Below are 48633 nucleotides of genomic sequence, written 5' to 3' on the forward strand. Positions count from 1 at the left end.
GCATCTTACGGTACATATGACAACTAATGATGATTTGATTTTATGTTAAAATGGTTTTTATATGGAAACTACTATGGATTATATTAAGGAAACGTTATTATGGATATACTTAAAAAGATAGAAAATTATAAGCTTGAAGAAATTAAGGTCGCGAAATTAACGCGTCCAGAAAAAGAGGTTAGGGAAATAGCTCTTGACCAGCCACCAACGCGTGGGTTCGTCAAAGCATTAATGAACAAAGAACAACAAGGAAAGTTTGGTCTAATTGCAGAAATAAAAAAAGCCAGTCCGTCTAAAGGGTTGATTCGGTCAGATTTTAATCCGGCAACATTAGCAGATGGTTACGAAGTAGGTGGTGCTGCTTGCTTATCAGTTCTGACGGACACGCCAAGTTTTCAAGGCTCTTTAGATTATTTGGCTCATGCGCGCCAAGCCTGCAAGTTACCTGTGTTGCGAAAAGATTTTATATTTGATTATTATCAGATATATGAATCTAGAGCTTGGGGAAGCGATTGTATATTGTTAATAATGTCCGTTTTGAGTGACTCGCAAGTTAAAGATTTCGAAGGTTTGGCTATTGAACTTGGGATGGACGTACTAATTGAAGTTCACAATCAAGAAGAAATGGAGCGAGCATTATTGTTAGAGTCTCCTCTGTTAGGGATAAACAACCGTAACCTCAGAACTTTTGAGGTGAACCTCAACGTTAGTGAGCATTTGTCAAAAATGACGCCCAAAAATAAATTGTTAGTTAGTGAAAGTGGTATTTTTACTAATGACGATTGCCTGAGACTAAGAAAATCAGGTTTTAATAGTTTTCTAGTGGGGGAGAGCTTAATGCGGAAAGATGACGTAGCACATGCAGTTAAAGAGTTAATTGAAGGTATCTAAAGAATTATTGTTGCTCTATGAGAAGTCGATTATTATTTGTACAAAGTATGATTTCTAAAGATTATTTTAAACAAACGTATAACGATAGCATCAGTTTTTTGTTGGCTTTTAAAACCACCGTCTATGCCGGTGGTTCTTACTTTTAGAGGAAATAACCACCATAAGTGCAGATGTGGGAGGCATGGCCCGATCAAAGGAGAGTGGCATTCTTTTGATCGAAACTTTATTTTCTAAGCTTACCTAATTAATTACTTTACGATTCATAATTTATCTCACTATCGTTGGTTATCATGTTTGGATTGCTTTTAGTGCAGTCTCGATTGCTAGGCTCACAATGGACGATAATCTTGTTCAGCAAGCCACCGAAAAACTTTGATAATGTAGCTGCTATTTCTCTTCAGCTTGACTAGATCAGCGACTTACCGTTATCTATAAACCAGCCTTGCTGTTAACGCTTTGTGCCACTTCTCTGGTTAGAATAGGAACCTTATTACTTGGTGGAGTGTTTTCGATGTTGTCAAAATGGTTGTTTATGGCTTTGCAAGTTAATATTTCAAACGTTCATTTTTTATGTATCAAGTTTTGAACTCTAATTAGGTCTTGTTAGGACTAAGAGAATTGTATTTCTTTAAGTTCTATCAAAGAAGTTAATAGGTTATTGTAAGTACAACTATGATAATTTTTTTAGAGGTGCATTCATCATAATGAATGACTTGGTCTTTTTTTATCAACCTAAGGTAGCTGCTAAGAAGGACGGTACTTTCTCCATATACGGCTATGAGGCTTTGTTACGCTGTAAAAAAAATGGGGTTTATAATGTTCCCCTTGATATACTTGAAAAGTGTAAAGATAACTATGAGTTTGATATATTCATTATTAGGTTGTTAAGAGATAGCCTAAAAAAAGAGAGTTGTTTCTCAAATAAAAACATCAGTGTAAATGTACACCCTTCCTTTTTTGAATTTTTTAAAATTTCAGAAAACAAAATTTTTGATGGTTTTAATTGTGCTAGTTTGGATCTTGAATTATTAGAGAGCTCAAGAGTAAACGATTTTTCTAAAGTAAATAAAGTTATGAATTTCCTGACCTCAGAATTTCCCTTTATAAGGTTAGCTCTTGATGATTTTGGAAGAGATTATACATCCTTAGAAAGAATAATTAATATTGAGAATATTAATGTAATTAAGTTGGATAGATTTTTAACCAATGATATTTTAAAATGTGAAAAAAAAAGAAAAGTTTTAAAGTGGCTTGTCGAGTTTACGCATAAAGAGTTAAATATTGAAACAGTTGCTGAAGGGATCGAAGATGAAAAAGTCCTAAAATTTTTATTAGATTTGGGTGTGGTTAATTTCCAAGGTTTTGTCTTTGGGAAGCCAATGCCTATTAATGAAATAAATAATTTTAATCTTTCATTAAGAAATGTTTGACTTTTTTATATGAAATTTTTAATTAGTGGGATCTTTTTGGAACGTTTATTATTAGGAAATAATGGCTAGTGTTATGAAGCATTTAAGTCGTAAAGAGTATAATTTGGCAATCTTTTACGTTGGTGAACTGATAGAGTCAGCTTACGTACTTTTTCTTTCGAAGAAGTATGTATCTAGTTCTATTATTCTAAGTTCAGTATTTGACGAGATATCGAAGATTAAAAAATGGCAAATTGAAATATACGGAGGTTCAAGTGTAGAAGAGCAACGTATAAACTTAGTTAAGAGCACCAAAAAACATGATACTTTGCTCGGTCTTAACTCTAGTGTGGCTAAAAGATTAGCATTAATTATTAGTGATGATCGTGTGAAAGACATTTTTCATAGATACGCATTAGGGGTAAATTTTGATAAGGAAATATTAACTCTTAATAGAGATAAGGATGGGTTAAATTCACCTTTGGATAAATTTGATATTATATTTACTGCTGAGTATTTTATTACAGTAATTAGTGTGTTTAGTAACGAGTTTTGGGGGGTTACATCCGAGTCATCAGTTATTTGTGACTCAATTGATAGTTTGTATAAAGAGGTTGAATTATGGTTAAAAAGCGCTAGAGATAACGGATAATTTGACATTTTATTTTATGGGGTTAATTTTGGGAAGTGGACAATATTTTTGTAATGCCACCAATTTTGATTTAGGGACTGTTATTATATCAAATGGTATAAATGGTTTGTTAGATAGAAATATAGGGGCAAACTTGTGGGTAATTTTTCAACGTCATCGAAATGCTGATTGGGGGCTAATTGATACAAATAGTAAGATCGAAAACGACCTTTCGACACATCGGGGCGGCGTGATCATGTCAAAATACAATTTTTGTAACGATATAATATCAGTAGTGACTAACCAAGATAGTATGGAAACTACAGTCTCTTTGTTTTCTGAGATTAGAGAACTACACGAAAATCTGAATAATTAATGATTGAAAATATAAATTAATCACGATAAAAATATGAAAATAAAGCTAAAGCCTTACTTACTCAAGTATATGGGATTATTATTACTCATTCCACTAATCTCTTTAGCTAAATAATATTTAGGCGAGACTATGATTGTAACTGCCAATGCAGGTCCAAGTGTTGATATTAATAAGGCTCCTGCCATAATGTCGGTGATTGATGTTCAAGAATAAAGGAAATACCATTTAATACTGTTACTTCTTAAGCTTAATTGACGGCTTTGATCTTTCCCAGTTCCAATTGGAGAAGAGAAAATAGATTGGGCGCGAGTTCAGACTTCTATGTCAAGATAGAGGGAGGCATAAAAGTATAGCTATCGTTATATTAATAAATAGCAATGCTCGAATGAAGTGAACTTTATTTATCAAGAGCATGACTATACCACCAAGCTCTTATCAGCACAGAAAACCATTTATTAAATTGTCACACGTAAAAATTGAGGCCTGAATGTGGGGCTCTAAATTACTGTATTGAAAAATCCTGTTTAATATTAAAAAATGATCGCAGCTTCTCTATCAAACGACAGCTAATAAGATTTTAAGAGATAATAGTTATGGATACTATTGGGAGCCCACTTTATTTGGGTTACCAGTAAGTGGGCTTGATAGAGAAATATATAACGTTGTACAACTATTCTTACTAAAAATGAGTGGTTTATTCGTCTAATGAAGCATTGAAAATATTTGGGTGAGAGCTCGCTAAAGCCACGAGTTCATCTATGATGACTCTAATTTTTGGTAAAATATAAGGTGTCTTAAGCCAAATTACACTTATTGGTGAACTTTCACCTGAGATATTTTCCAATACCGGGGATAAATGTCCTTTCTCAATATGCTCTTGAACTAGCCAGACAGGTAATTGCGCTAAACCCGTGCCAGATAAAGCTGACTGTAAGATACCTTCGCAATCGGCTATTTCATGGCGGGCATCAATATGAAACGATTCATTCATACCTTTTTTATTCTTTAATAACCAACTATGCCTTTGTCCTATAGGCCAACCGACGATGCAATCGTGTTGGGCGAGATCCTCTTTTTTGGTAATACGCTCTCGAGTAGCTAAATAAGAGGGTGAAGCGCATATCACCCTTTTTTGCTCCCCAATTTTACGCGCAACAATATCGCCTGAGTTTTCTAAGTGGCCAACTCGAATCGCAAGATCAATCCCGTCGCTGACTAAATCAGTAGGACGGTCATTAAAGGTGATTGATAAATCTAATTGCTCGAACTTGGACGTTAATTCTAGCAACTTGGGCAAAATTGCTCTTCTACCGAGAACAGCTGGTAAGTCGAGACGAACACGTCCAGAAGGCAGTAATTGTTGGTTGTTTAATCGCTTTTCAGCTTCCTCTAAAATCGTCATTGCCTTAAGGCAATCTGCAAAATAAGAATCTCCATCATTGGTTAATGCGATGCGTCGAGTCGTTCTATGCAGTAGTTTTGTACCCAGTTGCTTCTCTAGTCGAAGAACGCTTTTACTTAAGGCTGAGCCTGTCATACCGAGAGCTTGGGCCGCAAGCGTAAAACTACCTAGTTGAGCTACTGTAATAAAGTGGCGAATTTCAATAATATGGCTTTTCATTATACCATTAATTCCCATGTTGACTTTGTATTTATAATTATACGGACTTAATTGGTGTCTGTGAATTATTTAATTTACTCATGTCGGTTTAGGATGAAAATCAGTTATCTTTCTTACACAAATAACAACAATATAAATAGCTTCATTCGATTCTGACTTTTTGGAGTGATGAAGAGGTGATAATCAGGTGGGCGCGAAGTAAACCGAATAAGCGCTGGAGATCACGTCGGTACAGTGATTTGGCCATCACGACAACGCTTTTAGTGAAACGAGTGTTTTCTATGCCACTGAGATCTCTGCAAGGATTTATCGAACAAAGCAAGTTGAGGTCTCATTTAAGACTAAAACGAGAGGAGCGATACCAACACCTAACCATTGATGCAACTGGCCTTAAGGTTTATGGCGAAGACGAATGGAAAGTCAAAAACACGGGATGGATGGCAAGCGTAGAGTTTAGCGAAAGCTTCATATTGTAGTCTAGACAAACACTCATGAAATTATTGCAGCTAAGCTAAGTTTATCGACGGTTACAGATGGAGAAGCACTCCCGAACTTACTTAAACAAACACACCGAAGCATCCTTGAGGTGTCTGGTGATGGCACTTACTACACGACAGCTTGTCACGCTGCGATTAAGATTAAGAGAGCCGTATTGGTTCTATGACCCCTATGTAGCTCTGTGGCAAAGTTGTTGATTTAAATCATTAGGTCGATCTATTGGGTCTTCATTGGACTAAGTGTTGTGATTTTTATTGTCTTAATCGAGGTGCGTGAATAAGCTATTATTTAGCTGAGTTATTACTGGTTGTTTCTATTATTCGTAACGAAAAGATATTAGAAATTAATTTTTAACCGTTAACAAAGAGGTAATTTATTTCTATGGACGACTCCTTTAGGTGCCGTTGTATTCAATCGTCTTCTTTTATTGAGAGGGCAAGACAATGTTAGAACTCTTTCTACAACCCGAAATCTGGGTAGTATTTACAACCTTACTGATTCTTGAAATCGTTTTGGGTGTCGATAATGTTGTCTTCATTTCTGTTCTGTGTGAGCGACTTCCCGTAGAGCAGCGTAAAACCGCACGTAATTTGGGGATCGGTTTAGCCGTTTTAACCAGAATAGGTTTGGTCTTTTCTATTTCTTGGGTGATGTCTCTTACTCACCCTTTGTTGAGTTTAGCCGATTTAACGTTCACCGGACGAGATATAATTATGATTATGGGCGGTGGATTCTTGTTGGTTAAAAGTGGTAAAGAACTTTGGTCATGGTTGAAGCATACACCATCGTCTTACTCAACTCGTGCCAAGGCTGGACTGGCTGTAGTACTCCTTCAGATCGTAGCGGTAGATGCCGTTTTTTCAATGGATTCAGTTATAACCGCTGTTGGTTTAACGTCTGAAATACCTGTTATGGTAGCTGCTATTTTGACTTCCGCTGTTTTTATGATTTTGACCGCGGAAAAAATAAACAATTTGGTTGTGCGTTATCCCGGGTTTAAGACACTGGCTTTATTGTTTTTGGTTCTCTTAGGCGGATTGTTGATGGCCGAAGGGTTAGCAATTCATATTAATAAAGGTTATGTATACTTTGCTATGGTGTTTGGTCTTGCGCTTGAATTATGTCATATACAAATAAAAAACAAACAAAAGAGAACGTTAATTATCCATCGCATTAAAGTACTTAAGTCTAAAGCGAATCAGATGACGTTATAATAATATAATTTTCTGCATTGACGAGGTTATCAAGTAGAAGTGGAATTGACTACGACTCATTCCACTTAACTGATTGAACTTATTTTTGGTGGGGTGTTCAATAGACTTAGGTTCTAATTTAGGCCGGTTTTTCTTTGTTTACTGGAGACAACCCATTATTTATTTAATATGGCAGTTGTCGGTGCAGTAACTTATAGGTAGTAATCAAAGTCTCTTTTTACCATAATTTGTGTTCGGTGTTCTTGGTATCCACTTGGTCTTCTAGCTTCTATACCCGATTTAGATAATAAGTGCGACATTCATGAAAAGGTGTAGAAGAGGCAGCCAACTGCTGAAAATGGTATGCTCTTCTCGCCAAAGAAACAAGAAGTACTACCATGAGTTTCTGTCCTGTTAATGCTATGCTATTTGACGTGTGGACGCATATTGAACATTGCGCTCAAGCCTTAAGGCATAATAAAATGGTGTGCGGAATTATTTTCCCACGTTAGTTTCGTTTGCTTAAGTTATTGTCCTTTGGACTAGCGTTCAAACAGTTTTGGTTTTTCAGAGGAAGTTGTTTCCCATTTTCTTTACGTACATTAAATGTGTTTGCGGGCATAGATTAGTAGTTGCCATATGGCAGAACCATCCTAAGCTCGCTTATATAGTTGCTTAATTTACCTGCAGACGTTGTTGGGTCACTCCAGCTATTCTCTATGTTTTGGCCTCTTTAAAATAGAGAGTGCTCCCGAAAGTTAACTAGAGTTATTAAATTTCAACCACCTCATTTACGTTATTCTATCGCTGCTATGCGCTTGCGTTATATACTCACTCCACCAGCGCATGAGCACTTTCCTTTTTTCGAAAAAGTCAGATCTGTTATAACTTGCTCTTGTCGTATTTTTGTCCATGTGTGATAGGCAAGCCTCAATATGAAGCGTATCGTACCCTTGTTCATGTAACGCGGTAGAAGCTATGGACCTCAATCCATGTGCTACAAGTTCATCTTTGAACCCTAAACTACGCTTCAAAGCTGCATTGGCCGTATAGATACTTATATGACTGTTTGGGTCTCGTTCTCCCGGGAAGATGAACTCCTTATTTTCACTTTGAATTCTAATGTATTTAAGAATATCTATTGCTTGTTCGGTTAGAGGTACTTTGTGTTCACGCCTACGCTTCATTTCTTCAGCAGGTATAGTCCAGCAATTATTTTTAAGATCAATATCCTTCCAGCGCGCTCTGGCCGCCTCTTTTGGGCGAGCGATGGTATGTAACTGCCACAGTAGAAGTAGTTTGGTTTTATCTTGGATGTTTTCGTTCTGTGACAAGCGAGACAGAAATTCGCCTAAAAGCTCTGGGCGTATAGTGGGCATGTTTTCAACTTGGTGTTTCTCAAACGAATGGATCATTTTTGTTAGGGGATTAGCTGCTATGACGTCGCTTGCGACAGCGTATTCCATTATTTGATTTAGACTTTGGCAAATTCTTTTAATAGTTGATAGTTTACCGTCGGTTTCCAATGGTCTCAGTGTTTCAATAGCATAACGTCGACTGATCTCACTTATGGGAAGTGCGCCTAAATGGTCGAATACGTATTTCTCCAATGTTCTCCAGGTTCGTTCTGCATGAAAGGGGCTAACAGATTTACGTTTTCTTTCAAACCACATCGTTGCAACAGCAAGAAAGTTATCGTTGTGCTTACGCAGCTCTTCAATTCTCTTATCTTCTTTAAGGCGCTTAGGGTCTAAACCTTCCGCAATTTGTTTCCGATACTCTGCTGCTTCTAATTTGGCGGCTGCCAGTCGTAAAGAAGGATAGGTTCCCATCGAAATTTTGGTTACTTTTCGCGTTACAGGGTGACGATATTTAAACTGCCAGGCTTTCGTTCCAGTTCCTGCACTAGAGCGTTTAGGTCGAATACGGAGCTGTAAGCCCTCTTCAACAGTGTAGGTATATTCCTTGTCTTTGATAACGAGCGCTTTTATTGATGTATCTGTAATCCGTTTAGCCATAATCATAATCACATAGATGAGAAAATAGAGACCATTGTATAGCAAACTAGTCTGGTGGGGTACCGGGTGGGGTACCAAAATGTTGAATTGGAGTGGGATTTACTGGAATGTCCTGGGATGGTTTCTCTATTTAAATGATTGATTTTGTGTTGATTTTGGTATTTATTGGTTGTTCTTGGAATTTTAATTCAGTTGACCCGGAAACCATTGAATAGACATAGAGATAAACCTTGATAAATATATTTGCTGCACATTGTAAGGGTTCGTTAGGGCGTGTAAAGCGCTATGTTGCCCTAGATTAATCAGAGTGAAAGTCCTTACAGGCAATATTATTGCAGTGAGCGATTGTAAGGGGCGCATACGTAGAGATTTCAAATGCTGTAATCCATCTAGCAGGCATTTGATTTAACAGTTGATGATTTGAAATGGATTCGGCGAAAAGTAAGTTTTTGTGTGTCGCCAATTGTTGAAAGATAAAATACTATTGCATTGAGTGTTTTATCTCGAAGATCCGACTGGAGACATAATCCTATGGGGTTATGTCTGTGGTTGATTTGATTGAACGAGATTTTTCATCAACTGTTTACGTTCTGCTTGAGCGATATAAATGAATTGGTTGTTATAACTTCTGTCTGTATTGATATATTGTTCGAAATCCACAGGCACTCCCGCAACCGATAGTTCTATATGTAAGTGAGGACCAGTAGTTCGACCTGAATTTCCAGTGAGTCCAATGATTTGACCTTTAGTGATGAACTCTCCGGCCGAAACGTGTTTTTCTGAAAGGTGTAGGTAGCGAGCGTAGTTTCCATCAGCGTGTTTTATGGTTAGATAGTTACCAGCAAAACGGTTATACCGGGACTTCAAAACGATGCCATCTGACAATGAATGAACCTTTGTACCTATTGGTGTCGCGTAATCCGTTCCAAAATGAGGTGCAATTCGATTCGTTATAGGGTGTTTCCTGTTTAAATCGAATGATGAACTCACTCGATAATGCTTAGCAAGAGGGAATACATAGTCATTGTTTATTTTATATCCATTTTCGTTATAGATATTATCATCCGCCCCTCTCATAGCAAAAAATTCTATATCACTACCCAAATAGTAAAAAGCACTGACATATTCTGTTTTTGTACCATCATGTTGGGTTTTTATTGAAAACTTATCACCGTTGTTAACTGATTTAATAATGTCAAAATTATCACCTAATAGACTCAATAGTGATTTTAATTCATTGTTCGTCAAACCAGAGGATAGTATAGAACTGACAAAAGAGTATTTCACAACCCCTGAAACCATTTCAGATGTCGGAGCTGGGGTTGGAATATGAATGCTTTTGGACTTGGCTATTTTAGGTGCCTGTTTTTTATCAGTATTTGAATGATTGTAGCTTAGCGATATGGCTGTTGAAACGATCAAAAAAACCATCAAAAGGCCAAAGGAAAGGGTACGGCGACTTAAATGGCTATTTATTTTCAAATACATAAATTATCAATAAAATTCGGTTAATGGATAAAAATAAGAATTAGATCATAATATTTATTTGTTTTTTTTGCATGTTATTTTAGTTCATTCCTTCGTAATGACTAGCTAAAGGTATAGGGTGTGTTTTTAGAGAGATAAAAAACAAACATTTCACCTTTTGATTTAGCTAAACTGTACTTTATAAGTAGTTATTATGTCATGTTGAGAAAATCTTAGACGATAATATAATCGCGGAAAAATATACTCTGCCAGAAAACTATGTTCACTAAAAATACGTTGAAATCAACATTAGGTCTTATTGTTACGTCGCTTATCTTAAGCGCATGTGGCGGTGGGGAAGGCGGAGGTGATAACACCCCGCCAGCAAGGAATACCGGAAGCATCTCAGGTAACGTTTTTGACGCTCCTGTGAGCGGTGCGAAAATTGAGGTGTTTGAATACAAGGATGGAAACCTAGGTAGGAAGTTAGCAAGTACGACTTCCGATGCTTTTGGTGACTACAAGGTTGAATTTGAATCTTCATCGATGCCACTTTTCATCGTAGCTAAAGAAGGCAGTTATACCGATCCCTTAACGAAAAATACAGTGTCTGTCAGTAACGGCAAAACACTGCGTTTAGAAGCCATGCTCAATTACAAAGAAGGGCGTGATCAAAACTTAATGCTGACCCCTTTGACGAACATCGTTTCAGGCTTAACTCAATACAAAGTAGGCAGGGGAGTGTCAGACTCTACTGCTATATCGGAATCACTAAATAGCATTAACGATATGTATGGTTTCGATGTCAATGAAACTACTCCGATAGACATTACTAAAGGTGGTCAAAGTAGTTTTGCTACATCCGGTCACCAATATGGTGCTTTGTTAACCGCTTATTCTTCTTATTCGTACGACCTAATTCAAAAATACGGTGATACTCAGAGTAATATTTACACATCGATGCATTTGGCTGATATCCAATATCGAGATGTCATTGCCGATGGTCTTCTTGATGGGCTGGAAATAAGTACTGTGTCGGGAGGGGTAACCCCTTTAACCTTCGGTCAACAAAAAGTCTCTAGTGATATTTACACTCACGATTTGGCACAGCATGTTCTAATTGTCGTCAATGATCCTAACTTAAATATTTCAGGAACAGACGCAGACGACTATGTTGAGTTTAGCCGTAAGATTAATGACCAAGGCACCAATAGCGGTACTGGCGGTGTGATCCCACCTCGCGACGAAACCGAAATTGATACCGAAGCGCCTACAGTGTCTAGAACAGACAGTGATGTATTGGTAAGCCTCGATAAAGTGGATATTAAGCTCAATGATGAAATTGGTGTTCAAGGTGTCTCAGCGTACCTTGAATACCAACTGGACGGTGTCTGGTCTCTCGAGAGTCAGTGTGACGATGAACAAACTGCGGGTAGTGAGTTTTGTTTCTTGGAATTCGACGGCTTTGAATCTGGTCTTAGAGAAACAAGTATTAAAGTAAGTGTAGACACAAAAGCCATTGACGCGGTAGAAGTTGATTCGGATACGGGACTCTCAAATGTAACTGCGGCACGTTTGGTTTTTTATACGACTGACGTCTTAGGTAACGAATTAGTTCAAGGGCGAGATGTTGGCCATTATGTAAACTTTGAATGGGACAACAATGCGCCGGTAATTGAAGTAACCTCGGCTAGTTCTATAAACAACAGTGCAAAAGAGTATGTGCTTAAAGGCACTGTAAAAGAAGACTCGCAAGAGATTGATTCGGTAACGGTTTCATTTAAAGGCGGTTTAGATGATAGCGTTTCTTGTGGTCATATAACTTTAGAGTCAGGCAGTGCCTGTGAATTCAGTAAGGGATATTCAACCGATGAATTCGTATCGATAACAACATTTGAAATTAAAGCCACCGATAGCAACGGGAATATTGGTAAGGAAGTTCACGAAGTCGTTCGTGATGATCAAGCGCCGGCGCAAGTGATTAGCTACCCAGAGAATGCTCCAATGAATTATGTCAACGTTAGTGTTGATGGGGAACGCGTAACTAAAGAAGATGTTTATACGCAAGACACCTACACATCAGAAACGGTTCAATCCACTCGTGATTATTTGAAGATTGATTACATTTACGCGAGCAAGGGGATTTTAAACTCAATTCCCGATGTCGATTTTAGTGACTTTAATGTCAACGACCTCAAAGATAACAAAATTCCATATGTTCGTGTCAGAGTCTCAGATGGCAACGGGGATATGGGGTTAGGATCTAGTGCCGACAAACTTAAGCTAGTTGTTAAGTATTTAGTAAGCGCAAACAATGATAATAACTACGTGCTTCAGAAGGTAACCGATACCGTAGCCTCTGCCGCTAACATACCCCACGAAACTATCTCTGATACTGAAGGACACGTAAATGAGGTTATCTATTATGTTCCTTTTGTAAAAGAAATACTTGGTGACAACTTCGCTTCGACGTCCGAGAACAGCAGTCAAAAACTAGTGATTCAAACTATTGACGAGTCTGAAAATGAAAGTGCTGAGCAAGAAGTTTATTTTCGTAGTAGCTTCGACTTGCCGACAATGACGATCGTTACTCCATTTATCGGGGCTAGTGTGCAATTGGAGGGATTAAACTCGAAGGGAGAGTTTACCTCGCTAGGAAGATGTACCACGATTCAGCACTTAGAAAGTGATGGAACAAATAAAGCACTCGATGTTGCTGGATGTGAAACAACAACTGATGTAGTTAACTACGACTTTATGCGAGTGCGGTTAATCGGTATTGATGGTAATACGCAACCGTATTACTACAAGTGGGAGAGTGATCCAGGTACACAATCAGAACAAGTGAACCTAAATAGCGCGAATATAGGTGCCTACTTTAAACTTAATGGTTCTAAGACTTTTTATATTACCGAGCTAGCAACATACCAAACCGGACTGTTTGACTCTCAATGGAATCAAGTTGAAGCTGGAAACAAGACTCCAGAGAATGCCGCACGAATTTTAGACGACGTACAATATGCTCTCGCTGGTGGAAGCGATTCATTCTTTGGTTTCGACCCAACGATCGTTTCGTATGCAACGAATGAAATATTGAAAGGTGCTATTCCGGAAAAACTGCCTAATAATTATATTCATCGGTTTTTAGTAGAAGCGATTTATGACATTACCCAAATAAACAACATGCTACTAAGTAACTCTGTTGATTTTGCTTCCGCTATCTATGATGACTTGCAGTACGATGGCCAAGCTAACGGTATTGGTAGTGGGGGTGAAAAAATAGTTCTAGATTCATATGAATTTAGCTCAAAGTCTTACCGTAATGACTTAGCGCAATCATACTATAACATTATGACTGAAAAGTATGGTGTAGCAGCTAACCTAGCTCAGCGATACGCCGATCAGATATCAAGGGCGAACCCAAGCCTCGATGGCGAACAGATTATAGACGGTGATGGCGAAAGTATTGATAAATCACCGCCTCAACCTTCGCTAAGTATCGAAAATGGCCGAGAAACATGGGTTGGAAATAAACGGTACGTTGCTGGTGTTTTAGATTCACGGATTATTTTGGAAGATCCGTCAGGCATTGTCGTGGAAGAAGGCAGTCAGCCATTATTTGTTACAGTGTGGTATAAGAAAACTGAACCGAATACGGAAATCCCAATTGATCTGAATATTCGAGAGTCAGGTGGTGATAATTATAAAAAAGAGTATTTATTTACCCTTAATACCGAGTCTTCAAATCTCAAAGGGATTGTCGAGTTTGCACTTGTGACCAGTGCAATGGATGAGCATGGAAATAGCTATGGTTACAATGGAGAGGAACCACATACGGAAACTTTGTATGTGGATAATGATTATCCTTTAGCGACTTATATTCCCCCGAGCGATGGTAATGGTGATCCGATTGACGAAAATGTCTATTTGAACACCAATTATGTTCAAGAACTCACTTTCAACATTGACGATATTGTAGGAGACAAATTGGACGAGCGAGGGCTCACTTTCTACAACTCGGCAACCGGTGTTACTAATGATTATGACGCTAACTCACATTTTTCAAGTAATACAGAGGATCATTTTAAGGTAAAACTATGCTCTGGAGACAAATGTAGCAGTCAAGGTAATATTATTAGTCCAGAAGATGGTAATTGGGTGGTGTATGTTAATGCTGAAGACAATCTGTCTAATATAGTTAACCGCCAGACGACCAATGCCCCTCAATTTAGTGTATTACTTGATTCAAAAGGTCCGGTAGTAAACGGATCTAAAATTATTAACCACTTAGGTGGTAATACTAGCTGGGTACCTGATATTACTTGGAGCTTGAGTCCAGGGAGTTTGGTTGAAGTCGATATGAAGTCAGAGTCTGGCAGGCGTTTCACTTTGCAACATTACGAAACAGAACCTGAAGAGAGTACTGAGCCGTATCTATTAGGCATGCAGCCTAACGTAGAGGTGAGACTAGTTGCGGAGGCATTTAAATATAATGAGAAAAACTTCTTCTACGTAACAGCAACAGACAGTTCTTTTCCATCGGGAACACACAGTGGTGAATTTGAATTCTTGGTCGACAACAAGGGACCAGTAATTGAATTAGCTGACCCTTGGGTTTTAGACACTAATTCAGGTGAAAGCTATGTTCTTGGTACCGCATTTACTGTAAAGCTTACATCAGTATCTGACGACTCTGATGTATCTAAGGTTGAACTTTGGCAACAAGGTCAAAACGCTGCAATACGTTCAATTGACCCCAAAGAGCCAACGCAGCCCTTTGATATCGAAATTACAGAAACGCAAAGTGACACTATAGTGATTGGCGAAGACAGAAAGGCTAACCTGTACCTCAAAGCCCTAGACGAATATGGGTTTGAATCTGAAACAGAAATTAGAACTGTTCTGCTAGATCGTGAAGGCCCATCACTAAAGTTAAATGCGTTTGATCCGGAAAGTTTCTATCTTGGTGATTATGTATTCAATCTTTCAGCCCAAGATTTAAATGATAGGGGAACACCATCATCAGACGGTGTTAACAATGAAACATTAGAGTATTGGACTTTCAAAGAAAACCCCTCTGATGCAAGCACCTTAGTTGGTGAAGATATGAAGATTCCTTTAAGAGGTGAAAACGATGGTGATAGTGCGATTCGCACTATCAGATTAGGTGGTTCCGACATTAGAGGGAATACGACAAGCATAGATTATGTGGTTAAAGTTCAAAACTCAAAGCCCACTATTAACTCGGTTACTTTCACATATGAAGATGGCACGCCAGTTTCTTCTGGTGGCCAGATACAAATTACTCGTGTTGAACCTGTAATTATAAGTATTGATGCTGAAGATGAGAGCGGGATCCCGCTAGTTGAAGGTACTTATAAATATGGGGAACAAACCAACAATATCTCATTTTTTCAGAAAGGTGGCCTTTGGGAAGCTAGGTTGACAGAGGCAGATCTAACGGAAGATGGTGCCTATCAGTTGGAATTCAAAGTATATAATAACGTTCGCTATAGCTCTGAACAAGAAAGGCCTGTTTCCGAACGGTCAGAAAGTATCAATGTGCAACGTCAAGGTGTTGCTCTGTCAATCGTAAAACCGACTGACTTCCAAAGTCATATATCGGGAAGTACCCTTAATGTTGAATTTGGCCCTGCGGGTGAGGTAAAAGCAAAAACATTAGAATGTTGGGTTAGAGAGAATTACACCTCAGACGGTGTGCCGGAAGATGGTTCGAACAATGCTTATTCAGGTGTTATAACTAATCCTCAAGAAAATTATAAGTGTAGCATTACAACTGATGTGAATATGTCTGTTTCACCTGTGGTTTTGATAACGAAAACAGTAGGAACGAATGATACTGAAACAGTCAATAAATTCAGCTTTAATATGATGGATATCGATGCCCCTACGGTTGAACAAGACACATATCAATTTACTGGCAATGACGTTGGTTTGAACGCCGAAGGTAAGAAAGTTCTGAGCTTAACATTGAGCTTCAAAGACAATCTTTCTGGTGTGGATATTAGTGATGGTAACGAACCGTTATTGGTAAGAAATCGATTAAATGTGTCTTTTGAACCAAATAGTTGTAGCTCTAAATTGGGTATAACGACATGTACGTATAGAGAGTTGTATGCCGATATCCTCTCTCCGGGGGCGTTACAGCACTTATACACGATTAAGAACTTGTCTGATGTCGCCGGAAACTTAGGTTCGGATCATGCGTTAGAATTATTGCTTCCAGCCCAAGGCGATTTAGAAATCGCTATTACCAGCCCTGCTGAAGATACTATTATTCGAGGTGAGACCCTTGAAATGAAATTCAAGGTGAAGGTTGGACAAAATTCTGATCTTGAAAATGTCGTCGCAACTCTAGATGGTGCGTCATATAATTTGAATGACAACCCAGAGAACTTTGGCCCTTTCACTAAGTGTGAGGATGACTATTCTTGCTCGACGTTTACCGCGCCATTAGATGACAAACTAGATGGTCAATTTATCAAGCCTAAAATTCAAATTATTGATGTATGGGGAGAGTCTATAAGCGATGAAGTCAGCGTAATGGTCGATAATAGCCTACCAAATGTTGACGACACTGTATCCCTCAATGAATCTCCGGATGATTCTAGCTTAGTTAGATTTCAGTTTTCTGTGTGGGATGAAGGTAGCGGTATAGCAAAGGTTAAGTACACAATAGTTAATCCTAAATATGTATTTGATAAAGATGACATTGGCGACAATTCACACCTTTATTTTGATCTTCCAAAAACTGAGTTAGAAGAGTTGAATTCGATACGAGTCAATGTCGAAGCAACTGACAATGTAGGTTGGACTCAAAATAAGACGATTGATATTGACATTAGGATACCAACTATTGATTTGGCTTTTGATGGAATAACGAGTTTACAAGGGGGTAAGCTTGCTTTTACTAATGATAGCCAAGCGTTCACCATTACCTCTGAAGAGGGAGAGGATGTAAAGGCTGCTTCCTATGCTATAGATTTGGTTCCAGTTTCAGGTAACACGATTAAGTTTTCTGGGAAAATAGCCTCTTCAACAGCTTCAGATACGATGACTTTTGATATCGATGCTCAAGCTGAGTATATGCAAAAAGTAACCGTAACCGATTCTATCGGGCGAGTTATTATTGACTTTAATGTGCTCAACAAGACTTACGATGCTGAAGGCATCGCATCCATTGTTGATTACCAAGCACCGGTCATTTCAAGTATCACCAGTACTCAGGATTCGATGATTCCAGAGGAAGGGCTATATTATTTGGATGTAAGAGCATACGTCTTCGATAAAAATCTAAGCAGTGTTGGTTCTACTGCGGAAAACGGTACCGATGCCCCGGTAAACCCACAATCAATTGAAGAACCGACCAAAGACGGTGACCCTTACTTGATACGTTATCTTTTATTTCCTGGCGATTATCTAATAAATGTAACGGCAGACGATTTAGTTGAACACCAGACCGAGAAGTCACTAAATACAAAAGTTGAAGCAGCAAGTATTCCAGAGCTAACAATATCAACGGCAGCATCAATGCCTTTGGCTGGTGGCGTTGAAATTCCACTTTTGTTTACCTTCACTGAAGAGGTTAATCAATTTGAATTTTCAGATGTAGAGATTTTAGCAAGTGATGGCAATGATACAGGCGAGTTGAAGCAAGCATCATGGAGTACAACAGACAATATAACTTGGTCGGTCAATTACATAACGCCTGAAAAACAGAACAAAAACATAACCATACGAGTCGGTGATAATAGTTACGAAAGCGTAAATACTATCCCCGGTACAGGGGATAGTTTGGTTTTGGGGATTGAGGGTGTGTTACCAACCCTGTCTAGCGTGACATTTGATCCAATGCATCAGCAAGTAGGCAAAGATGTACAAGTAGCCCTTGAATTTGATAAGGAATTACAAGAAGTAACGGCCATGCTTGGTGGTAATCAAATCAACTCACTAACTGCTACGGCTGATAAGAAAGTTTGGAAGGGTAACGTTCGAGTGCCTGATACTAATGAATTAACAGTGGCTTTGATTACAGAGCAATACAAAGACCTAGTGGGTAATGTGGGCATGCAAGACAGCACACACTCGCTGCCTATCACGCCAACGTTGGACATCACACCGGTGGGCAGTGTGGACGGCAGCAATGCCGCGAACTTGGCCTTCTCAGGCACCTCGACCCGTTTTGATGGTCAAGAGCTTCGCCTGGCAGTGAAAGCGCAAGACAATGAGACGGTATTGAAAAATGGCGTTACGACCGTAGCAAGCGGTGGGGCTTGGAGCAGTACGGTGGACATCAGCGATCAACCGAACGGCAGCTACACCGTTATTGTGACGGGCACCAACGCTGCAGGCGTGCAAGTAAGCGAAAGCGCAAGCTTTACGCTCGCGCAAGCGGTACCGACGTTAACGAGCGTGACGTTTAACCCAAAACACCAAGCGATAGGTCAGAGCGTATCGGTCAGTCTTAAGTTCGATAAAGCGCTGCAAGCGGCCAGTGCCGAGTTAGGTGGTACGGTCATCTCGCTGACGCAGAGTGCGGACGCCAGCGTGTGGACGGGCAATGTCGATGTATTAGTCGCGACGTCGTCTGATTTGACGGTGGATTTGGTGGTGAAAGATTACCAAGACTTATCGGGTAACGTGGGGGTGCAAGACAGCACACATTCGCTGCCTATTACGCCAACTATCAGCATCTCTGCGATCAACAGCGGTAACGATGTTAATGAATCAGAGACACCTACATTGATTCTCGATGGTACTACGGTTCGTTTTTCTGAAGGAGATAAGTTGAGCCTAAGTGTCACGGATAGTGGGGGAGTTAAAGTTTCAGATGCTGAGGTGCTGGTTGGTGAAAATGGAGTTTGGCAATATGAACTGACTCTTGATCCAATCGAAGGTGGGTCTGTGACGGTGTCACTACATGGTGCCAATGCACTTGGAGCCGATGGCACTTTGGTTGAATCTACATTTACATTAAATAAGGATGTGAACGCTGCAGTGGTCGTAGTGCCAAGTTTATTACGACAACTGCTTATTTACGACAAGGGCACAAAACTAGCAGCGTAACGCTAATCGTTATATGGAAGATTAGACAATGGTCTGCCTATTCGGCAGACCTTTTTGCAAATGTATCTAAGGTTGTTGGAATTTGAGCGTGAAGTTGACTTGATTATTTCTATTATCCTCAACTCGATTAACGAAAATATTGTACAACAGTGACTAATATTGATTAGTTTAGTGATGCTGAGTCATTGAAATGAAAATTATTTTGTTTTTCCTGTTTCATTATTTAGTCATATTTTAAGCCAGATAACTAATATAACTGGTGATGCCATCAGAATGGCAATTGCATAGATATTTTGCATAGTAGTTTTTGGTGTTATCTCTATAAAAGTGCCATCTTGATATTAAGTGCATAATATATATAGTGTTTATATCACATCGTTATTTGATGTGGTGTTCTGCATTTTGGTACTTTAGTACCACCCTTTTAAGCCAATTTAGTGTTCCAAAATAAATCCTATTTATATTGGCTAAGTTTATGTGGGAATTTATTCCCACTTTTTTTTCTCTTTTATAGAGGATAAAATGCTTAATATAACCTTCTAAATCGATGAAATGGTTCCACCAGATATGTGTGTTTGGTCTAGTTAGTATTTACTTAAGTACGCAATGAAATGATTGTTATGTGACATCCGTTCAAATTGATTTGCCTTTTTAGTTGGTCAGACGAAATGACTATTTATCCTGTTTAATTAGCTTTATTGCTAGTGTTATGGTTTTTGACGATACTCCTTCTAATCTATTGAAATTTATAAGCATTACGCGTAGAATTTATTTAACCAAATCGTTTTTTAAGCCTTATCAGCTTAGTTATCACCGCAACTATATATACCTGTAGGTTGTGGAGAATCCAAATGCACTTAGTTTGCAAATTTATATCTAGTTCGTCTCTCAGTACGAACGACCTTCAATATGTCTTAACACCGGATGAGTGTATCGGGCTATTTTCGCGTGCGCGCACCCCTAAAAACATCTTGGCTCAGTTACCAAGCACTCTGGTTCAGCAGATTACTGCGTCGGCTAAAAAAAATGTCCACAGCCTGCTCAATGCTATTCGAGTAGAACTTGTAAAAGCGAACTGGGTTTGTCTTTCATCCAATGTGAGACGTAGTCCACTAACGAGTAAGCAGCTAGCAAATTTCCCCCGACTGAAGTTACATGTCGATCGGGTGAGCAATAGTACTGCAGAGCGCGTTCATAAAGCTAACTACCAGCAAGTTGTCGATGATGTACCTTTGGCACGCCACTACAACTTCTCGCCGGTTGAACCTTCCCCTGAACATAAAATCGTCGTTGAGTTTGCTGGTCAGTGGTCGAGTAATGCTGGCTGTCTGATGTTAGGAACTACCGATACTCAAAAAGAAAAAGTGACGGTAGGTAAGTCAGATCGAGAAAATAAACACCGAAGCCTCGCTACATTTAAAGATCTTGAATTAGAGCGTAAAACGCTATATATCAAAATCCCTTGTTCCGATCAGCCTCAGCCAATTTTGCTTAAACTCGCCGAAGACCTGCAGCCCGTTGATAAAGAAACGCAGATGGAAGAGTGGGATAACGTGTTGGTGCCGGTAGTTCCGCTATACAAATCGGGTTCTTCATGGGATGGCTACACGTCGGGGCGTGTTTACATTATTTGGAATGGGGAAGTTTGGCGCGAACTACAGGTAACAAATGATGGATATTTTGCTGATGTAGACATGAGCAATAGCCGAAAAAAAACAACGGAGACAAGACACGTCAATATTGATGGCTCTTCGTTGTTCCCCGGAGAGAATGTTGCTTTTGAACGGTTCACCATTTTGCAAGATGGAGTAGAAGTGTTTAGCGGCGAACTAGACATCAATGAGCAGGCAAGAGTGTTTAGTTTGGTCGCAGAGGAGGTCGAGATCAAGTTCGTTGGTTTTGAACATGAGCAATTGATGGTTCCGACACATCCTAGCCCTATGAAAGCCTCTTCTACACTGAGTGATGAGGTTCTGGGCTATCCGTTACCTCATATCTGGATACCATACAAAATCAAAGGTGAGTGCCAAGACGTTTACCTGTATTACGCATCTCAAACATTAAGTGATGGTGCTATTTCTGAATTGGAAAGCAATTATGAATCGATGGCAGTTTCACTAGCTGAAACGTCAGACTACAGCAGTAATCAAGAATTTACTCAACAAACCGTTTTTGCTTTGCCTGAGCTCTCTGAAAGTCAAAAAGTGAAGGCGGTTGTCAATGAACAGAACGATTGCAATGTCGCAGCAGTCAATATACCGCCTCCTGGAAGCGAGATCATATTGCGCTATCGTGTTCTGGGCTCCACCGATCAGCCCGATGACTATTTTATGTTACAAAACGAAGAGCATAGTTGGTCGCAAAAAGCATATTTTCGTTGTGCCAAGGTCGATGAAGATGGCTATCTCAATTTACGATTTAGTGGCTGGCCTGAAAAGGTTAAAGAAGTCGATATTTTAAGGGGAGCTCATGCATCACGAGGGAATGAAACTCCCGAAACGTTTAAGTTGCGCGAAAAAGTAAAAGTTACGGATTTATTAGGCTAAAAAATGAAAAAAACACTACTAATCACGTTATTAGGCTTAGCAATCATTGGTTGTAATGACCAATCTCAACAGAGTGCTTCCCCTGTTTCGAGTTCTGCGCAAACAGAGCAAGAAAAACACCCAGATCGCGTTTATGTCGGCGAGCATAACTACTACGTAATGGAATCGGCAGTGACCAATGAGAATTGGGTGTCCGATGACAAAATAACACCAATGCCGGGCAAGTTTCCTAAATACTATGTCTTTAATTCAGATGAATGGCCCAAGGAAGACATTAACGATGCTAGCTCTTATGACTTGCCGCGTTTTCAGTTTGCATGGGCAAGTGATGAACGTTACAACTTACAAATCTGGAGCATGAAAACGAATGGCACGGACTTACGTTTAGTGGTGCCAGATACCAAAGCAGATGACATTGTGCTTATTCGACGCTCTCCTAATTTACGCTATGTAGCTTGGATAGAAAGACGTACACGTAAGTACGTTTATGATCTAAAAACGGGTGTAAAAACACGCTTGATGGGATTAGGCTCTCCCGGCATGACTTGGTCAGAGGATAGCCGCTATTTGTATTTTCAAACCATGGGCGACTTTGATAACGCTCGTTGGGATTCTGAAACTGGCGAAACTGAAGCGGTGGATTTTGGGATTGGTCCTGCCGCTGTTATGAAAGACAATCAGTTGATTACGCTTAATGATTACGGGTTAGTAAAGATAGATCTAGAAACTAAAAAAAGAAGTTATATTGACTTTGTTGATCGATTGCCGGATAGAGATATCTTAATGAAATTTCGCTCGATAAGTCCTGATGGTCATTATGCTTGGGGAGAAAATAGTAAATACGATTTCTTCTTTGATATTAATAACAACACGGTTAAAAAATTCGCTGCAGAAGAAAAATTCTTAAGGGCTCTTATTTTGGGAGCCGATGCTCGCTTTAGCGCACGTGACCGAGTGGCTTACCTATCAGTGGTTGATCGCGAGAAAAAACAAACCTGGCAATGGTATGCGTTAGGTACTGGTGAAATAGGTGTTAACTCGAATATGAGTTTATACAATGGCTTGGCGAATGATGGTTTGTGGTTTAAAGGAGCAGCGAAATGAGTGACGTGCAAACTTATGATAGGCCGTTATACCTCCTAGGCACAACCTATCAAAGAAGCAGAGATAAAGATAAAAACGTTGTTTTTTCAGATTGGAACCAAAAGAGTGACTTAACTGATGAAGCTAAGTTGAAAAACATCCGACCTATACCGTTTACTCCGATATTTGTCGATGCACTCGCTGAAGATTCGATCACTTTACCAAGGTTTTGGGGAAGTGACCAATATGGCAGGCTATGTAACCTATCGTACTTAGGTGAAGCTGAAGATAGTAAAAAGCAAGTACTTCTTCGCCATAATAGCCCCATCACAACGATTGATATTAATCAAAGCTATGAGATGTTGTTTCCACCCACCAATTTAATTGGCCAATTAGCGCAAAGTTCATCATCTATTACTGATATTAAGGAAAGCGTAAAGTCTCTCTATACGAAAATGAATCCTGCGTTGAATAAGCCGAGGCTTTTTAAACCGTCAAAAATTTCAGTGAAACAACTTGCGAAGCCTTACACTCAAGAGTTTGGGGTGTTACTTTCGCAAGAAGAAGAAAACTACAACCAATGGTATGCAGATATCCAGTTATCTGACGTTGAGTTTATTGAAGGGTTTGTCGTACCTAGTGTGAATACCATTAGCATAGTGTTTAGCAGTGATATTTACATCGGAGCGGAAGTGTCATTGATAAAATATTGCAGCAATCTTGATAACCAGCAGCAAACTTCAGAACAGGTGTTAGCAAGAGGAATTGTAGTGCGACCATCTTATGAGGATGAAGATCCAGAGTCGCAAGAATATAAAAACACTTTGCCATCTGTTGCATTTAATCTACCTTCGGTCATAGAACCTGCGAATTCAGGGTCAAACAAAGAAGATAATCACATCGTACTGGGTGACGGCTTCTACGGGCTGAGGGTTCAGTTCTTTGTTCAGGATTATCTTAAAGAAAATAAGCTCCTTCAAAATAAGTTTCCTGAAGTTATCAAATCTGGACGACTAAGGTTTGAACGGAATACGTCATCAGCAGTCACTGGTGTAGCAGATCAGGATTGTTATACCTACGAATTGAATGAAAAGGTAACGTTTAAATCAATCAGTGGTTACGGAAAACTTGCCATTGTGTGTGGGGATATGATCTCTCTTGAAGAGTGTTTGTTTTACCAGTATCCCCAAGCACTACCCTCCAATTATAGCGAGTTGATGACAAAAACTGGTAAATCGGTTCCTCTCTCGGGAACAGGTGTTAATACACTCGGTTTAGTATCAGCAATCAAAAAGAACGCGGAAAGTCTGGCTGAAGGTTTTTTGATGGGAGGAAATCCATTTTCAGAAAACCTGAAAGCGACAATGTTCAGTGTATCTAAAGGCATCTGGTCGGACATTGAGCAAAAAAAGCTGCCTGATTTAATGACCAGCAGTGTTGCACTTGCTTTTGGATTGTCAGCGTTTAAAGAAAGCCGTAAAGAATTGACTAAAGCGATAAGATTTGCCAATAAGGGGCTCGACTTTAATCAGGCGGCAGCCTTGGCGTTTCGCAAGAGCGGTATGAACATCTCTTTTATTAAGCGCGAACTCGATGTGATAAAGGCTAACTTGATCACGGGTACATTCAGCGAGAACTCAACACGACTTGCGAGGTCATGGTTTAATGGCTCCGTTATGGAGAAGATGAACCGAGCATTTCCAATTCTTGAATCTGGCTCTAGCTTAGTTGACTTGTACGATTTGGTGCAAAAAGAAAACGAGCTTGAGAAGAAGTCTCTTGAAGCCAAAGAAGATTTCGATGCTGTATCTCAAAGTTACCTTCAATCTATTTCAGTTATTAAAGCGTATCAAGAATGGGCACAAGCGTTAGACGATGCTAAAAACGTCATCAATGGTAGCGATGGTGAGGAGATAGCCCACATAGTTGAGGACAGCCAAGGGTTAGCGATTCATATCAACTTTAAGTTCAACGAATGGCAACATGGCAATGAGCACGGCAAGCTGAGAACAGACATTAAACAAGTGTGTAAGAATTTGTCGCAATTGATGCTAGATAACCCAAGTTACAAGGTATCAATAGAAGGGCATGCGGGTAGGATTGGTTCTTCTGATGCGAACGATCTTGTTGCTGCTAATCGTGCAAAAACTGTTACCAACGCAATTACCTCCATTGACTCTAGCTTGGAAGAAAGGGTTTACACGGCGTCTTATGGAAATACTCAACCGCTTACGGCTGATAGTACCAAGAGCGATATGTCACAGACCGGAGACAGTGCCCCTGCAGCCTTAGATCGACGAGTTGAAGTTCGATTGATTATTCCTAACTATCAAGTTGTTTTACCACCGAGCCGCAGCGGAATGGTGGAATTAGAGAAAGCACGCCAGTTGAAGCAGGCATTGGATGTTGGCTTAGATGATACGCAGAAGGCACAAGTCGCGGCGGTGTTAACTACTCTTAACGGGTTTGCGATGTTTACACCGTTAGCCCCGCTTGCTGCGGGTATTTTGTACTTAAGATCGGGAGCAGAGCTAGCAGATTGTGCGCTATCTGTGTTGGATGAACTCATTACTGAAAAAGCCTATTCTGACTTTAAAGGTCGTTACCAGAACATCGACCAACTAAACCAGTTAGGTAAAATCCATATCCGAGTTCTTCAACAGTACAGAGACCTAAAAGTAACGATTGAGCGTAGTGAAATAAAGACACGTGATGAAGTTGAATCTCACCTGAAGAATAAAGAAACTGTGCAAGAGCTGCAGAAACGATTTTTACTCCGTGCTCTTGCGCTTAACGGGCTAGTGGAACTGCTTGCTCGCATTTCGCTTTGGAATCCTAATGTTTCTAAGTTGCAAGAGTTGCTTGAGGAATATCGAGTTAAGGATTACATCGATGTTTACGTTATCAACGATAACTGGGAGGCGCCGTTAAGCAATTACAACACAATGGCTCAGAACTGGATTCAACGAGTTAGGGACGATAAGTCAGGTGCAAGTGCTGCCCGAGCTTTTGCGCAATCTTGGAAAAACGAACATTCGCCACAATTGTCCCCTTTGTTGAAGAGAGCTCGCATCCAAGGGGAATTCAATAAAGGCTTCCCAGTACAAGCCCGTTTATATCAGGGGGATGTGGACAATGGCTTTTCCGATTTCGCGAAAATGTTCGATAACAATGTGGAGTCGGTTAGATCGAGCGATATCGGCTTCAGTCGTTTGCTAGTTGATAGTAAAGGAGATGGGGTTTCTTGGAAGCCTTTTGAAGAGTGGATTTCCCCAAATAAAACCAATCGAATTACGCCTTTTACACGTGTTAAGGTACAAATTGTATTATCAAGTAATGCCTCTAAATCTAAGAAAAAGATCTTTAAGACAACACTGCAATATTGTTGTGAGCGCTCGCTTTGGGACTTTAAAGGGCCAAGCTTTGAGGTTTTGATGGCACCACGAAAAGCGGATGATCTAACTTTGTGCGGAAGCAACGATAAGCTAAAAAATTACTTTGGCCAACACGCAGTTGAAGAGCATATGACATGTGTTGAGTTTGAGCCAACATATTGGTTCGGCGAGTATGAAATCCCAGGTCTCAAGCCTTTATACTCAGATTACGAGATGCAAAACTTTGATAAATGGAAACAAAGTGGAGAAGCTCGTTCATTGCAATACTATTTCACTGCTGATGGGAGTACGCTATCGCTAGCAGGAACTGACGAGCGGTTGACTATGTTTAACTATGGTGTCGATGATAATAATACCTATGGTAAGCAATGCCACCTGAATAGTGATGGTGAAGTCGAGGTTGATGGTTTACCTCTCGTTTTATACGACGGTTTGGCGAATAGGCAAGTAGTGATTAACGAATATGATTTACTAATCGAAGAGTTTGTTAAAAGTGCTTCTGCTAAAAAATCTGAAGGTATTGCACCGTATCTAAAAGGTGATGTTTCGATCTTTAGTGCTGTTTCGAAAGGCAGTGGTGTTGAGTGGTTCGATGATAAAGCACCAAAATCCTCTGTACTTGATTGGTCTAATGATAAACCAGTTACTATATATGTCGTTTTACTTTCCGAAGGAGGCGAAAAAGATGTGTACAGACGTATGATGGGAGAGAACTATCAGGTGCCAATGCGTTTATCTTTGTCGATTGAAGAGCAAGAGTCGATGTTTTCAAAAGACACGACTGAAGGGCCAAGTTTCTTCGGTTCACTGCTGGAAGTTGGTGAATACACTTATAAGAAAGAAGTACCTTCTTCTTATGCAAAAGTAGAAATCAAAGAGGTCAATTTCACTGATACTAACTCCGAACTTGCATCTGGGTTAGGGGCTTTTGTGGAGGAGTTTCAAGCGAAAGTTAATGCAGATCCTAATAGATACTTAGATCCATTTAGTGACCGTAGGACTCTGCATATCGTTAAGTTTGAGCTTAGATATACGTCTCCAACAGGACGAAGAGTTCCGACCTTGAGACCATTTGGTCCAATTTTGGACAAGAAAAAAGCCGTGTTTTTACCAGTGCATATTGCTGTCTCATCGTTATCACAAATGGGGCTTGCGCCAGGTATAGGTATCTATCCACTAAAACAGGCCCAAAAACTGTCTGTACTGGGTGGACAAGAATATAGTACAAAAGGTATGCCCTGGATGGAGATTGAGCGAGATGTTTCTCGAATGAATGATTCTGCGTTTCTCTATTGGCAAAAAGAGTTAGCGAATAACTCAGTGAAACGCAAAGCGTGGATCGAGGATTGGATTGTAAAAGAGCCGACGAATGTAAGCGTTCCGGAACAAAAATCAATATAAAAAAACCGCCTTCGGGCGGTTTTTTTGTTTCTATCGGACTGACTGAACACTCTGTTGTAATTGTTTTCTCTTTGCCTCAGCCCGCCGCAGAAATATCGTATTTCTTCATCTTGTGATTGAGCGTACTTAACGGGAGCGACAGTTGCTCTGCCGCTCGTTTCGTGTGCCAATTACAAGAGTTTAAGCAGTCGATAATCACAGTTCGTTCGTATTGGCTGACCACCTCTTTTAGGCCAACAGCTACATCGTCAGCTCCCAGAAGTTCAGGTTCCAACGTGGGCTGAATTGTCGATGTAACTGGAGCAACAACTTGACGGTGTTCTACCTCTTCTGGGATCTGTTCACCAAACTCAATCTGAGTAATGGTTTCAAAATCGGAAAGCAGAACCGAGCGTTCAATGATGTTCTTAAGCTCGCGCACGTTACCGGGGTAGGTGTAAGCGAGCAGTTGGTTTCTCACATTAGCACTCAATCCAGGTGATTGAGGCAAGCCTAACATCGTGGTGGTGTACTGAACAAAGTGCTCGGCAAGTGGGATAATGTCCGCTTGTCTGGATCTCAGTGGTGGTAAAGTGATAGGGAAAACATTCAAGCGATAGAATAAATCGGCCCTAAAGCCACCGTCTTTAATCTGTTGCATTAAGTTACAGTGTGTCGCAGCAATGACTCTAACATCCACTTCAATCTCTCTGCTGGCGCCTACAGGGCGAACTTTACGTTCTTGTAGCACACGCAACAGTTTAGCTTGAAGTAACATTGGCATATCGCCAATTTCATCTAGGAATAGGGTTCCGCCATTTGCTGCTTCAAATAAGCCAACTTTGTCCTTGTCTGCGCCGGTAAATGAGCCCTTTCTGTGCCCGAAAAGTTCAGATTCCAGAAGTTGTTCAGGAATTGCGGCACAGTTCTGAACGATTAATGCTTGGTCAGAACGATTCGAGTTTTCGTGAATGTATTTTGCAATGACTTCTTTACCCGCACCCGTCTCGCCTCTAAGTAAGACGTCGACAGGCAAAGAGAGTACCTTATCAAGTCGGCTCAATACATTGACCATCTCTTCACTTTCAGCGATCGGGCCTTGATAGGTTTTCTTTGTCCGCTTTTTTAGCTGAGTATTTTCACGAACCAAAGCTTGGTTATCGGCGCTTAAACTCTTAATCACTTGTCCATATTGCTCTAACCAAATGGCATGGCGAATATTACTTGCTGCCATTCGGCAAAACTCGGTAAGTGCGGTTTCGTTATCGATTACGCTTAAATCGAGCAAAACCAACAATCCAATGGTTTTGCCCTCATCATCAATCAATGGCCAAGCAAGTAAGTTATTGCTTTTTAGACCTAACGTTTGCTCGGTTTGATAGATACCTTCGCAGTCATAACCATTGTAAGTGTATAGCTCATTGATCAAGACAACTTCGCCGTTACGTACGGCGAAGTTGAATGGGTCAGCTTCACTTACTGTGTCTAACTGCAGTGGTTCCCAAGGATGTGAGGCGATGACTTTTTCATGGTGATGTGCAGTACTTGGAATCAAGGCTTGACCGGTTTGGTCAAGCACGTAAATGATGCCATGTTTCGCGAAAGTCATTTGCCTTGCTGCTGTGAGAACGGCATCCAAAGTTTGAGCTAACTGGCTGCGATCAGCCAGAGATTGGCTGATCGCAAGTAGGGCGTTACTAAGCTCACTATGGTTAGCTGAACGCATAGGTTAGAGTTCCTTGCTCGTCCACAGAAACGTCAATTTGAGTATGTGAATCATCCTTGTCATTCACCAGTAGTTGAGTCGAAAGCTGCGGCAATAGTTGACGGTTAATAACGGCATCAATATTTCGAGCTCCCGTCTCTGCAAGGCGGCAGTTGCCTAATACGAATTCTACTAAGTTATCACCATAGCAAAGTGCCAGTTTGTGGTGGCTTTGCAGGCGCTCAGACACTTTCTTCAGTTTATGATGGATGATATCAGTCATTGCTGCGTCTGAAAGTGGAAGGAATGGCAACACGGACATACGAGCCAACAAGGCTGGCTTGAAGTGTTGATTCAACGTTGGGCGAATGGCTTCAGCGACGATATTGGCATCAATGTCTTTCGCTTGGTGAACCAAAGACTCAATCTCATGTGTCGCGAGGTTACTCGTCATGATGATGAGCGTATTTTTGAAGTCGATGGTACGACCTTCGCCATCATTCAGTGTGCCTTTGTCGAAAACTTGATAGAACAGGTTGAGTACTTCTGGGTCTGCTTTTTCAACTTCATCTAAAAGAACAACAGAGTAAGGGCGCTGACGTACTGCTTCGGTTAGCATACCGCCTTCGCCAAAACCAACATAGCCAGGAGGAGAACCAATAAGGCGAGACACAGTGTGTTTCTCTTGGAACTCAGACATGTTGATGGTCGTCATGAAACGTTCACCACCAAACATTTGATCGGCGATAGCGCGAGCTGTTTCTGTTTTACCTACACCACTTGGGCCAACCAATAAGAAAACGCCCGTTGGTGCATCTGGGTTGCCCAATCCTGCTTTTGCGGTTTGAATACCTTCAGCAAGCGCATCAATGGCAAACTCTTGACCTTTAATGTTTTGAATTAGATTTTGCTTCAAGTTTAAGGTCGCTTGCGACTCATCTTGAAGCATCTTACCCATAGGAATGCCTGTCCAATCAGAAATAACATGACTAATCTCGTCTGGACCTACTTCATAGTGAACGAGCGGATTGGTACCGCGCACGTTATCTAAACGTTCGTTACAAGATTGAATAGCTTCGCGAGTCTGCTCTTCAGAATATTCATGACAATTTGGTTTGTCACTTGTTAGTGCGTCATCATCTTGAAGCGTATTGTCAGCTATAGGAGCGCTGTCTTCTTCAGTCGAAGGAGTAGTAAGGCTATAAAGATGACTACGCAGTTCTATGATCTCTTGAATAAGAGATTGCTCTTTTTTCCATTGAACCTGAAGGGTAGCTTGTTCTTCTGTGGCCTTTTCAATCTTCTCTTTTAGCTCAGGAATTAAAGCGGCACTGTGTTTGTCACCAGTTTGCTGAAGTTGGTCACGTTCTAGAGCTTCGAGCTCGCGATTCGCAGCGGCAATTTCTTGATGTAATGTTTCAACAGGTGCCGGTGTTGCATTAAGGCTAATATTGACGCGAGCACAAGCCGTATCTAACACGTCGATTGCTTTATCTGGCAGTTGACGTCCAGTGATGTAACGATCAGCTAAGTTTGCTGCGGCAGTGATTGCGTCGTCACGTACGTATACGTTATGTGACTTTTCATAGGCTGGTCTTAAGCCTCGGATGATCAATGCTGCTTGAGTAGCCGACGGCTCATCAAGTTTTACCAGTTGGAAACGGCGCGCCAGAGCTGGATCTTTTTCGAAATATTTTTTGTATTCAGACCATGTGGTGGCAGCAATTGTTTTTACTTCACCACGTGCTAGAGCGGGTTTAAGTAGGTTGGCAGCATCGCTGCCTCCAGCTTGATTGCCTCCCCCAACTAGCGTGTGAGCTTCATCTATAAATAAAATGATTGGAGTCGGTGAATTCTTCACTTCATCTAGTACTGCGTTAAGGCGTTTTTCAAACTCTCCCTTAACACTTGCCCCCGCTTGAAGTAAGCCCATGTCTAGGCCGTATAGTTCAACACCTTTGAGGCAGTCTGGCACATCTCCTTCGGTAATTTTTAATGCAAGACCCTCTACCACCGCTGTTTTACCAACTCCCGGCTCACCTACGGCGATTGGGTTATTTTTTCTGCGTCGCGCCAATATGTCGATTATTTGTCTGATTTCTTGATCACGGCAGAATACTGGGTCGATCTCGCCCTTTCTTGCTTTGCCGGTAAAGTCGGTGGTGAATTTACTTAATGCCGAACCATCTTCACGTGCGTCGGTTTTTTCTGATGTCGTTGCTAAAGATTCTAGAGAGTTTGTTGTGAGTTCAGAAAAGTTACGCTTTAAGGTATCTGGGTTTACACCGTCTAAGATTGAAGCGTAGCCGTGCTGACCATAGCGTAGTGGGTTACTCACGAGTGTAAGAAGTAGGGCGCCAGAGCGAATCTGAGTTTCGGATAGATCTAAAGATGAGACCAACCAACTTTCTTGAAGCCATTCGATTAAAAGCGAAGAAAAAACGGGCTTGCTGCCGTTGCCTGTTGTGTTGGTATCTAAAGTCGAACGAATGGATTGCCTTAAAATGGTCTCTGAGCAATCGAAATGACTTAATAAGATATCAAAATCACTATTTGGCCTTTCTAATAAGCTTAATAGATAGTGTTCAATTTGCACTTCATTGGCTTTTTCCGATACGGCTAATGCAGCGGCATCCTCTAAAGCGACTTTTACAATAGGGTGCAGACGTTGTATTAAAGAGGAAAGGTTTATATTTATCATTTTAGTTCTATTAGTTATGTATATGGGATGCAGCAATTATACTAAAATTGATAACTGGTTTTTTATTCGGTGATGAATTTACTATTGTTTATTGGTTACTTTTATTGTTTGTTTTGGCTTTTTATCTGACTAATATTTAAAATCCCGTTAAAAATAATAAATAGTCTAGGTGTTATGATTTAATTACTAGTTTTTTTGACTTTATTTCTAATCTTCGAGATGGTTATTTTGCCTTTGTGTTTTAAATTCAATTTATTAGTATCCACGTTCAATAAATCGTTTTTATAAACAACAAATTGTTGTTAAATATAATGTTTATAACGGGTGATTTTTTGTAACTGACTGTATTAATTGGTTTTATAAAGTTGGCATGATGTTTGTATTAGCTTAATCAGTCGCGGTGATAAGCGATTTGGTGAATTAATGAATTATAAATTTTAAAAAGGAAATATCGATGCCAACTCCAGCATATATGTCTATCAATGGTGAAACTCAAGGTCACATTACTAAAGATACTTACTCTGCAGATTCTGTAGGTAACACTTGGCAAGAAGCTCACGTTGATGAGTTCCTAGTTCAAGAACTTGATCACGTACTAACAGTTCCACGTGACCCACAAAGTGGCCAACCAACAGGTCAACGTGTTCACCGCCCTGTAGTAGTAACTAAAGTACAAGACCGTTGTTCACCTCTGTTATTCAACGCATTAGTGTCTGGCGAAAAGCTTCCTGAGTGTGTAATCCGTTTTTACCGTACTTCAGTACAAGGTAAGCAAGAGCACTACTACTCAATCAAGTTAATTGATGCACTACTTGTAGATATTCAAACTCGTATGAATCACTGTCAAGACGCTGCAACTTCAGATCGTGTAACTGAAGAAGTACTTAAGCTGACTTACCGTGCAATCGAAGTAACTCACGAGAACTGTGGTACTGCTGGTAACGATGACTGGCGTGCTCCACGCGAAGCTTAATCGCTTTTCGTGAAAAACAAAGGGTCAACAACTGCTGTTGGCCCTATTTCTATTATTAGTATCAGGTAAAAGATATGGTGAATGACGTAGAATTTAAGTTTGAACTGCAAGGCTCTGAGCATGATTTTCGTGTGGAGAGCTTTCAGGTAATCGAAGAGCTTTCAAAGCCTTTTCAAATCAGCCTATCATTACTTTCACTTGATCCTGATATCTCATTTGATGCACTTATCCGTAAACCAGGTAGCTTGACTCTATATGGCCAAGGTGTCAGTTCAGCGAGATGCTTTCACGGCGTAGTTAATGAAGTTCGTTACCTTGGATCGGGTAGGAGATTCTCCCGTTACCAACTGACTCTTGTTCCGCAAGCTTGGTTTTTGAGCCAAAGACAAGACTGCCGAATATTTCAACAAAAATCAGCGTCGGCGATCATCTCTGAAGTTTTAGATGATGCGTCAGTAACTGATTATCGATTAGAGCTGTCAGGCGTATATCCTTCAAAAGAATACGTGCTCCAATATCGAGAGACAGACCTAGAGTTTGTTCAACGAATTTTGGCTGAGCATGGTATGTGGTACTACTTTGAGCATACAGAAGCTAACCACACAATGGTTATTGTCGACAGTAATGATGCAATAGCTGAGTTATTGAGCTCACCACTTAACGGGTCTTATTTGGGTCCTATTGTTTATCATGCTGATGGTGGTGGTGTTGCAGATCGCGAGCATATCTCTGATCTTGAACTTGTGAATCGAGTGAAAACCGGCCACGTTACTTACACTGACTATAACTACGAGTTTCCGAAGATCCCTCAGGAAATGAGCAGCTCCGGCGAACTCGATTTAGACCTTAAATTGTTCGATTTCCCAGGGCGTTACGTTGATCCAATGATGGGTCAAGTAAGATCAAATGAATGGATGTCTGAATATGTTGTTGATAATCAGCAAGTGGAGGCGACCAGTAATGTCATGAGGCTGGCGTCTGGATACAGTTTTAGTATCAGTGAGCATCCACGTTCAGCAATCAACCGTGATTATCTCATGTTATCGGTAATGCATAGTGGCCATGACCCTCAGGTTCATGAAGATGAAACTAATGGTCTGCCAACTACATATCACAATCAGTTTGCGTGCATTCCTAGGAATGTTGAGTTTAGAGCTCCAAAACTTGAGGCTCCTTTGGTTGAAGGTACACAAACAGCGGTCGTTGTGGGGCCTGCAGGCGAAGAAATCTATACTGATAAGCTTGGACGAATCAAAGTTCAGTTCCATTGGGACCGTTATGGCGAGAGCGATGAGCATTCGAGTTGTTGGATTCGAGTTAGCCAATCAATGGCTGCACCGACTTGGGGGGCGGTATACCTACCTCGCATCGGCCATGAAGTGGTTGTTACCTTCCTAGAGGGAGACCCTGATAGGCCTTTAGTTACTGGCGCAGTTTATAACGGACTTCATTATCCTCCATATTCGTTACCAGAGAACAAAACGCGGACAACTTTTAGAACGCAAACGCATAAAGGGACAGGCTATAACGAGTTGAGCTTTGAAGATGAAGCTAACCAAGAAGAAGTCTACATTCATGCGCAAAAGGACATGTCGACTAAGGTTTTGAATAACCGCTATCGCGATATAGGTCAAGATGAGTTTTTAAAGGTTGCACGCCATCAGACAAATGATGTTCACGGTGATCACAAAGAGACCATTGACGGACACAAGACCACCCAAGTTAACAGTACGTTTACTGAAACTGTCGAACAAGATGTATCCGTTACTTACAATGCCAATGAGACTCAATATGTTAAGAATAACTCTGATCTAGAAATTGGAGACAATCAAATTACCAAGATTGGTAAGAATGATGACTTGGATGTGGGCGAAAATAGCAACTTAACGGTAGGTGCTTCAAAAAGTTCTGACATTGGAGCTGATGATAACCAAACGGTTGGTGGCAACTTAACGGTTTCTGTTAAAGGAAATACTTCATACAAAGCCGATGGTGCGACCCAGATCATAAGCGGTGACAAGATAGTACTGAAAACGGGTGGGTCTTCATTAGTGATGAATAGTGATGGTTCTATCAAGTTGTCCGGTTCTTCAATAACCATTGAAGGAAGCGATAAAGTTGTAGTCAAAGGTGGAAACGTAGCGATCAATTAATGATGGAAAAACAAACCCAAATTATCCAAACCATCACCGAACAGCAAGCCGAATCAACGGCTTGCTTTTCGCGTTTTGGAACAATTGTATCGATTAACGAATCTAAAAGTGGTGTTCGTGTCGATTTCGAAGGTAACCCTTTACAGCAACCAATAAATGCGAGGTTGGGGCGGGGGTTCAAATTAGCCGAGTTACAACTTGCTGTTGATAACAACCTTTCATGTCGTATCGAATTTTTAAATAACGATTTTAATCTCCCTTTAGTCACAGATATCTTTTTCTCCATTCTGGATGATTCTGATGAATTTGTACTGAGAGCAAAGAAAATGGTTATTGAAACGGAACAAGAGTTAATTGTGAGAAGTGGCGAAACAGAGACTCGTTACAGCGGCCGTGATGGCCGAATTACCACCAAAGCCAAATATGTGACTTCCCAAGCAGAGAAGGCTCAAAAAATTCAAGGCGGCACCATCGCGATCAATTGATCGTGTTACTAGATTGGATTCACGGATGCGTCAAAAAATAGGTATTGATCAACTAAACCAGCCGATTACTAATGAAGATTTGGAACTCGCCATCACTAATGCGGAAAGTACGCTCGCTTTATTGGACGAGCTTCCTATCAAGTGGCTGGATATGTGTAATGAAAAGCTGTCACTGGCTTCGGAGACACTCGGTTTCTTGTTAAAGCAACGCTTACAAGTACATAAAAGGGGATACCCAAGCGTTAAACTGGAGTATTTAGCGCTGGCTGAGCGTCAGATTGAAGACCTAAAAAATGTTTATTGGTCTTTCTATCGATTGGCTCCGGGATTGATTCATCAATTAAAGCAGAGCGAACCAACCATTTATGCTTGGCTCATGTTGAATTCTGAGATTGGACAAGAGCAAGAAAACCTACTTTGTGGTTTATCGATACTTGATGATTTGGATTACCAAACCGCAAAATTGCTAGTTGTTCAGTCATCATTATCAGGTACCGACTCTGTGGTAATCGAAATGGTTGAAGGTGGTTGTAAACTGCCCGTGCTTTACTTGGAGTGCCTACAGTTACGCCAAACTGTCACAGTTGGTCTGCTAAAACGTTGGCTTAAAGACAAGCGGTTTTCTGAGCATAAAACACATTTATTTTTATCGTTACAAAACGATGCAGAAAGCGTTGTCTGGTTAGCTGAAAACTCAAATGGCAGTCAGAACCTGTTTGAGCGATTACTTACGAAAGAGGATAGAGGGACATGGTTTCGTCAGGAATTTGGTACCTCAATCGATAGTGTATCTGATCCCGAAGTGGTCACTTTTGCCAAACTTTTGGAGCTCAAAGAGTTTGAGAGCTTTAATCTGAGTAGTGTACAGGCTCCGTTCGATTTTGTATTACACGGTCTGAATGAACATGTTCCGAAAATAGTTGAATTAGTATCAAGCCTTGACGAGTTCGAAGGTGAGGATTGGATCCAAGCGCTTTACATTGTCTATGGGAAACGTTTACCAGTGACACCAAAAAATTTGGGGATAGACTTTGAGTGGCACGAAATACTCGAAAAGCTAAAAGAATGGGTCGAAATTGGCGCCTACAGACAAGCGTCACCGGGTCGATTGGGACAAACTTTGACTCTAGAAACCAGTATCCAAGCCATGTTCGATACTCAAGTCAGTGCTGCTTTTAGGGTTTGGATTTGGCGTCAGGTTTGCCTCCATACTCGCTCATACATCCCTTGGGATATGGCTATGCCAGTTCATCAACAAGAGTGGAATATCACGCGACTAACCCAGAATTCAACAGCCTCAGAAAGGTTTAATCTAAGGAATAATAATGCAGTTGTGGGATATTGAGAACCATCCAGAACTTTCAATCAAAGGCCGTTTTCAACGGGATCATAATGGCAATGAGGTGTGGATTGTCGTTGGAAAACGTTCATGGCAACTCGTAGGTTCTGTTTGGAAGGAGCAAGAAGAGGCAGAGATCTATGACGATCCTGTCTACCTGGGTGAAGCAGGGCTTTCCGCGATGAAAGCTGACCAAGAGTTCTCAGTTGTTAAAACCAACACAGATGTACTGATTTTCGGTAAGGCCCGAAGCTACGCGAAAAAGGCAGTTACGTACCATGAGTGTCGGCTTTTGATTGATGGCCATATCGACAAAACCATATCGGTACTTGGTGATAGGCAATGGATTGAGCACGGAGGTAGCGTAACGCTAAGTAAACCACTCCCATTTGTGGAAAAAGAGATGGACTTCTCCTGTGCTATCGGAGGCGATTTAAGAAACCGGCTCGGCGGAGGTATTGCTGATACTAAAGGGGAACTATTGAAACAGAAGGTTCCTTCGGTTTTTTATCCTACGGAAGATTGGAGTGCGACACCCAAGAATACACGGGTTGCTGGATTTGGCCCGTTAGCCCCATTTTTCGGGGCTCGTCAGCGATACGCTGGCACTTTTGATGACGATTGGCTAGAGAATAGGAAACCTCTTTATCCCGTAGACTTTGACCAGCGTTTTTATCAGAGTGCGCCACTAGACCAACAATGCAAAGGCTTCATATCTGGCGGTGAACGATTGATGATGAGTGGCTTTTGCCATAATGATGCACTCTCTTTCCGTTTCCCCAAAGAGATGTATGTAGCAGAAGCTCAATTTAAAAATGCCAACTATCAAGTAGATATGCCTATTTCTACGGTTTTCATTGATACAGAGGCTCGCATACTTTCAATCAGTTACAGCGCTGCCTTTCCATGTCAAGGCGAGGAGCATCTTTTAGTGTCAACGAAGATCCATAAAAAACAGGAGTTGTCGGATAATGAATAACAATTCAGCACGATTCGTTATTGGTATGGAAGCCATGACACCAACGGGCATGAATCTTGATATTGCCACAACAGTTGCCAAAGCGGATTTGGGAAGGTTCGATCAGCAAGTGGCCGGTGATGGGATAGAAAGATTCACGTACGCTAGTATTGAATACATTTCCAGTACATCATTGTTTGACAAGTGTTCGGTGCTTATTGAGAGCTTGATCGACTCTCTTTTAAAGCAGTTACCTACATCATTAAAGCCTATTCCGTTACTCGTCAATGTACCGGGCTCTATTTCTGCTGTGGAGATGAGTCAGTGGTTAAGTGAATGTAAGCATTGTGATTCAATATCACGTTATGAAGTGGTTCAACAAAGTGGACCATCATACTTGACCACATCATTGGCTAAGTTGAACCAATTCGATGCAATAATGAGTATCTCAGTAGATTCACTTGTTGATGATCTCAGTGACTTAATCGAAGCTGGAGATGTCATGAGTTCAACTAATCCATGGGGCATAATACCGAGTGAGGGCGGGGCGGGTTTACTGTTATGTCGGAATAACTTGGTGCAAACGTTAAAGCTTAAACCCAAAGCAAAGTTAGGTTATTTCGAAGTAGAACCTGCAAATACAACGCGAAGGTCAGTAATGAAGCTCGTCAGGAATGCGAGTCGCAATATCAAGAGTTTTGGGCCTGTATTCTCTGATATGACTAATCTGAGGTCTCATACTGAAGATTATGGGTTCGCGTTAGGTGCACGCGCCGAATGTTTTGATAACCCACAGCAGCCCACTTTAATTAATGATTTATGGGGTACATTGGGTAGTTGTTCTGCATTGGCATTAATGGCCTGCACTATCCAAGAGGTAACGCATAATAGCCCTGTAACCCTGTTAATGTTTGATGTTAAAGGAGAAAGGGCGTTGCTCCAACTCACTTGTATGAAACAGACCTGACTGCATAGCCGTGATACGAAACGCTTATATTATAATCATTATCACACGACAATTATCTGAAAGGCGATTCAGTAGACAAAGTTAGTCTTAGCGTTTATTTAGATCCACCTTATTCATCAAGCCGCTTTAGTTGCTGCACCGCTCTATTTCTAAATTTGTAACACCTTGATGAAACTGATGTGTATTTTTATCATCGTAATTAAGTATAGCGTTGTACATTCCAATGACGAACTCAAGCTTAGGAGCGGGGCTTGATGGTTTTATGATAAGTGAGCAGTATTTTAGTGCTTTACCATACTCACTTGATATCGAACTATTCCTAATTCCTATTTGGTGAATCCACTTCCCAAACACCTATTCCAATTATAGAGATAATCAATATTATTTCTGAACATTACTCAGATAAACGAACAATTCGTTTTTATTAGAATGAACTAAAAATGTGACTCAGTTAACAATGTATGTTTAGTTCGTTATTTACGTGGATAAGTACCCTAATTTTTAGCCAAAAATAGTTAGTTAAAGCGTTTGTCGTAATGTTCGGTTGTTTAGTAATAATAACTGAATTAATAGTCTTACCGATGGTTTTAAATACTGCTATTGAAAAGGGTATTGGACAGTAATTATTATCTAGCATTAATTTATTTCGTTTGATAAAGAGTTTAGCGTGCCAGAAAAGCAAGGGACAGCCAAAGGTTATCTAGATAAGTTGGTTGTGAAAGCGATCGAAAAGAAAAATCAGCAAGCTCAGAATATGGCTAATAAAAATAAGCCCAAGCTAGAGTATGTGATTTTCTCCCAATTTGACGTGTTAGATACATTACCTTCAAAAAATGGCAAAACGACTGTTTATCACCTGGCCAAGAAAGGGAACCCTGAAAAACAGGTTTGCTGTAAGGTTCTAAATGAAGGTTCATCTGAACTTGCGAATGAATTAATCATTAATGAAGCCAGTCGTCTTGAGATGTCTCAACATCCGAGTGTTGCTGATTTCATTAAAATAGGCAAAGAGTTCGATCGACCATACTTTATGTATCAGTGGATTCAGGGCGAATCTTTGGCTGAAAAAATGGCTCGTCATACTCCTAAAGGTTTTAGGCATGACCATATTGCGTGGCTGATATATCAATTGTCTGGTGCGCTTGAGTTTATGCACACGAGAGGTGTCTGCCATTTAGATATTAAACCTTCAAACATTATTGTTACAGAGTCCGATTATGTAAAGTTGATCGACTTTGGTGCTGCTCGTTATGTTGGTGAATCTAATACTTACGCTGAAGCAAGCATGAGCTATGCGTCTCCTGCGTTTATAAAGTCTGGCGTGGCTCAACCTCAAGATGACGTCTATTCATTGGCGTTATTAACTGGGCATCTATTTCTTGGAGCTGCATTTGGCGATGCTTGGACAACTCAATTACAAGCAAAAAAACGACCAGGTTTAATCCCTAACCATGTATGGAAGTTAATTAAAGATGTTGTCAACAACCCTCGACAGCACAGGTATACAGCGACTTCGTTTGCGCAGCAACTAGCCAAGATCGATACCCAAAAATTTGGTGCTGATGTAAGTGCTCCCTTATTTAGTAGTTTACGGAATGCTGATCTCGTTCTAACCAAACATCGAACTATTGACAGAATTCAAAGTGGTCGGCTTCGATACTTAGAAGCGAGTTTGGTTCTGTGTGTCGTGATTATCACTGGTACATATTTATATAACCAAGGTCAGCCTGAATGGAAATCGATTGTTAAATCGACCAACAGTTCGAGTAGCCTTGTGAGCACTATTAAACCTGCACAAACCGCGTCTTTTTTAGCACAGTCTCCATGGGATATTGAATTCGCGTTACAAGATATGGAAAAAGATGTCGTCTCGACAGCTCCTTACCGAGAAGCTTATGAAGTCCAACAGAGCAAATTAGCTAAGTTGTATAAAAACTATGAATCGGACTTGAATGAATATGAAGGGGCGGTCGATCTACTTCCTAAAACTCTGATGTCGATCCGGCATGATCTCGTTGTTTTGCGAGAAAAACTGAACAGTGACGGCTCTCTATTTCCTTATGCAGATAAAGCGCTGACGGAAACGATGGCAAGTCTGAATAAGGCGACCATCAATTCACAAAATATTGCCGCCTTTGGTGGGAATCAAGAACAGCGTTTAGTCGAACTCATCTTAGATGGGAAATCAGATGTTGCAGACAGTGATATTGAAACTGCTTGGAAAGTAAACCAGTCAAGAGCCTATTTTTATAGTCATGTATTACCACGCAAAGTGCTCAGCGGAATAGATGCCTCGATAGAGAAAAATGCAAAGCAGCATTATTACACCAAAGCAATTCTTGAGGCAGAAGCTGCGCAATCATTTTTTGGTAACACGCCAAAATTGAAAGCTAAAGTAAGAGCTCTAAAAGTAGCAAGAAGCGAATTTATTTTGTTCAGTACTGTAACTGAACAATCAGTATTTGGTCGACAGAAACTTCACGACTCGTTAGCTGATCTAGAGACTAATGCCCCTAAGAAATTCAGCGAAATAACGGAAATTCTTAATAGCATGGCAAGTGATTCTATAGACAAAAGTCATCAACTATCTAAACCAGCGCGAGGTGCTATAGCAATCGAGCGAGCAATTAGAAATTACAATTCTGAAAGCAGAGGTTAACTTGAGTCTGATCGATACTGAAACGCTATTAGCACCAATATCTGAACACTCACCAACTGGTGAGGATGCTAGGTACGAGTTTTGCTATGAAATGATGGAAGCCGAAGTGAAAAAATTTGGTTCATTATTTGGTGAGACTGTTGACTGGCATATAGTAAAAGTCCATTCGATTGAAGTGCTAAGTCAGCATAGTAAGGATCTTAAAGCGCTTTGTTATCTGATCCGTTCTTTGGTAGAGGACAAAGGCGAGATAGGGCTTGAGGAAGGATTATCTTTGCTCAATGACTCAATCAGTCGTTTTGGTCATGAGTTATACCCTAAACGTAAAAGAGGTAGAGATGGGGCTGTTGAGTGGCTCAATCATCAATTCAAACTCGTCGCGACTAAATTGTCTGCAGAATCCCTTGACTGGGAAGTTCTATCTCGATGTATCACACTAACTGAAGGTATCCAGCGTCAGTTTGACGAGATATTTCAAGACTCTGATGTAGACTTTTTCGAATTAAAAAGTCATTTGAATCAACTAATGCAGAACGCATCTTTAAATGAAGAAACGTTGGTTGAACACAGTTTGGCTGATTCCGAACCGCTCATTGATGTTGTTGCACTGTCCGAGAAAGCGATCGTTCCACAAAGCCACGAAGCTGACAGTCCGAAGACGCACACCACGCCTAATCAGAAACGAAGTAAACCTCGAGAGCACAGCACTGTAGACGTTGACACAGATTTTTCATCTCCGGCTGCATCAAAGCGTACGTTAAAAAAAGTGTCTGAGATCATGGTGCATTCAAATCCGACTGAACCTTTAGGATATCGGATTTACCGTCACCTGACATGGGCCGACGTTGATGGTTTACCTGATCACAAAGACAATCTAACGCCTCTTAGCCTCGCTGTGTCATCAGACCAGCAGGCGGAATATCGAGATAAAGCAAATCAAGAAAGTGATATCGATACGATCAAGCGTTTAGAGCGAACACTTACTGATGCGCCATTTTGGCTGACTGGGCATTATTTCGTTTATTCAATGTTAGACAATCTTGGGTATGACGAAGCTGCGTTGGCTGTAAAGCAAGAAACAAAGAGATTTGTCGATTCTTTTGAGGGAATTGAGAACCTCTCTTTCAAAAATTCTATTCCATTTGCGGATGAAGCAACGATTACTTGGTTGTCTACAGGTAACGCTTGTCCTTCGGGTAAGTCGTCAATAATTCAAACTATTGTTGTAGCTGAAGATGATCTATCTGAGATGGAGGATATTGCCCTAGGTGACTTGGGTAAATATGTGGCTGAACTGTCAAACAAACTCGAGTTGGATAACTCCGGTCGTGGACAATTCATGTTGCACTTAAAGTTAGTGAAAGCCTACCAAAGTGTTGGTTTATACCCTTTGTGCTTGCCTTACTTGGAACAAAGTTGGGCGGTGGCTAAGGAACTAAATCTATCAATTTGGGAACCCCATTTGTTTTTTTCTTTAGAAAATCTAATTCAAAAAACTCTAAAGGAACTATATCGAACTAAGGATTTTTTACCTGTGAGATATAGCGAATGGGAAACAATTTATGACCAGCAATAAACTAGAAAGGACTAATTATGTCACGTGATGGCTCGGTGGCTCCGAAAGAGCGAATTAATATACGTTATGTTCCAGCAACAGGCGATGCGTCTGATGATGTTGAACTGCCCCTAAGTATGATGGTTGTCGGTGACTTCACTGCTCGTGCAGATGAAACTCCGATCGAAGAGCGTAATCCGATTAATATCGATAAAGATAACTTTAACGAAGTATTAGAAGGTTACGCACCGAATATCAAAGCAAATGTTGAAAACCGTCTTTCTGATGAAGAAGGTGCGCAAATTGGCGTTGATATTACATTCAAAAATATGAAGGACTTTACTCCAGAGTCGATTGCGAAGAGCGTTCCTGAGCTGAATGGTTTACTAGAACTTCGTGAAGCCTTGGTTGCATTGAAAGGCCCTCTAGGGAATGTACCTGCTTTCCGTAAGAAGATTGCAGCAGTTCTTCAAGATGAAGAAGCAAGAAAGAAACTTTTGGATGAACTAAGCATTGGTGCAGACCAAGGCGAAAAAGCAGAGTAAGGAAGATCATGTCGGCAGAAGCACAAGCACCAGAACAAGAAGCAGCTCTAGTTGAGTCAGGCTCTCTTCTGGATAGCATTTTAAATGAGACTCGCATTAAACCTAGTGATGAGGGTTTTGACGTTGCAAAGCGTGGCGTTGAAGCATTCATTGGTGAGTTATTAAGCAGCTCAACAGTAGAAAAAGTAGACCAGTCTTTAGTTGATTTGATGATCTCTGAGATTGATCAAAAGTTGTCTAAACAGGTTGATGCAATTCTTCACAACGAAGAAGTTCAAGCGATTGAATCAACATGGCGTGGTCTTAAATATCTTGTTGATCACACGGACTTCCGTGAAAACATTCAAATCGAACTTATTTCGGCTAAGAAAGACGAAGTTCTGGATGATTTTGAAGATGCTCCTGAAGTAGTGAAATCAGGTTTATATAAGCAGATTTATACTCGTGAATACGGTCAATTTGGTGGTAAGCCTGTAGGTGCCGTTATTTGTGATTACCAACTATCTGCGTCTTCGCCTGATATTAAACTAATGGAATATATGGGTAATGTAGGTGCTATGTCTCATGCACCATTTATTACTTCTGCATCTTCTCAATTCTTTGGTTTAGATTCTTATGAAGAATTACCAAACTTAAAAGACTTAAAGTCGGTATTTGAAGGTCCTCAGTATACTAAGTGGCGCGGATTCCGTGAGCACGAAGACGCACGTTATGTTGGGCTGTGTACATCACGTTTTATGCTGCGTACGCCATACTCAGTTGAAGACAACCCAATTAAGGCGTTTGACTACGATGAAATGGTTACGGACAGCCATGACAATTACCTTTGGGGTAACTCAGCTTATGCTATGGCTTCAAAGATCAGTGAGTCGTTTGCAAAATATCGCTGGTGTCCAAACATTATTGGCCCGCAAAGTGGTGGTGCGGTAACCGATTTACCGGTTTATAACTTTGAAGCGATGGGTCAGATCGAAACTAAGATCCCAACCGAAATTCTGGTTTCTGACCGCCGTGAGTATGAACTTGCAGAAGAAGGCTTTATGGCTTTAACAATGCGTAAAGGTTCTGATAACGCAGCGTTCTTCTCGGCAAACTCAGTTCAAAAACCAAAAGTGTTTGCGAATACACCTGAAGGCAAGCAAGCTGAGATGAACTACAAGTTGGGTACTCAGCTACCTTACATGTTCATTATTAACCGCTTAGCTCATTACATTAAAGTACTTCAACGTGAGCAAATTGGTTCTTGGAAAGAGCGTACCGATTTGGAAGTTGAGCTAAATAAATGGATCCGTCAATACGTATCTGACCAAGAGAACCCGCCAGCAGAAGTTCGTGGTCGTCGACCGTTACGAGCGGCTAAAGTCGAAGTGTCTGACGTTGAGGGTGACCCAGGTTGGTATAAAGTATCGATGTCTGTTCGTCCTCACTTCAAGTACATGGGCGCGAGCTTTGACTTATCTTTGGTTGGTAAGCTAGACCAATAATAAGTTTGGAAATAAATAAGCGGCCAGGTTTACTGGCTGCTTTTTTTCTTAGAGTGTTATATGGAAAAAGGTTACCGATTATTAGAACGAATTGAACTTGGTGAGCCGAAAAATTGTTATGAAAAAGTGGTTTCACATAGGCATTTAATTGAATCCATTCATCTGCACCTTGCTGATTTGCTTAATACTCATGCGGGTAATTCAATGATCGATCGGGAATATGGCTTACCTGATTTCAATGATGTTCTATCGAACAACACCAATTTAGTTCGTCACATCCAAAAGAACATCACTTCCACAATAGAAAGCTTCGAACCTCGGCTACGAAGTGTTGAAGTACATTACCGAGAAAATCACAACAACCCTCTTCAATTAGGCTTTGGCATATGCGGAGAAGTCTTACACAACGGTGGAAAAGTTCCGATGTCTATCGATGTCTATATGGGAACTGACGGCCAATTTAACGTTTAGTAGGTGCCCATTGAGTAACAGTAAATACTTTCAAGATGAACTCACATATCTACGAGAATCCGGCAGCGAATTTGCCAAGTACAATCCAAAACTGACCAACTTTTTGTCTGAAGGAACATTCGATCCTGATGTAGAACGTCTTCTTGAAGGTTTTGCGTTTCTTACTGGCCGTATTAGAGAAAAGATTGATGATGAACTCCCAGAGCTCACTCAGTCGTTAATGACGCTGTTGTGGCCACATTACATGCGCTCGATTCCTTCGTTATGCATTAGCGAACTAACGCCACACTCGGGAAGTGTCACTGAAAAAACAGTGGTAAAGCGCGGGGCTGAGATGGCTAGTGAACAAGTGGAAGGTACGCAATGTTTATTCAGAACCTGCTATGACGTAGAGCTTTTCCCCTTAAAAATCACAAGCATTGACCAAAGCAACAGTCGAACAAGCTCATCTGTTGATGTGACACTTGCGACTGAACATGGGCTAGAGTTATCTCGTATCGGGTTAGATAAATTAAGGTTTCATTTACATGGTGAGATCCATATAACTAGAATTCTTTTCTTATGGATATTTAGATACTTAGACTACGTCGAGTTAGACGTGGGCGGTGGGTATAAACGTAAACTTGGACCTGAATTTGTTAAACCGGTTGGGTACCAAGACGACGAAGCGATACTGCCATATAGCGACAATTCATTTGCAGGTTATCGTTTGTTGCAAGAATATTTTTCTTTACCAGACAAATTTATGTTTTTTGATATTACGGGTCTCGATTGGCTAAAAGGGATACCACAAAGAAGTACCGTGAACCTTAAATTCCATTTTAAGAGAGCATTACCTGCCGAAGTTGTCCTGAAAGATAAGCACTTAAGGTTACATTGCACGCCAGCTGTGAACCTATTCGAAAAAGATGGTGATCCAATTCGGCTTGAACATCGCCGAAATGAGTATAAAGTTCGGCCACAGAGTGACAACCAGGATCACTACGAAGTTTATTCAATAAACCAAGTAGAAAGTTGGAGCAAAAATGAAAGGCGACGAAAATCTCTTATTGAATTTGAGTCCTTTGAACACCAAATAAATCAAAGAGATAAACGTGATTTCTACAAGTCAAAAGTTTCAGAGCGAGTGAGTGGAAGAGGGCTTGAGCGTTATATATCTTTTCATACCCACAATGGGGATATTGCAGACCTAGGAACCGAAACGGTTTTGATGAAGTTATTGTGCAGTAATGCAGATTTGTCTGAAAGATTGTCTGTAGGAGACATCATATATACCACACATAAATCTCCAACTTACGCCACGTTTAGTAATATTACTAAACCTACGCAATCTGTTAGCCCGCAAGTGAATGGCGAACTCCAATGGCAACTGATTGCTAATATGTCATTGAATTATCTATCGCTCTCTAATATTGATGTACTCAAGGTTTTACTGTCTACATATGACTTCCATTCTAGAGTGGATAGGCAGGCTCATAGGGCTTCGTTGCACAGGCTTGACGGCATTATCTCATCAGAAATGAAACCTATCGATAGAGTGTTTAGAGGGGTATCCGTTCGTGGTAATCAATTTAAGCTTAAGATGAACTCTAGTTTTTTTGTCAATGAAGGGGACATGTTTTTGATGGCAAATGTATTGAATGAGTTCATACGCTTATATTCAAGTGTTAACTCATTTACAGAGTTAGAAGTCTACGATGAACGCAGTGGCGAAAGCTACCAATGGGCAAGTTTAACTGGACAGCAAACAATCTTATGATTGATGAATTATCAGAAAAAATAAACGAATTTAGCTTTTTTCAAGCAGTTTTGTTGTTAGAGAAGCACTACCAACTATTACCGGGCAGTGATTTTGTAGCGGTTGGTGAAAACAAATATTTTTATCAAGAGAGAATTGCGTTTAGTGTCTCACCAAACCTCTGTTTCCCCAAAAGTGATATGGAATTCATCAGTCATATGGAAAGGTCTGGTGAGCACTATTCGAGAATTGAAACTAACTTTTTAGGATTACACGGTTCAAGTTCACCTTTGCCCGCGAACTATACAGAAAAATTAGTAGGTAGAGATGATGATGATAATCCAGTTAGAGACTTCTTTGATTTCTTTCATAATAGATATACCAGTTTAATCTATCGTGTTTGGAAAAAGTACCGTTATCATGTTCAGTATCAAAGCGATGCAACAGATGACTTTTCTGGGCGTATGCTGCACCTAGCAGGGTTGTCTAATGTTATTCAAGAGTCTGATACGATCGGGCTTGATCGTGCAAAGATTTTGTCTTACGTCAATCAGCTATCTACCAGGACACGCTCTCCGAAACTGATTTCTGGCATTGTTGCGCACTATTTTTCATTACCAAGTGTTCGAATCGAAGAGTGGGTCTTTCGAAGAGTAAAAATTGCCGAATGCCAAAGGAATCAATTAAATAGAACGAATTGTATTTTGGGTTCAAATTTACATTTAGGTAAGAGCATCCCAGATCTAAACGGTAAGTTTAATCTTTGTATTGATAACATTGATTTCGAGACGTTCCGAAAGTTCTCCTATGGAGGAGATTTCCATAAAACTTTAGTGGGGTTGATGCGTTTTATTCTTCGTGACCCCATGTCTTGGGATTTAAAGCTAACCGTTGATTTAGACTCAGTTCCAAAGAACCAACTCGGTCAAGGTGATGGGACGAGTTTGGGGCAAACTTTTTGGTTGGGTCAAGCAGGTACGAAAGATGCGAAGATTAGAGTAATTGGAGGCATTTAAAAAAGCCGCTCATAAGAGCGGCTTTATTTTTAACGACTGATTGGCTGGTGTAGCACTACTGTTGTATTGAGAGAGCGAATGCCATTGAAAGACTCTATCTCATTACATAAATGGTGTATTGATTGCAGATCAGGAGCTTCAATCAAAGAAATAATGTCGTAGGTACCCCCAACAATGCTTGTAAGTCTGACTTCAGGTAGTTCTTTTAATGCATTACTTACATCATTTTTCTTACCTTTTTCACAAGAAATTAGCAAATAACTTGCCGCTTTTCTCCCGTCATTTTCTA

The 48633-nt window shown here is 40.5% G+C and carries 27 protein-coding genes and 3 pseudogenes; 23 read left to right on the plus strand and 7 right to left on the minus strand.

The annotated features are described in order from the left end of the window. Positions 1-99: 99 nt before the first annotated feature. The 4 genes from trpC (at position 100) to AB4323_RS16650 (ending at position 3307) form a co-directional block, all read left to right on the plus strand. The gene (trpC, locus tag AB4323_RS16635; RefSeq protein WP_086714121.1) at positions 100-891 is read left to right on the plus strand and encodes an indole-3-glycerol phosphate synthase TrpC; all 792 of its coding nucleotides are present in this window, start codon (positions 100-102) and stop codon (positions 889-891) included. A gap of 704 nt (positions 892-1595) precedes the next feature. Further along, positions 1596-2321: an EAL domain-containing protein gene (locus AB4323_RS16640; RefSeq protein ID WP_086714120.1), complete on the plus strand. Its 726-nt coding sequence runs from the start codon at positions 1596-1598 to the stop codon at positions 2319-2321. Between the two features lie 61 nt (positions 2322-2382). Continuing rightward, positions 2383-2952, plus strand: a complete 570-nt coding sequence (locus AB4323_RS16645) for an AbiV family abortive infection protein (RefSeq protein ID WP_229647824.1) — start codon at positions 2383-2385, stop codon at positions 2950-2952. Positions 2953-2980: 28 nt separating this feature from the next. Next, positions 2981-3307 carry a hypothetical protein gene (locus AB4323_RS16650; protein ID WP_229647823.1) on the plus strand — a complete coding sequence of 109 codons (327 nt, stop codon included), beginning with the start codon at positions 2981-2983 and terminating at the stop codon, positions 3305-3307. 694 nt (positions 3308-4001) lie between these two features. Here the strand turns inward: AB4323_RS16650 and AB4323_RS16655 are convergent. Next, positions 4002-4928 carry a LysR family transcriptional regulator gene (locus AB4323_RS16655; RefSeq protein WP_228761174.1) on the minus strand — a complete coding sequence of 309 codons (927 nt, stop codon included), beginning with the start codon at positions 4926-4928 and terminating at the stop codon, positions 4002-4004. A 152-nt stretch (positions 4929-5080) separates the two neighbouring features. On the opposite strand from AB4323_RS16655, the pseudogene AB4323_RS16660 reads away from it, so the two are divergent. After that, positions 5081-5589 (plus strand): annotated as a pseudogene (locus AB4323_RS16660) (transposase); the annotation flags it as partial. A 280-nt stretch (positions 5590-5869) separates the two neighbouring features. After that, positions 5870-6640: a TerC family protein gene (locus AB4323_RS16665; RefSeq protein ID WP_086714118.1), complete on the plus strand. Its 771-nt coding sequence runs from the start codon at positions 5870-5872 to the stop codon at positions 6638-6640. A gap of 770 nt (positions 6641-7410) precedes the next feature. On the opposite strand, the gene AB4323_RS16670 is transcribed toward AB4323_RS16665, so the two are convergent. Further along, positions 7411-8637: a tyrosine-type recombinase/integrase gene (locus AB4323_RS16670; RefSeq protein WP_086714117.1), complete on the minus strand. Its 1227-nt coding sequence runs from the start codon at positions 8635-8637 to the stop codon at positions 7411-7413. Between the two features lie 537 nt (positions 8638-9174). Further along, on the minus strand, positions 9175-10125 hold the full coding sequence (locus tag AB4323_RS16675) for a peptidoglycan DD-metalloendopeptidase family protein (protein ID WP_372152919.1): 951 nt from the start codon (positions 10123-10125) through the stop codon (positions 9175-9177). Positions 10126-10383: 258 nt separating this feature from the next. Between AB4323_RS16675 and AB4323_RS16680 the strand changes: the two genes are divergently transcribed. From AB4323_RS16680 to AB4323_RS16695, 4 genes are all read left to right on the plus strand, one after another. Continuing rightward, positions 10384-19191, plus strand: a complete 8808-nt coding sequence (locus AB4323_RS16680) for a tandem large repeat (RefSeq protein WP_372152920.1) — start codon at positions 10384-10386, stop codon at positions 19189-19191. Positions 19192-20042: 851 nt separating this feature from the next. Beyond that, positions 20043-21737, plus strand: coding sequence for a hypothetical protein (locus AB4323_RS16685; protein ID WP_372152922.1), 1695 nt, complete (start codon positions 20043-20045; stop codon positions 21735-21737). 3 nt (positions 21738-21740) lie between these two features. Beyond that, positions 21741-22841 carry a TolB family protein gene (locus AB4323_RS16690; RefSeq protein ID WP_372152924.1) on the plus strand — a complete coding sequence of 367 codons (1101 nt, stop codon included), beginning with the start codon at positions 21741-21743 and terminating at the stop codon, positions 22839-22841. Continuing rightward, positions 22838-27616, plus strand: coding sequence for an OmpA family protein (locus AB4323_RS16695; protein ID WP_372152926.1), 4779 nt, complete (start codon positions 22838-22840; stop codon positions 27614-27616). Before AB4323_RS16690 ends, AB4323_RS16695 begins: the two co-directional genes overlap by 4 nt. A 76-nt stretch (positions 27617-27692) precedes the next feature. Here the strand turns inward: AB4323_RS16695 and AB4323_RS16700 are convergent. The 3 genes and pseudogenes from AB4323_RS16700 to tssH all read right to left on the minus strand — a co-directional run. Continuing rightward, positions 27693-27857 (minus strand): annotated as a pseudogene (locus tag AB4323_RS16700) (helix-turn-helix domain-containing protein); the annotation flags it as partial. A gap of 83 nt (positions 27858-27940) precedes the next feature. Then, positions 27941-29321, minus strand: a pseudogene (locus AB4323_RS16705) (sigma 54-interacting transcriptional regulator); the annotation flags it as partial. Continuing rightward, positions 29308-32001: a type VI secretion system ATPase TssH gene (tssH, locus tag AB4323_RS16710; RefSeq protein ID WP_372110359.1), complete on the minus strand. Its 2694-nt coding sequence runs from the start codon at positions 31999-32001 to the stop codon at positions 29308-29310. The pseudogene AB4323_RS16705 and the gene tssH, both read right to left, overlap by 14 nt. Positions 32002-32455: 454 nt before the next feature. On the opposite strand from tssH, the gene AB4323_RS16715 reads away from it, so the two are divergent. From AB4323_RS16715 to tssG, 13 genes are all read left to right on the plus strand, one after another. Beyond that, entirely contained in the window at positions 32456-32974 is a 519-nt protein-coding gene (locus AB4323_RS16715) for an Hcp family type VI secretion system effector (protein ID WP_012600867.1), read from the plus strand. A 74-nt stretch (positions 32975-33048) separates the two neighbouring features. Next, positions 33049-35127, plus strand: a complete 2079-nt coding sequence (gene tssI / locus AB4323_RS16720; protein WP_371725152.1) for a type VI secretion system tip protein TssI/VgrG — start codon at positions 33049-33051, stop codon at positions 35125-35127. Beyond that, positions 35127-35612, plus strand: coding sequence for a hypothetical protein (locus AB4323_RS16725; protein WP_372058375.1), 486 nt, complete (start codon positions 35127-35129; stop codon positions 35610-35612). Before tssI ends, AB4323_RS16725 begins: the two co-directional genes overlap by 1 nt. 25 nt (positions 35613-35637) lie before the next feature. Then, entirely contained in the window at positions 35638-36957 is a 1320-nt protein-coding gene (locus AB4323_RS16730; RefSeq protein ID WP_372152927.1) for a hypothetical protein, read from the plus strand. Then, positions 36938-37930 (plus strand): DUF2169 domain-containing protein, encoded by a 993-nt coding sequence (locus tag AB4323_RS16735; protein WP_372058373.1) that lies wholly within the window; start codon positions 36938-36940, stop codon positions 37928-37930. Before AB4323_RS16730 ends, AB4323_RS16735 begins: the two co-directional genes overlap by 20 nt. Continuing rightward, the gene (locus AB4323_RS16740) at positions 37923-38876 is read left to right on the plus strand and encodes a hypothetical protein (RefSeq protein WP_102361670.1); all 954 of its coding nucleotides are present in this window, start codon (positions 37923-37925) and stop codon (positions 38874-38876) included. Before AB4323_RS16735 ends, AB4323_RS16740 begins: the two co-directional genes overlap by 8 nt. Before the next feature lie 667 nt (positions 38877-39543). Beyond that, a complete protein-coding gene (locus tag AB4323_RS16745) occupies positions 39544-41535 on the plus strand; it encodes a serine/threonine protein kinase (protein WP_371722020.1) in 1992 nt (663 codons plus the stop codon). 1 nt (position 41536) lies between these two features. Then, positions 41537-43111, plus strand: coding sequence for a type VI secretion system protein TssA (gene tssA, locus AB4323_RS16750; RefSeq protein WP_029235906.1), 1575 nt, complete (start codon positions 41537-41539; stop codon positions 43109-43111). A 17-nt stretch (positions 43112-43128) separates the two neighbouring features. Then, entirely contained in the window at positions 43129-43635 is a 507-nt protein-coding gene (gene tssB / locus AB4323_RS16755) for a type VI secretion system contractile sheath small subunit (RefSeq protein ID WP_017064520.1), read from the plus strand. Between the two features lie 8 nt (positions 43636-43643). Next, positions 43644-45119 (plus strand): type VI secretion system contractile sheath large subunit, encoded by a 1476-nt coding sequence (gene tssC, locus AB4323_RS16760; protein WP_017067544.1) that lies wholly within the window; start codon positions 43644-43646, stop codon positions 45117-45119. Positions 45120-45179: 60 nt separating this feature from the next. Then, positions 45180-45590 (plus strand): type VI secretion system baseplate subunit TssE, encoded by a 411-nt coding sequence (gene tssE / locus AB4323_RS16765; protein WP_017064522.1) that lies wholly within the window; start codon positions 45180-45182, stop codon positions 45588-45590. Positions 45591-45600: 10 nt separating this feature from the next. Beyond that, entirely contained in the window at positions 45601-47349 is a 1749-nt protein-coding gene (tssF, locus tag AB4323_RS16770) for a type VI secretion system baseplate subunit TssF (RefSeq protein WP_017064523.1), read from the plus strand. Next, positions 47346-48344 (plus strand): type VI secretion system baseplate subunit TssG, encoded by a 999-nt coding sequence (gene tssG / locus AB4323_RS16775; RefSeq protein ID WP_029235222.1) that lies wholly within the window; start codon positions 47346-47348, stop codon positions 48342-48344. Before tssF ends, tssG begins: the two co-directional genes overlap by 4 nt. A 29-nt stretch (positions 48345-48373) precedes the next feature. On the opposite strand, the gene AB4323_RS16780 is transcribed toward tssG, so the two are convergent. Further along, positions 48374-48633, minus strand: a 260-nt coding sequence (locus tag AB4323_RS16780; protein WP_372152928.1) for an Lrp/AsnC ligand binding domain-containing protein, incomplete at its 5' end; no start/stop codon positions are given.

The organism is Vibrio sp. 10N.261.52.C11 (assembly GCF_041471405.1).
Classification (GTDB): Bacteria; Pseudomonadota; Gammaproteobacteria; order Enterobacterales; family Vibrionaceae; genus Vibrio; species Vibrio crassostreae_C.

Coding starts and splice junctions, on each gene's coding strand:
- AB4323_RS16735 (WP_372058373.1), top strand. CDS start 36,938: ATGCAGTTGTGGGATATTGAGAACCATCCAGAACTTTCAATCAAAGGC.
- tssB (WP_017064520.1), top strand. CDS start 43,129: ATGTCACGTGATGGCTCGGTGGCTCCGAAAGAGCGAATTAATATACGT.
- AB4323_RS16655 (WP_228761174.1), bottom strand. CDS start 4,928: ATGAAAAGCCATATTATTGAAATTCGCCACTTTATTACAGTAGCTCAA.
- AB4323_RS16730 (WP_372152927.1), top strand. CDS start 35,638: ATGCGTCAAAAAATAGGTATTGATCAACTAAACCAGCCGATTACTAAT.
- tssE (WP_017064522.1), top strand. CDS start 45,180: ATGGAAAAAGGTTACCGATTATTAGAACGAATTGAACTTGGTGAGCCG.
- AB4323_RS16690 (WP_372152924.1), top strand. CDS start 21,741: ATGAAAAAAACACTACTAATCACGTTATTAGGCTTAGCAATCATTGGT.
- AB4323_RS16695 (WP_372152926.1), top strand. CDS start 22,838: ATGAGTGACGTGCAAACTTATGATAGGCCGTTATACCTCCTAGGCACA.
- AB4323_RS16725 (WP_372058375.1), top strand. CDS start 35,127: ATGATGGAAAAACAAACCCAAATTATCCAAACCATCACCGAACAGCAA.
- tssG (WP_029235222.1), top strand. CDS start 47,346: ATGATTGATGAATTATCAGAAAAAATAAACGAATTTAGCTTTTTTCAA.
- tssH (WP_372110359.1), bottom strand. CDS start 32,001: ATGATAAATATAAACCTTTCCTCTTTAATACAACGTCTGCACCCTATT.
- tssI (WP_371725152.1), top strand. CDS start 33,049: ATGGTGAATGACGTAGAATTTAAGTTTGAACTGCAAGGCTCTGAGCAT.
- AB4323_RS16685 (WP_372152922.1), top strand. CDS start 20,043: ATGCACTTAGTTTGCAAATTTATATCTAGTTCGTCTCTCAGTACGAAC.
- tssC (WP_017067544.1), top strand. CDS start 43,644: ATGTCGGCAGAAGCACAAGCACCAGAACAAGAAGCAGCTCTAGTTGAG.
- AB4323_RS16670 (WP_086714117.1), bottom strand. CDS start 8,637: ATGGCTAAACGGATTACAGATACATCAATAAAAGCGCTCGTTATCAAA.
- AB4323_RS16675 (WP_372152919.1), bottom strand. CDS start 10,125: ATGTATTTGAAAATAAATAGCCATTTAAGTCGCCGTACCCTTTCCTTT.
- AB4323_RS16665 (WP_086714118.1), top strand. CDS start 5,870: ATGTTAGAACTCTTTCTACAACCCGAAATCTGGGTAGTATTTACAACC.
- trpC (WP_086714121.1), top strand. CDS start 100: ATGGATATACTTAAAAAGATAGAAAATTATAAGCTTGAAGAAATTAAG.
- AB4323_RS16680 (WP_372152920.1), top strand. CDS start 10,384: ATGTTCACTAAAAATACGTTGAAATCAACATTAGGTCTTATTGTTACG.
- AB4323_RS16645 (WP_229647824.1), top strand. CDS start 2,383: ATGGCTAGTGTTATGAAGCATTTAAGTCGTAAAGAGTATAATTTGGCA.
- AB4323_RS16715 (WP_012600867.1), top strand. CDS start 32,456: ATGCCAACTCCAGCATATATGTCTATCAATGGTGAAACTCAAGGTCAC.
- AB4323_RS16740 (WP_102361670.1), top strand. CDS start 37,923: ATGAATAACAATTCAGCACGATTCGTTATTGGTATGGAAGCCATGACA.
- AB4323_RS16640 (WP_086714120.1), top strand. CDS start 1,596: ATGAATGACTTGGTCTTTTTTTATCAACCTAAGGTAGCTGCTAAGAAG.